The 57,671-nt window shown below is 52.9% G+C and carries 53 protein-coding genes and 1 pseudogene (2 of these 54 cut by a window edge); 13 read left to right on the top strand and 41 right to left on the bottom strand.

From position 1 onward, the window contains the following. A protein-coding gene (locus tag ABC502_RS12240) for an amidohydrolase family protein (RefSeq protein WP_345916068.1) crosses the window boundary here: on the bottom strand, window positions 1-364 show its 5' end (the start). The gene continues 1,070 nt to the left of window position 1, outside the view; the window shows 364 of its 1,434 coding nt (coding positions 1-364); the start codon lies at window positions 362-364; its stop codon lies beyond the left edge, outside the window. A 181-nt stretch (window positions 365-545) separates the two neighbouring features. On the opposite strand from ABC502_RS12240, the gene ABC502_RS12235 reads away from it, so the two are divergent. Beyond that, window positions 546-1,070 (top strand): RNA polymerase sigma factor, encoded by a 525-nt coding sequence (locus ABC502_RS12235; protein WP_345916067.1) that lies wholly within the window; start codon window positions 546-548, stop codon window positions 1,068-1,070. After that, a complete protein-coding gene (locus ABC502_RS12230) occupies window positions 1,060-1,659 on the top strand; it encodes a hypothetical protein (protein ID WP_345916066.1) in 600 nt (199 codons plus the stop codon). The genes ABC502_RS12235 and ABC502_RS12230 overlap by 11 nt, the downstream gene beginning before the upstream one ends. 19 nt (window positions 1,660-1,678) lie before the next feature. Here ABC502_RS12230 and ABC502_RS12225 read toward each other — a convergent pair whose 3' ends face one another. The 4 genes from ABC502_RS12225 to ABC502_RS12210 all read right to left on the bottom strand — a co-directional run bounded on the left by ABC502_RS12225 (window position 1,679) and on the right by ABC502_RS12210 (window position 5,955). Further along, on the bottom strand, window positions 1,679-2,998 hold the full coding sequence (locus tag ABC502_RS12225) for an ATP-binding protein (protein ID WP_345916065.1): 1,320 nt from the start codon (window positions 2,996-2,998) through the stop codon (window positions 1,679-1,681). Window positions 2,999-3,101: 103 nt separating this feature from the next. Further along, entirely contained in the window at window positions 3,102-3,572 is a 471-nt protein-coding gene (locus ABC502_RS12220) for a Dps family protein (RefSeq protein ID WP_330088718.1), read from the bottom strand. 289 nt (window positions 3,573-3,861) lie between these two features. After that, on the bottom strand, window positions 3,862-4,653 hold the full coding sequence (gene cysE, locus ABC502_RS12215) for a serine O-acetyltransferase (protein WP_345916064.1): 792 nt from the start codon (window positions 4,651-4,653) through the stop codon (window positions 3,862-3,864). 147 nt (window positions 4,654-4,800) lie between these two features. Continuing rightward, a complete protein-coding gene (locus tag ABC502_RS12210) occupies window positions 4,801-5,955 on the bottom strand; it encodes a glycerophosphodiester phosphodiesterase family protein (RefSeq protein ID WP_345916146.1) in 1,155 nt (384 codons plus the stop codon). Window positions 5,956-6,286: 331 nt separating this feature from the next. On the opposite strand from ABC502_RS12210, the gene ABC502_RS12205 reads away from it, so the two are divergent. Next, window positions 6,287-8,626 (top strand): TonB-dependent receptor, encoded by a 2,340-nt coding sequence (locus tag ABC502_RS12205; RefSeq protein ID WP_330088720.1) that lies wholly within the window; start codon window positions 6,287-6,289, stop codon window positions 8,624-8,626. Between the two features lie 143 nt (window positions 8,627-8,769). Here the strand turns inward: ABC502_RS12205 and ABC502_RS12200 are convergent, their stop codons facing one another. Both ABC502_RS12200 and ABC502_RS12195 read right to left on the bottom strand, forming a co-directional pair. Next, entirely contained in the window at window positions 8,770-9,903 is a 1,134-nt protein-coding gene (locus ABC502_RS12200; protein WP_345916063.1) for an alanine--glyoxylate aminotransferase family protein, read from the bottom strand. Window positions 9,904-10,116: 213 nt separating this feature from the next. Next, window positions 10,117-11,154: pseudogene (locus ABC502_RS12195) on the bottom strand (IS630 family transposase). A gap of 176 nt (window positions 11,155-11,330) precedes the next feature. Between ABC502_RS12195 and ABC502_RS12190 the strand changes: the two are divergent. Then, window positions 11,331-12,353 carry an IS110 family transposase gene (locus ABC502_RS12190; protein WP_345916062.1) on the top strand — a complete coding sequence of 341 codons (1,023 nt, stop codon included), beginning with the start codon at window positions 11,331-11,333 and terminating at the stop codon, window positions 12,351-12,353. A gap of 1,102 nt (window positions 12,354-13,455) precedes the next feature. Here the strand turns inward: ABC502_RS12190 and ABC502_RS12185 are convergent. From ABC502_RS12185 to gspC, 12 genes are read right to left on the bottom strand one after another with little or no spacing between them, the layout of a single operon-like run. Beyond that, the gene (locus tag ABC502_RS12185; RefSeq protein WP_330088722.1) at window positions 13,456-14,199 is read right to left on the bottom strand and encodes a type II secretion system protein N; all 744 of its coding nucleotides are present in this window, start codon (window positions 14,197-14,199) and stop codon (window positions 13,456-13,458) included. A gap of 4 nt (window positions 14,200-14,203) precedes the next feature. Beyond that, window positions 14,204-14,686 (bottom strand): type II secretion system protein M, encoded by a 483-nt coding sequence (locus ABC502_RS12180; RefSeq protein ID WP_330088723.1) that lies wholly within the window; start codon window positions 14,684-14,686, stop codon window positions 14,204-14,206. Continuing rightward, on the bottom strand, window positions 14,683-15,873 hold the full coding sequence (gene gspL, locus ABC502_RS12175) for a type II secretion system protein GspL (protein WP_330088724.1): 1,191 nt from the start codon (window positions 15,871-15,873) through the stop codon (window positions 14,683-14,685). The genes ABC502_RS12180 and gspL overlap by 4 nt, the downstream gene beginning before the upstream one ends. Beyond that, window positions 15,870-16,862: a type II secretion system minor pseudopilin GspK gene (gspK, locus tag ABC502_RS12170; RefSeq protein ID WP_330088725.1), complete on the bottom strand. Its 993-nt coding sequence runs from the start codon at window positions 16,860-16,862 to the stop codon at window positions 15,870-15,872. Before gspK ends, gspL begins: the two co-directional genes overlap by 4 nt. Beyond that, on the bottom strand, window positions 16,859-17,512 hold the full coding sequence (gspJ, locus tag ABC502_RS12165) for a type II secretion system minor pseudopilin GspJ (RefSeq protein ID WP_330088726.1): 654 nt from the start codon (window positions 17,510-17,512) through the stop codon (window positions 16,859-16,861). Before gspJ ends, gspK begins: the two co-directional genes overlap by 4 nt. Next, a complete protein-coding gene (gene gspI / locus ABC502_RS12160; protein ID WP_330088727.1) occupies window positions 17,502-17,873 on the bottom strand; it encodes a type II secretion system minor pseudopilin GspI in 372 nt (123 codons plus the stop codon). Before gspI ends, gspJ begins: the two co-directional genes overlap by 11 nt. Further along, window positions 17,870-18,460 (bottom strand): type II secretion system minor pseudopilin GspH, encoded by a 591-nt coding sequence (gspH, locus tag ABC502_RS12155; protein ID WP_330088728.1) that lies wholly within the window; start codon window positions 18,458-18,460, stop codon window positions 17,870-17,872. The genes gspI and gspH overlap by 4 nt, the downstream gene beginning before the upstream one ends. Window positions 18,461-18,475: 15 nt before the next feature. Further along, on the bottom strand, window positions 18,476-18,898 hold the full coding sequence (gspG, locus tag ABC502_RS12150) for a type II secretion system major pseudopilin GspG (protein ID WP_330088729.1): 423 nt from the start codon (window positions 18,896-18,898) through the stop codon (window positions 18,476-18,478). A 1-nt stretch (window position 18,899) separates the two neighbouring features. Then, window positions 18,900-20,120 carry a type II secretion system inner membrane protein GspF gene (gene gspF / locus ABC502_RS12145; RefSeq protein ID WP_330088730.1) on the bottom strand — a complete coding sequence of 407 codons (1,221 nt, stop codon included), beginning with the start codon at window positions 20,118-20,120 and terminating at the stop codon, window positions 18,900-18,902. After that, the gene (gspE, locus tag ABC502_RS12140; protein ID WP_330088765.1) at window positions 20,120-21,625 is read right to left on the bottom strand and encodes a type II secretion system ATPase GspE; all 1,506 of its coding nucleotides are present in this window, start codon (window positions 21,623-21,625) and stop codon (window positions 20,120-20,122) included. The genes gspF and gspE overlap by 1 nt, the downstream gene beginning before the upstream one ends. A gap of 35 nt (window positions 21,626-21,660) precedes the next feature. After that, on the bottom strand, window positions 21,661-23,733 hold the full coding sequence (gene gspD, locus ABC502_RS12135; RefSeq protein ID WP_330088731.1) for a type II secretion system secretin GspD: 2,073 nt from the start codon (window positions 23,731-23,733) through the stop codon (window positions 21,661-21,663). A gap of 29 nt (window positions 23,734-23,762) precedes the next feature. Further along, window positions 23,763-24,686 (bottom strand): type II secretion system protein GspC, encoded by a 924-nt coding sequence (gene gspC / locus ABC502_RS12130; RefSeq protein WP_345916061.1) that lies wholly within the window; start codon window positions 24,684-24,686, stop codon window positions 23,763-23,765. 152 nt (window positions 24,687-24,838) lie between these two features. On the opposite strand from gspC, the gene hslR reads away from it, so the two are divergent. After that, window positions 24,839-25,243 carry a ribosome-associated heat shock protein Hsp15 gene (gene hslR, locus ABC502_RS12125; protein WP_330088733.1) on the top strand — a complete coding sequence of 135 codons (405 nt, stop codon included), beginning with the start codon at window positions 24,839-24,841 and terminating at the stop codon, window positions 25,241-25,243. 7 nt (window positions 25,244-25,250) lie between these two features. Then, a complete protein-coding gene (gene hslO, locus ABC502_RS12120; protein ID WP_345916060.1) occupies window positions 25,251-26,102 on the top strand; it encodes an Hsp33 family molecular chaperone HslO in 852 nt (283 codons plus the stop codon). An 8-nt stretch (window positions 26,103-26,110) separates the two neighbouring features. Here the strand turns inward: hslO and envZ are convergent, their stop codons facing one another. The 3 genes from envZ to ABC502_RS12105 form a co-directional block, all read right to left on the bottom strand. Next, window positions 26,111-27,427 carry a two-component system sensor histidine kinase EnvZ gene (gene envZ / locus ABC502_RS12115; protein WP_330088735.1) on the bottom strand — a complete coding sequence of 439 codons (1,317 nt, stop codon included), beginning with the start codon at window positions 27,425-27,427 and terminating at the stop codon, window positions 26,111-26,113. Next, window positions 27,424-28,149: a two-component system response regulator OmpR gene (gene ompR, locus ABC502_RS12110; RefSeq protein WP_330088736.1), complete on the bottom strand. Its 726-nt coding sequence runs from the start codon at window positions 28,147-28,149 to the stop codon at window positions 27,424-27,426. The genes envZ and ompR overlap by 4 nt, the downstream gene beginning before the upstream one ends. A gap of 101 nt (window positions 28,150-28,250) precedes the next feature. Continuing rightward, window positions 28,251-28,466, bottom strand: coding sequence for a hypothetical protein (locus ABC502_RS12105; protein WP_330088737.1), 216 nt, complete (start codon window positions 28,464-28,466; stop codon window positions 28,251-28,253). Between the two features lie 181 nt (window positions 28,467-28,647). On the opposite strand from ABC502_RS12105, the gene greB reads away from it, so the two are divergent. Both greB and ABC502_RS12095 read left to right on the top strand, forming a co-directional pair. Beyond that, complete coding sequence (gene greB / locus ABC502_RS12100; protein WP_330088738.1) at window positions 28,648-29,130, top strand: transcription elongation factor GreB; 483 nt, start codon at window positions 28,648-28,650, stop codon at window positions 29,128-29,130. A 128-nt stretch (window positions 29,131-29,258) separates the two neighbouring features. After that, entirely contained in the window at window positions 29,259-31,574 is a 2,316-nt protein-coding gene (locus ABC502_RS12095; RefSeq protein WP_345916059.1) for a Tex family protein, read from the top strand. 36 nt (window positions 31,575-31,610) lie between these two features. On the opposite strand, the gene ABC502_RS12090 is transcribed toward ABC502_RS12095, so the two are convergent. The 9 genes from ABC502_RS12090 to bioH all read right to left on the bottom strand — a co-directional run bounded on the left by ABC502_RS12090 (window position 31,611) and on the right by bioH (window position 44,182). Further along, entirely contained in the window at window positions 31,611-33,773 is a 2,163-nt protein-coding gene (locus tag ABC502_RS12090) for a winged helix-turn-helix domain-containing protein (protein WP_345916058.1), read from the bottom strand. 91 nt (window positions 33,774-33,864) lie between these two features. Next, a complete protein-coding gene (locus ABC502_RS12085) occupies window positions 33,865-36,621 on the bottom strand; it encodes a TonB-dependent receptor (protein ID WP_345916057.1) in 2,757 nt (918 codons plus the stop codon). Between the two features lie 211 nt (window positions 36,622-36,832). Further along, the gene (locus ABC502_RS12080) at window positions 36,833-38,218 is read right to left on the bottom strand and encodes an alkaline phosphatase (protein WP_330088742.1); all 1,386 of its coding nucleotides are present in this window, start codon (window positions 38,216-38,218) and stop codon (window positions 36,833-36,835) included. Window positions 38,219-38,257: 39 nt separating this feature from the next. Beyond that, window positions 38,258-39,523, bottom strand: a complete 1,266-nt coding sequence (locus ABC502_RS12075) for a M43 family zinc metalloprotease (protein ID WP_330088743.1) — start codon at window positions 39,521-39,523, stop codon at window positions 38,258-38,260. 18 nt (window positions 39,524-39,541) lie between these two features. Next, window positions 39,542-40,906, bottom strand: a complete 1,365-nt coding sequence (locus ABC502_RS12070) for an L-serine ammonia-lyase (RefSeq protein WP_345916056.1) — start codon at window positions 40,904-40,906, stop codon at window positions 39,542-39,544. Continuing rightward, window positions 40,903-42,066 carry a metallophosphoesterase gene (locus ABC502_RS12065; RefSeq protein WP_330088745.1) on the bottom strand — a complete coding sequence of 388 codons (1,164 nt, stop codon included), beginning with the start codon at window positions 42,064-42,066 and terminating at the stop codon, window positions 40,903-40,905. The genes ABC502_RS12070 and ABC502_RS12065 overlap by 4 nt, the downstream gene beginning before the upstream one ends. Before the next feature lie 146 nt (window positions 42,067-42,212). Then, a complete protein-coding gene (locus tag ABC502_RS12060; protein WP_345916054.1) occupies window positions 42,213-43,052 on the bottom strand; it encodes a putative metalloprotease CJM1_0395 family protein in 840 nt (279 codons plus the stop codon). A 5-nt stretch (window positions 43,053-43,057) separates the two neighbouring features. Further along, the gene (locus tag ABC502_RS12055; protein ID WP_345916053.1) at window positions 43,058-43,339 is read right to left on the bottom strand and encodes an excinuclease ATPase subunit; all 282 of its coding nucleotides are present in this window, start codon (window positions 43,337-43,339) and stop codon (window positions 43,058-43,060) included. Between the two features lie 84 nt (window positions 43,340-43,423). Continuing rightward, window positions 43,424-44,182, bottom strand: coding sequence for a pimeloyl-ACP methyl ester esterase BioH (gene bioH / locus ABC502_RS12050; RefSeq protein ID WP_345916052.1), 759 nt, complete (start codon window positions 44,180-44,182; stop codon window positions 43,424-43,426). 36 nt (window positions 44,183-44,218) lie between these two features. Between bioH and ABC502_RS12045 the strand changes: the two genes are divergently transcribed. Then, window positions 44,219-44,935 carry a ComF family protein gene (locus ABC502_RS12045; protein WP_330088749.1) on the top strand — a complete coding sequence of 239 codons (717 nt, stop codon included), beginning with the start codon at window positions 44,219-44,221 and terminating at the stop codon, window positions 44,933-44,935. 43 nt (window positions 44,936-44,978) lie between these two features. On the opposite strand, the gene ABC502_RS12040 is transcribed toward ABC502_RS12045, so the two are convergent. Beyond that, a complete protein-coding gene (locus tag ABC502_RS12040) occupies window positions 44,979-47,525 on the bottom strand; it encodes a M14 family zinc carboxypeptidase (protein WP_330088750.1) in 2,547 nt (848 codons plus the stop codon). A gap of 127 nt (window positions 47,526-47,652) precedes the next feature. Between ABC502_RS12040 and nfuA the strand changes: the two genes are divergently transcribed. The 3 genes from nfuA to ABC502_RS12025 are packed head-to-tail and all read left to right on the top strand — an operon-like array spanning window position 47,653 to window position 50,394. Continuing rightward, entirely contained in the window at window positions 47,653-48,231 is a 579-nt protein-coding gene (nfuA, locus tag ABC502_RS12035) for a Fe-S biogenesis protein NfuA (protein ID WP_345916051.1), read from the top strand. Window positions 48,232-48,252: 21 nt separating this feature from the next. Further along, the gene (locus ABC502_RS12030) at window positions 48,253-49,293 is read left to right on the top strand and encodes a polysaccharide deacetylase family protein (protein ID WP_345916050.1); all 1,041 of its coding nucleotides are present in this window, start codon (window positions 48,253-48,255) and stop codon (window positions 49,291-49,293) included. A 33-nt stretch (window positions 49,294-49,326) separates the two neighbouring features. Further along, window positions 49,327-50,394 carry a hypothetical protein gene (locus tag ABC502_RS12025; RefSeq protein ID WP_345916049.1) on the top strand — a complete coding sequence of 356 codons (1,068 nt, stop codon included), beginning with the start codon at window positions 49,327-49,329 and terminating at the stop codon, window positions 50,392-50,394. On the opposite strand, the gene ABC502_RS12020 is transcribed toward ABC502_RS12025, so the two are convergent. Genes ABC502_RS12020 through ABC502_RS12000 form a run of 5 tightly spaced genes read right to left on the bottom strand, consistent with a single transcriptional unit; the run spans window position 50,391 to window position 54,188 of the window. Further along, window positions 50,391-51,032: an SCO family protein gene (locus tag ABC502_RS12020; RefSeq protein ID WP_330088754.1), complete on the bottom strand. Its 642-nt coding sequence runs from the start codon at window positions 51,030-51,032 to the stop codon at window positions 50,391-50,393. The genes ABC502_RS12025 and ABC502_RS12020 overlap by 4 nt on opposite strands. Next, a complete protein-coding gene (cyoE, locus tag ABC502_RS12015) occupies window positions 51,022-51,936 on the bottom strand; it encodes a heme o synthase (RefSeq protein WP_330088755.1) in 915 nt (304 codons plus the stop codon). The genes ABC502_RS12020 and cyoE overlap by 11 nt, the downstream gene beginning before the upstream one ends. 2 nt (window positions 51,937-51,938) lie before the next feature. Then, window positions 51,939-52,946 carry a COX15/CtaA family protein gene (locus tag ABC502_RS12010; protein WP_345916048.1) on the bottom strand — a complete coding sequence of 336 codons (1,008 nt, stop codon included), beginning with the start codon at window positions 52,944-52,946 and terminating at the stop codon, window positions 51,939-51,941. Further along, window positions 52,943-53,467, bottom strand: a complete 525-nt coding sequence (locus tag ABC502_RS12005; RefSeq protein WP_330088757.1) for a hypothetical protein — start codon at window positions 53,465-53,467, stop codon at window positions 52,943-52,945. Before ABC502_RS12005 ends, ABC502_RS12010 begins: the two co-directional genes overlap by 4 nt. Then, entirely contained in the window at window positions 53,460-54,188 is a 729-nt protein-coding gene (locus ABC502_RS12000) for an SURF1 family protein (protein WP_345916047.1), read from the bottom strand. Before ABC502_RS12000 ends, ABC502_RS12005 begins: the two co-directional genes overlap by 8 nt. Before the next feature lie 26 nt (window positions 54,189-54,214). Here ABC502_RS12000 and ABC502_RS11995 point away from each other — a divergent pair, with 26 nt between their 5' ends. Next, a complete protein-coding gene (locus ABC502_RS11995; RefSeq protein ID WP_330088759.1) occupies window positions 54,215-54,424 on the top strand; it encodes a DUF2909 domain-containing protein in 210 nt (69 codons plus the stop codon). A 33-nt stretch (window positions 54,425-54,457) separates the two neighbouring features. Here the strand turns inward: ABC502_RS11995 and ABC502_RS11990 are convergent, their stop codons facing one another. The 4 genes in view from ABC502_RS11990 to coxB are tightly spaced (at most 9 nt apart) and all read right to left on the bottom strand, a layout consistent with a single transcriptional unit that may run on beyond the window. Next, window positions 54,458-55,336 (bottom strand): cytochrome c oxidase subunit 3, encoded by an 879-nt coding sequence (locus tag ABC502_RS11990; RefSeq protein WP_345916046.1) that lies wholly within the window; start codon window positions 55,334-55,336, stop codon window positions 54,458-54,460. Between the two features lie 2 nt (window positions 55,337-55,338). Further along, window positions 55,339-55,902, bottom strand: coding sequence for a cytochrome c oxidase assembly protein (locus ABC502_RS11985; RefSeq protein ID WP_345916045.1), 564 nt, complete (start codon window positions 55,900-55,902; stop codon window positions 55,339-55,341). A 9-nt stretch (window positions 55,903-55,911) separates the two neighbouring features. Next, entirely contained in the window at window positions 55,912-57,498 is a 1,587-nt protein-coding gene (gene ctaD / locus ABC502_RS11980; RefSeq protein WP_330088762.1) for a cytochrome c oxidase subunit I, read from the bottom strand. A 3-nt stretch (window positions 57,499-57,501) separates the two neighbouring features. Next, on the bottom strand, window positions 57,502-57,671 hold the end of the coding sequence (gene coxB, locus ABC502_RS11975; protein WP_330088766.1) for a cytochrome c oxidase subunit II. The gene runs 934 nt beyond the window's last position; 170 of the gene's 1,104 nt are visible here — the last part of the coding sequence; its start codon lies beyond the right edge, outside the window — the gene reads right to left on this strand; the stop codon is at window positions 57,502-57,504.

Here is a 57,671-nt window from a genome sequence, read left to right as displayed (position 1 = left end):
TTGCCAGGGTGCTAAGCGCATGATAGCGGGTGATTTCGCTATGACCTGTCATGGTAATTACTGGCGTGCCATCCCGCATTTCAACCCGGTGTGGCCCGGCCGTTAAGTGCAGGTGAACATCAATCAAACCTGGCAGCACATAGTGTTGCTGCAAATCAATTTGCCTGTTGGCTGCAGGTAAGCCGTCTGCCTGCGCCTGCCCCATCTTGACGATTCGACCATCCTGCACCAACAACCAGCCGAGGCTTAATTGCTGCTCAGTAGCAGGATTGATTAACGTCGCATTGTGATACAACACTGTTTCCGCATTGAGCTGCGCCATCGACAAAGCAGCCAGCAAACAAACTAATACTGATTTTTTCATCCTGAGGTTCCTGTAGTTGAATCTAGTTGGGTGTATTTGCTTGTGAAGTCGTGCGGTAGCTGCGAAGCGTTACAACATTTTTTTTATTTTTTTATGTAACACTTCGTCGTATCAGGCAGACTGACTAGCTAACAACTGAGTCGTTACAAAGAACAACAAAAGCGTGGGAAACGGGGATTTTTTGAACAGAACCGATAACAACGAATGGACACCAGAGCAGTTTTTACTGCAACTGTGGCAAGACAATCAGGGTGCTATCAGCCGCACCTTGCTGGCTTCTGAAGCCAATGCTGCCGCCAGAGAGGATCTGAAACAGGATATTTTTCTGGCACTGCATCAGTCGATGACCCGACTGCAAGCTGCAGAAAAGCCGCGCGCTTACCTGTTCCGGATTGTGCACAATGTCACCGTCGATCACATTGCCCGGGCGCAGCGCAGCAAATGGCAGCCATTGGATGCAGACACAGAACAGCTGTTGCTGCAGGACTGCCCGTCCAACGAGGTGAGTGCCAGCCAGCAAAGCCTGCAACTGATGCAGGCAGTTCGCCGTTTATCACCGGCCAACCGGCAGGTGATCCTGCTGGCGATGGAGGATATGGATGCACCGGAGATTGCAGACATTCTGCAGCTGAATCCAGGCACAGTCCGGGTACGGCTGAACCGCGCTAAAACTGAATTGATGGAGTTGATGCAACATGACCGATGATAGTGATTTCATGGCCCTCAAAGCGAGCTGGCAACAACAGCCAGCCACAGCCGTTCCCCCACCGAACGCCGCCGACTTAGCCAAGGCCAGCCAGCGCCAGCACCAGCAACGGGTGCTGATGATCGGGGAGTGCCTGGCTGCGCTGGTGATGGCTGCCAGCGCTTGTTGGTTGCTGCTTAGCATGCCGAATTGGCTGGGCTATATAGCAGCCACTTTTCTTGGGCTGGGTGCCATCGGTGCGGTTTACATCAGTTGGCAGGTGCACCGGCCAATCCTGGCGTACGACAACTGGAGCAGCCACGGCTTGCTGCAGTTCCGGCTTCGCAGCTGTCAGCTTAGCTTGCGCTACTACCGTTACAACCAGTATTGCTGCGCTGCTATGCTGCTATTTACCGCGCTGCTCTGGCTATTGTCGGCCTGGCAACCGGCGTTAACCCCGATGGACTTACTGCTGTTTTACAGCCTGGTGGCATCCCCGCTGTGCCTGTATGGGATCTACCTTTTGCAGCAAAAAGTACAGCAGAAAACCCTGGAACTGCAGCAACTCACCGATTTAACGCGGCAGTTTGCGTCGGATGACTCAGTTTGAGATCAGCGGGTAGTGGAGCTTATGGCTGCAAATCGCAAAAACTGTAATCCAATGCAAAGCCCCGCTTAGTAGCCGGTAGCTGGACTTTGCCACCCAGTTGCCCAGTGACCAGATTGTACAAAATGGATAACCCCAGCCCGCTGGCGCCTTGCGCCCGGGCTGTGGTGTAAAAAGGCTCAAACAGATGGAGTCGGACTTCGTCACTGATGCCACAACCATTATCCCGGTACTGCACCCAATAGCCATCGTCCTGCTGCCGTACCTTAATGGTAATTTTATGCGGGCCAGGCTGACCGGCAAAACCATGTTGCAGGCTGTTGAACACCAGATTGGAGAGCACTTGCACATGGCTGCCAGGTACCGTGGTCACCTGCCAGGCAGGATCTGCCTCAAGCAGGATTTCAACACCAGCCTGGTCCGTAATACCTGTTAAGGTGGATAAAATCTGCCGGTAGTAATGCGCAATGCCGATTTGATGCTGCTCGGATGAATGTTGATCGGCCGAAGTCCGTTTAAAGTTTTGAATAAGATCCGCCGCCCGCTGCAAGTTACTGGTGAGCAATGGCAACGTTTGCTCCATCGCAAGGCAATACTGCTGCACCGCCTTTTTACTGAGCTGGTTGCTACGCACTGCCAATGCAAAGGACTGGAACTTTTGCTCCACAATGCCCTGAGCTGTCACGGCCACGCCAAGCGGGGTATTGACCTCATGCGCTATGCCCGATACCAACTGCCCCAGTGCCGCCAGTTTTTCCGACTCCACCAGTTGCTGCTGCATGGTTTGGATATCCGCCAGGGCCTGCTCCAAATCAGCTGTGCGCAGTTTGATTTTCTGCTCCAATTGCTGATTCAGCTGCTGCAACTGCCGCTCAAAGTCCAGTCGCTCCATTTCGGCTTCTATACGACCACTGAAAATGGTAAAGAGGGTAGTGACCTGCTCCGGCTCAGACACCGGCTGGCGGTACATGGCCACTACGATGCCCATCACCTTACCCTGCAAATCATGCAATGGCGTGCCAACATAAGCTTCAACGCCAAGATCAACCAACAACTGATCTTGCGGGAACAGCTGCTGAATACCACTGGAGTAGATGCAATAACTGTCATCCGCGGCATTGGCACAGGGGGTGTGTTCGAGTGAGTACTCCATATTATCGACCAACTGGCCATCCACCACCAGGGCCAGGGTCTGTGAGCTGTAGGCCGCATGATCCAAACGGGCAATAAAGACAAAATCGGCCTTGATCACCTGGCTTAACTGCAAAGTCATGGCCTGAAAGAAAGCCTCGCCCCTGGTGTTGGCGACTCCTTCAATAATTTGCCGTAGCTGGTTGTCCATACAATAAGGCCTCTAGTCAGCTGTTCATGCCATGCCTGCTGACCTGGCTAGTTGGAGTATAGCCAAAATCAGCGGCGGCAACGGCAGCTGCAGCGCTGCTGGCTTATTTATTCAGCACCCGCAACATCCAGGCGGTTTTTTCATGCACCCGCATCCGATCGGAAGCCAGCGCAGCGGTGGATTCATCATCCCCGGCCTGAGCATGTTTTAATACCTCACGGCAGGTACGTACTATGGTCTCATGGCCTTGAGTCAAAAGAGCAACCATCTCTTTGGCAGCCGGTACTCCATCCACTTCTTTGATGTTGCTTAAACGGACAAACTCTTTGTAAGTACCAGGCGCAGCGACATCCAGCGTACGAATACGCTCGGCGATATCATCCACCGCAACCGCCAGCTCGGTGTAGTGCTCTTCAAACATCAGGTGCAGTTCACGAAACTGTGGACCAGTGACATTCCAGTGAAAGTTGTGGGTTTGCAAATACAGGGTGTAGGTATCCGCCAGCAGGTGTTTCAGGCTCTCGGCAATGGTCTCACGATCCGCCTTGGTGATACCGATATCCATTTGTGTCATAAGGCATTCTCCTTCAGATTGGGGGAATTAGCCATGCCGGCCTGGCGCCGGCATGGCACTGGTTTGCTGATTAGCCTAGCATTTCGAAAGCATTTAGGCCATGACTCAGGTCATAACTCAGCTTGAAAGGCCGTTAGAAACGCCAGTAGGAACAACAGCTCAGCATGCCTGGCTAAACCAATCCTCATGTCCATGGTGCATACGGATGATAGAAATGCTGTGGTCGGGGAGTTGCTGGTAAATCACCAGATACTGGCCGATGGGGTGTATGCCACAGAACGCTGTGCTGCTATTTTGAAATGGCGGTACTGTGCAAAAAGTTCTGATCCATCGACTCGGCCGGGCACTCGCAACTGCTGCCAATGATTTTAGCAGGCACCCCGACTGCGGTGGTATGCGGCGGGACCGCATCCAACACCACCGAGCCGGCACCAATACGGGCGCCTTCGCCAATTTCAATATTGCCAAGGATCTTGGCACCCGCCCCTATCATCACGCCAGGACGGATTTTTGGGTGGCGATCGCCTTGCTGATTGCCGGTACCGCCTAAGGTGACGCCCTGCAGAATCGACACATTGTTGCCAATTTCGGCCGTCTCCCCGATCACAATGCCGGTGGCATGGTCGAACATCAGGCCGTGGCCAATGCGGCAGGCCGGGTGGATATCGACACCAAACACTTCCGAGCAGCGGCTTTGCAGAAAGCGCGCCAGCTCTTTGCGATTTTGCCGCCATAAGCAATGCGCCAGCCGGTGGGTTTGAATGGCGTGGAAGCCTTTTAAATGCAACAGCACATTGAGGTAGGTGTCGGCTGCCGGATCACGGTCCAACACCGCTTTGATATCATGAGCGACATGGGTCAGCATCTCGTCGCAATTGACAAAGGCCTGATCGAACAGCTCCCGGATGGTAAAAGCAGACACCACCGCATCGGACAACTTGTTGGCGACAATAAAACTAAGCGCCGAACCCAGGCAATCGTGATTCAGCACACTGGAATAGACATGACTGGCGAGCAAAGGCTCTTTGGTAACCAGCTCAAAAGCTTCCTGTTTTAACTGTTGCCAGATCTCATGCCGCATACGCTTGCCTCGTTGTGTTGCAACCGCTGCCAACCCAGACTGGCAGCGGCTTTTAGGGCTGATACGATACCGGATCCGCGACAAACTGGCAATGGTTCAGCTATAAAAAGACATCCAGACATCTATTTATCTCTGCCATCTACAACCCTACAGCATGCAATTGGCATACAAGGTGGTGGTAGCCGGCCAATCGGAGAACACGCCGATGACACCGACCTCCTGCGCCAACACATGCAACAGTTGCAAGGCGACGCTGTCATCGGTGGTGAGATCCGCAATGCTCTGATAGTACCAGCCGCCGCCTTCATCCAGCCGGCCGGAACGCTCCAGCGTCCAGCTGATGATCTCCAGCCCGGCAGCGCGCGCCGCTTTGGCATAAGCCGAGGGCCGGATCTGCCCGTTTTCACTGGTCACCAGCACCCACAGCGGGGGCGCGATAATGTTCAGCCCAGCGGCTTTAAGCTCTGCCATAGCGGGTTGCCAGCTGTCAGGCTGCATCGGATCAAAGGCCGGGTCTTCATAGCGGCCATCCAGCCAGACTGCTTGCCTGGCGTATTCAGGCTCTGCCTGCAGCCAATACAGAATGTCCTGCCAGTCGAACGATTGCAAAAACACCTGCTCCGGCGGTACGCCGGCGGCTTTGTACTCATTCACTAACTGTTGGGCATACTGCTGCTGGCTGTACTGCCCCTGAAACGGCATCGGCACTTCGGCGGCTTTGAGTTCCGGCGTCATTTTTCGGCCCAGTTGCTGAAACAATGCAATACTTTGCTGATGCGACAACACCGCCGGACAGGAACCGGCATACAGATCGGTGCGCCAGTCTGCAGTGCCTTGCAGATACTGCTGTGCCGTCGTTGCAGCGGGGTTAACCCCATCCATTTTGCCGCACAGCGTTAAATACTCCGCCAAATCGATATCACTGGTACAGCAGCGGGCACTGGCTTGCTGACCAGTTGCCGCATCGGCCGGACTAAAAGGCTCGCTGCAACGCGCTGCCAGCTCCGGGCGCACTAAAATATCGGTGGTCTGGTGCAAATCACACTGGGCATGGCGACACACCAGTTGCCGATCGCGGGTAAAGGTGACATCGCATTCTAAAATGCCAGCCCCCATTTGTGCAGCGGCCCGGTAGGACGCCTCGGTATGCTCCGGAAACATCAGCGGCGCACCACGATGGCCAATGGAAAAATCATGCGGTTGAAAAGGCCCCTGACAGTGCTGTAACTGTTGCTTCAATGCCCCGTCAGGCAACTGCGCTACCAGGTATGCCGGCCGGGGCCCCAGCTCAACCCACTCCATCCTCTGTTCTGGTTGAGCGACCAGTTGCTGGCAACCCAGCAACAGCCAAAGAATCAACCCCAAACCCCAGCCTGGATCCCATCGCTTGCTCATCATGCCTCTCTCCGCTTTAGCTTAAATCGCGCAGTCTGACCAACAAAAATGACAATCGGATGACACTGCAGACAAAAAGTTACACTATAACAATTCATGATAATCTAAAGTAAAAAGTATTCCGCACAATTCACAAAACCGTCATCTTCAGCCGCCATACTGCTCCGCCGTCGGGATCTGATCCGACCACAAAATAATGATAACCACAAACACAATTCATGTTCAGACGGAGAGCCTCGTGCAGTATTTTAAAACCAAACGCCTTAGCCTGGCGATTATCGCCGCTTTAACATCCGCCACCGCTTATGCCGGTGAAATGCAGCAAACAGCACAAGACGAAGCGATGGAAGTCATTTCCGTACTGGGAAAACGGGTCAGCTATGCCAACAACAGTACCGATGACAGCATGAAAAACCAACAGGCACCGATAGGCAATGTGATGGATTTGATTGACCATCTGCCGGGTATCAATGTCGGCCAGGGCGATGCCTTTGGTGGTGATGACTACACCACCACCATCAGTATGCGCGGTTTTGTGATTGACCGGGCCGATCAGCAGCTTGGCATCACCATTGATGGCATCCCGAATGGTGGCTCGGCCTATGCCGGTGGCAGCAAAGCCAACCGTTTTCTGGATATTGAAAATACCCGTTTTGTTGAAGTAGGCCAGGGCAGTGCCGATATTGCTTCTGCCTCACTGGATGCGCTGGGTGGCACCATCAATTTTGTCTCGGCCAACCCGGAGCTGGAGCGTGGTGCCCGCTTTGCTTACACCACCGGCAGCCACAATGCCCGCCGTTACTTTGCACGTTTCGATACCGGTGAGCTGTTTGGCCATACCAGTGCCTATTTCAGCGTGTCCGACAGCTTTAATAACCGCTGGATGTTATCTGGCAGCAATGGCCATGCCGATCGTTTGCATGTTGAATTTAAAAGTGTCACCGAACTTACTGATAGCCGCTTCACTGCTCGTTTGTCCTACAACGACGCCCATGAGGACAACTACCAACCGGTTTCACTGGCGCACTTTAACAAAACCCCACGCTGGGATGGCCTGACCAACGTCTGGACCGGCGATCCGGATATCGATCAAAACTTTGCCGAGGCCTGGTCGACGCTGCGGGAGAACACCCTGTTTTATCTCAAAGGCGAATTTTATCTGACCGATGCATTGGAGCTGGATATCACCCCTTACCTGCACCTGCAAAATGGCCGCGGTGACTGGCTGCCGCCTTATCAGGTGTTTGCCGCCGATGCCAATGGCAATCGCATTGCACGAGGCAGTGGTGCCAGCCAAACCACCTACACCCATGTCGACAGTGCCGGTAATCCGATCCTGGATGGCAATAACGACCAGCCCGGTGCGAAACGGGTGTCATCGTACCGTCATACCCACTACGACAAAAGCCGTTATGGCGCGACCGCCAACCTGAGCTGGGAGCTCGGCACCCACCGGCTGCGTACCGGTCTCTGGCTGGAATCGCAGCAGCGCAATCAAACCCGAGACTGGCATGAAGTCATTGACCCACAAGTCTACCACCACTTTGATGAACGCCCGTACTGGGTGCACTTTGATGATGATTACCGCCACAAAGTCGCCAAGTTTTACCTGCAGGATCACATGACCTTTGGTGATTTGCAGCTGACGCTTGGCCTGCAAAAGTACCTGGTGGATATCAGCCGTACCGATAACCTCAATGGCCGGGGTAAAGACAGCCTGGACAGCGACTCCTCCTGGTTACCCAGCGCTGGCCTGGTGTATGGTTTGACGGACCGGCTGGAAGTGTTCGCCGGTTATTCAAAAAACTTCAAAGCCATTGCCGACAGTATTTTGGAAAGCCAGAAAGCGGCAGATTTACAGGACTTGCGTCCGGAAACTGCCACCAATATGGATCTTGGGTTGCGTTACTTTGGTGATACCTTCAGCATCTCTACCGCACTCTACAATGTCCGTTTCAATGACCGGGTGGTGCTGCTGCGCTACGCGACAGCAGAAGATGGTACTCCGAATTATCTGGCAGCCGGGGATGGTAATTTTGACAACGTCGGAGGTGTCCGTGCCCGCGGTCTGGAAAGCAGCCTGAGCTGGCGCTTAAGCCAGAACCTCAGCCTGACCAGTTCCCTGACGCTGAATAAGGCCGAGTATTCGGAAGATGTACTGACCAGTAAAGTAAACCCGGCTGGTGAGCCAGTGTTGGTGCAAGACTACCGCAAAGGCGATAAGATTGCCGGTATTCCGGAGCAGATGCTGTCGGTGGCGCTGAACTACCACGACGGTAACTACCGGGCAGGTTTTAGCGGCAAGTACACCGGCAGTTACTACGGTGCTGCCAAACACAGCTTCAACGCTGCTGGCAGTGAGGTTTGGAACCGCGACAGCATTTCCGGCCACACCATTTACAATGCCTACCTTGGTTATGAAAAATCGCTTGGCAACGGCGGTTTATTCCAAGGCGTGGACCTGGCTTTTGTGCTGAACAACCTGACCGACAAAAGCTACATCACCGGTGGCAGTGAAGGCGCTTACCTGATTGGCGCTGGCCGCACTGCCAGCTTTACCGTTAGTTTAAGCTTCTAATCGTCCTGCTATAGCGAAACACAAGCGCACAAGTTACCCCTTGTGCGCTTGTTGCTGGCCCAGCTTGCTATGTTGATACAGCATTAGGCTAAGTATCTACTTGCGGGGTCACCTCTGCTGCTGCAATGTCTCAATCACACCGCTTATTCACTCAGCACATCCGACAGCGCTTTTAAGCAAAGTGCAATAGTTTCCCGCCTTGCGCCATAGCCCATCAGGCCGATGCGCCAGGCTTTGCCGGCTAAATCGCCCAAACCTGCGCCAATTTCCAGATTGTAATCCTGCAGCAAGCGGCTGCGCACTTCGGCGTCATTGACTCCGGCCGGGATCCACACCGAGTTCAGTTGGGGCAAGCGGTGAGCTTCATCGACCACAAAGTTCAGCCCCAGCGCCTCCAACCCGGTTTTCAGCTCCTGATGCATGGCGGCATGGCGCTGCCAGGCGTGCTCCAGCCCTTCGCTGGCAAGCAGGCGCAGGCTTTCGTGCAACGCATAAAGCGCATTGACCGGGGCGGTGTGGTGGTAACTGCGTTTAGCACTACCGCTCCAGTAGCCCATCACCAGGCTTTGATCCAAAAACCAGCTCTGCACCGGCTGCGTGCGGTTTTGCATCCGCGCTACCGCGCGTGGGGAAAAGGACACCGGTGATAAACCCGGTACGCAGGACAAGCACTTCTGGCTGCCGGAATAAATCGCATCAATGCCCCAGGCGTCTACTCTAAGTTCCACCCCGCCCAGCGAGGTCACCGCATCAACAATGGACAAACAATCAAAACGCTGCGCCAAAGCACAGAGCGCCTGCGCATCCGACAGCGCACCGGTTGAAGTTTCGGCGTGGACAAAAGCCAGAAAGTGCACCTGCGGGTGCTTTTTTAATGCCTGCTCCACCACGGCGGGATCCACCGGCTCGCCCCAGGGAAAATCCAGCACAATGGCGCTGGCACCGCAGCGTTCGACATTTTGCCGCATGCGCTCACCGAACACACCATTACGGCATACCAGCACCGTATCACCCGGCTCCAGCAAGTTTACAAAGCAGGTTTCCATACCGGCAGAGCCCGGTGCAGAAACGGCCAGCGTCATCGGGTTTTCGGTTTGAAAAGCATACTGCAGCAGGCTGCGCAGCTCATCCATCATGCCAATAAACAATGGATCCAAATGGCCAACGGTCGGCCTGGCCTGGGCAGCCAATACCTCGGGATACACATCGGACGGACCAGGCCCCATCAAGATGCGGCGCGGCGGGGTAAAAGACAAGAATTGGGGGGCTGGGATCATCAGAGTCTCCTGCAACAAAAGCGGAAAACCCCTAGCCTAGCAAAGCCCGCTTCATTTCGCTGCTGATTGCGCTTGATAGCGGGCATTCATTGCTGAAATGATCATGACGTTTTCAAAGGTAAGTGTGTCATAAAGTCATACCATTTGAACTGAATTACCCCAAAGCAAGTGAAGCGGTAGAAAAGAGCACAGATAAAATCTAAATAACTGAACCTAACTCTGATACACCCGCTGCAACCCATGACCTCCATCGGGGAATGGCGCAGCGTTGTCCATAAAATGCACTACCTGATCCAATAGTGAGTCCATCGTTTTGCAACAATCATTCCGCGTGATAGTCTCGTGTAAGTCATGCCAGAGCTTTTCGGTTTTGTTAACCTAGGGGCTGTAGACCGGCAGGAACAACAGTACAAACTTTGTATTCTTTCGCAGCCACGCCTCTGTTTTTTTACTCTTATGGATTATGTAGTGATCCACCACTGGTGTAATGGTTTTTGCTCGCCGGTATTGCCGCTTTAACTTTTCCATCAAGCTGATAAACAGCTCAGAGCTTTTACTCGTGGAACCGACATAGCTAATCTGGCCTGTCTTGCTATGCAGGGCACCCGCCAGATAGTGCTTTTTGTTTTGGCCTGGCGTTACTACTAAGCGCTGCTTTCCTTTATAGTCCCAGTCCGCCCCGATTTTTTGGGTTCAAATGGATATCCACTTCCACTTCATACAATACCGGATGATCGACGCTGTAGTTAGTCCATGCCTCATAAATAACTGCCATTTTCTCAGCTTTTGCAGGATCTTTAATCCGCAATATTGGAGCAGCTCCACGTCAGACAATGCCGGTCTTAGGCAGTAAGCGGCGTATCATTGAGCCGTGAACCATCAGGCCAAGAGCTCGTTTTATCACCAGACCTAACAGCTCTGTACTCCACTCCGAACGCTGGTAACCATGCCCTGGGTTTGCGTTCAATCAGCAACTTCAGTATATCAATAAACAGTCCCTTCGGCTATATTGACGGCGACCGGTGCGCTTGCTTATTAAGCCCTCAATACCTGCCTACTCATACCCCTAACCCAGCCAATAACCGATGATCGTCCTACTTGAAGTAGTCATGCGACATCAGATTTCGCTTTACCTTTTAGCACCACCAACACTGCTGTTGCTCTACGGCGAAGGTCTTTATCTCTTGTCTTATGAATAATTATCTTCAATTGACAAGTTTCAGCGCCGTTCAAAAATGCTATTTTGTTAATACTCAATGCGTTTGTGTGGCTTATTAGTTTGGCGACCGATCTGATCGTGCAAACCTCATTGAGTTCCTTTCGTTAAGTGATCTACTGTTTGGAACTAATGAAATGGACACCTCGTTCAAATGACTATATTCAGCCATGCTTAGGGTGTTACTCATCTGCAATTGAAGAGGTGTCCAATGAAACAAGTTATCGCAATTGATCTGGCAAAACGAGTTTTTCAAATACACATTCCAACAAGTGATAATTGTCCGGCCTTAAACAAAGTGCTTACCAGAAACAAACTTCTCGCATTCATTGCTAATCAGCCAGAAAGCATCATCGTTATGGAAGCCTGTGGAACAGCTAATTATTGGTGTAACCAATTTGCTCAATTCGGTCACGAGGTCAGACAAATCAGTCCGCAGTATGTGGCACGATTTCGTATTGGAAATAAAAACGATAAAAATGATGCGATTGCCATTAGTGAAGCTTTTAGCAGACCTGATATGCGGTTTGTGCCAATTAAAAAAATTGAACAGCAAGACCGACAATGTTTGCATCGCGTACGCCAGCGACTTGTCAAAAACCGCACTGCTATTATCAATCAAATACATGGTTTAGCTGCTGAGTACGGTTTGGCCTTATCTGAAGGAAAGCACAAAATGCTCAGTGAGATCCTCGACGAGCTTGAGGATGGCAGCAATGGGTTGTCGCCCATTTTTCGCGAGCTGCTGCAAGAGCTCTATCTTGAATTTAAAGATATCGATTTGAAGGTCAAAAAACTATCATCTCAGATCACACAGTTGAATAGCATCAGCGAAACAGCACAAAAGTTATTGACTATCCCAGGTGTGGGGCTACTGAGCGCGTCAGTGCTTGGGATCGAGCTTGGCGACGGTACTTGTTTTAAAAATGGTCGACATTTTTCAAGTTATCTTGGCCTTGTGCCAAAGGAGCGCAGCAGTGGGGGCAAAGTTCGGCTTTTAGGGATCACAAAACGCGGTGATTCATATTTACGGGGATTGCTTATCCATGGTGCCAGAGCTGTGGTCTATAGGGTTTCAAAGTTACCATTGGAACAATGTGATCGACTTCAAAGTTGGTTAAAAAAATTGATCACCCAAAATGGTGTAAACAAAGCAATTGTTGCGTTGGCAAACAAAAATGCTCGTATGGCATGGGCTATTGTCAAAACGGGCGAAGCCTACAAAACAGTGTAAAATTTATTGAGTTGTTAATGTAAGTTGATGTTCTGACAGGTAGAACCGACTTCCCGAAAACCTGGTAAATAACTTGGCTGAAAAAGCCTTGGAACTAATGAGGACGGGAAGTGCGGATTTTCATCAGGGCTCATTGAAGCCGGATATATGTTTGCAACTATTTTGTCAGTTATAACTTATTCGAAACAAAAAGGTTGACGCCACGAGGTGTCCATATAAGTTATTTAGCAAGCTGTATTCGTCTAGTATGATGAATGCTCTCGTAGCTAAAGGTATCAAGCATTACCTTAACGAATTTAAACCATTAGAAAGCACTATCAATTAATCTTAAAAACCTAGCATAATATGGATTCGTAGCAGCTCCCCAGAGTTTCCCTCTACAGCGTATCAACGACAATGACATCCGAACCTTACAAAGCAGATACCCTTTCCGGCTGAATTTAGAAAGGATACCTGCGATGTCATTATGTCATTGCACTACAATGACTACCAAAATTTCATCATCCCGCTAAACTCTGGTTTAAGATGGCCAAGAGGTCGGCTTTGTGATCGATATACCTTCAATCACAGGATATCCTTGAGAACAACTACTACCTAATTCAAACTGTACATGATTCCTATGGTTTGGAGCTTGGGATAATGTCGATTGCAATAACTCACGAATCTCACTATATCTCGCGTTAGTCCTAAGCAAAACATAAAAATCATTTCGTGTGCAACCAGCAGGATTAATTTTTGCAGCTGATGGATGGTGCCTTACCATTAATCCGTTCACGGAGCCACCTATCCTAACCTCATACAGATTCAATGAAGCTGTTGGAGCTGAATTAACTCCGAAGCTATACATCATAAGAAAACAAATTAATATTGAAAACCTCATAATTAACACCTCGCACATTAATGAATGCGCAATATTAACACAAGCAAAAAAAAATAAAATACTTTATGCTACCGTAAAAAATAAAGGCGACATCATAATCTCATTTTTAATTATATGTATTGTTTCCAACTCTATACTCAAACTTGGTAAGATCATATTGCAACAAAACTACTGCTCAATAGCCAGAATTAATCAACCATTAAAAGTCACTTAGGTAAGTCACTAAAACCGGATCCGAAACCGGCCTTCGGCATCGGGGGCACCAACAAACTGCATCGCCTGGTGCACTTCTTCCGGCATCGAGGCATCGGGTTTTAAGGTACCATCCACCGAGAAACGTCCTGCCGCTTGCAGCCTGGCAGTCACATCCAGTCCCAATGGATTTTGGCCATCGGTGATCAGCACCAAGTCACCATCATCGCAGGCCAGGCTGGCAAAAATATGCTGCAGATCAATCCAGCCGGTCGGCGGTTGCAACCGTGCTTCTTGCCAGCTGGCCTGGCCGCTCAGGGTTTTGCACCAGGGAGCACCCTGCTGGTACTGTTCGATATCCAGCATCAGGGTGCCGTCGGCCCCAACCGGCAGTGGCAAACGCAGCATAGGCGCAAGTTCACGCACCGGGTAGCGCAACAGCGTATCTTGCAACTGCAAACCACTGAAACCATAGCGCAACTGGCCTTTGATATAAGCCTGGTCCAGCTCTGCCAGCTCACCGGCTTGCAATTGCACTGCCAGCCGGCCGGTCAGTAAGCGCCAGGGGCTCAGTTGCCACTGCACTTGCCGTAGCTCCAGGCCCTGATACGATAGTACCTGAATCCGGCCTTGCCAGGCAGTACCCTGCACTGGCCCTAACTTTAGCCCGGCTGGCAGCGGTGCCAGCTTAAGCCACCAACTGGCAGGGGTTAACACCAGCAGGCACAACAAATAACTCACTACACCCACGACCAGCAGTTTCTTTATCGACATAACCTTATTCAACCAAAATTCGTCGCACCTGCACCATGCCCGGCTGGTTGGCCGCGCTGACATCCAGATTCACCAGTTGCAAACCGTGCTGATAGTGCAGTGCATGCAACCAGCTAACCAATTGTTCGAAGCTCACATCGTCCAGCACCAGCTGCATTTGCTGATTTTGCGGCTGCATCCGGCTGACGCGAATACCATGCTGACGGGCACTGGTTGTCAGCACCTGCGACAAGCTGCCGCTGCTGCGTTCCACCGAGCCACCGGCCTGTTGCAACTGTGGCATCACCGAGTGCAACCAGTCCAATTGCTGTTCGGCCTGCTGCAACGCCAGTAGATTGCGCGCTTTGCTTTGATGCACCGGCTGCCAGATCAGGTAATAAAATACAAACACCAGCACAGCAATGCCGCACGCCAGCATCAGCCGTTGCTCACGTTGCTGCAGCCCCCCCCACCATTGCTGAAATTGCTGCTGCAGTTGCTGCTTCATGCTGCTTTCCTCATACTAACCGTGCCCTGAACCTTGCTGCCATCGTTGCTCAAAGCCCCTTGATCGACCTGATAGCCGGCTTGTTCCAACTGGTTTTTTAGTCGCTCAAAACTTTGAAACCCTTCGGCTTTGGCCTGAAAACGCAGCTCGGTACGCCTGGCATCGAAGCGCAGATTATCCAATTGCATATCCGTTACGCTGGCCAGGTTGTTCTGCAAATCCAGCAACAAGGCTAAAAAGTGCTGCTCTTGCTGCGACAAGCCAGCTTGCTGCAGTTTGCGCTGCACCAAAGTGCGTAAATTTACCACCGACTCTCCGGGGAAAGCCGCCTGATAGGTTTGCACCGCCTGTTGTTGCAGGGCTCTTGCTTGCTGACCATAGCGCCAGCCTTCCACGGCCGTCAGGGTCAGATACAAGGTCAGGCTAATACCAGCCAGCACAGCAGCGGGCCGCCACAGTTGCCAGCTTCTGTTGATGGTTCGCTTGGGCGCGTATTCACCCTGCAGCAAATTAAGCACTGGCTGCTGTGCTTGCCGGGCGAGCAGTGCCAACGGCAACTCTGGCTCAGCCAGTTGATGTGGTTGGGCAATGTAGCCTGGCCATGGGCTGTAGCTGGTAAGTTCTGGCAAAGCCGCCAGTTCCAGATAATCCGGCCACCAATCCTGCTCAATGCTGGTCGCCTGCCAATCGCCCTGGCGCAGCAACCAGCTGCCGTTTAGCTCAATGGCGGCTGGCAACGACTCCGTCGGGAGCAACAACGCATCCGGCACCAACTGGCGTGGTTGAAAACCTGCCTCGGTCAGCCAGCTGAGCCATTGTTCAAGCTGAGCTTTTTTGCAAAGCGCCACTTGCTGCAGATACTGCGCGTCGTCTTTACGCACTGCACCGAGCGCCAACCACAGCTGTTCAATGTCTTCGGTGACATCATCTTCCAGCATATAAGGCAAGGCCTGCAGGATCTGCCGACTGGGCTTGGCCGGCAGAGCCACCTCTTTGAGCACCACATCGGCCGCAGGCACCAGGACCAGTACCGGACGGGGGCCCAGCCGCTCGGCCAGTTGTGCTAAGGCATAGGCCGACGGCAGGTCGCCGGAGGCAATGATCTCCTGCGCCGGGGCGGACCATACCAACCAGCTGACGGCTTGCTCAGCCCGGCTGCCAAGACGGATCAGCAATTGTTCACTCATCCTGCACCTCCTAAACGCCGGGCCAGCACAGTCACACCTTTACCATCCTGCACTTTGAGGATTGATTGCATCTGCATGCCAGTCTCCTGATAGCCAATTCGGGCTGTTAATCGATAATAGTCCGACTGGACCGTCACCAGCTCTTTAATACTTTCTTCCACTTCAATACCAGCCAGGGGGCCTGAGCCCCAAAACTCGTCAATACTGCTAAAACCATTGTCGGGACGACTGGCAATAAGCTCCAGCGCCGCTGAAGGATCCAATTCGGCAATAATGGCACTTAACAACACCGCCGTTTCCTCGGTTAGCGTATTCACATTGATGCGCAGCTGTTGCTCATCCGGGATCACACACACATAGGGTTCGAGCAATTTGTAATCATCCGGTGTCACATCCAAAATGGCCCGCAGCTCTGTGACCGACCCCATCAGGGTGTTGCCGGTATAGTACGGAAAAGGCAAAGCCGCATAATCGTCATCTTCGGCACTGCCAGCTGTGCGCAATAAGCTATCGTCATCCAGCCAGTCGGCAACCCGCGCCATAAGGTATTCAGCGGGCATCGACAAATCTGCTGCCACCAACTCCAGCAAACGCTGAAAGCTTTGTTGTTCAACCGTTGCTTCGGTCTGTACCTGCCCGGCCGCAGCCGGCGCCTGATAAAGCGCATTCAGATTAAAGCAACTACGCAGATCCGTGATCACTCCACTGATGGTACCATCCGGTACCGGCAATTGCGCCCCCTGCAGGGCCCAGTCCTGCCCCAAGTGGCTGGTTTCCTGCCCTTGTAAAGAGCGGCGCAGCACCTGACGGGCAAAAGCTTCTGCCCCCATAGCGTACCAAAACGCTTGCTGCTGCTGCTGCATATTCAGCTGCCGCTGCAAATTCAGCTGCAAGCGGCCGCTCATCGATGTCGCAATCACCACAGCAATGGCCACAATCAACAGCACGATGATCAGGGCTACGCCTTGCTGTCGTTGCAGATCGTTCATCGGATGGTCTCCGCCGGCTGCACATTGCCGTCCGGCAACAGAATCACCCGCTCTATTTCCCCCAGCTCGGCGTGCAGCAAGCGCACCCGAACTGCCGCAGGCCAGAGCGAGTCCGCCCAACGCTCTTCCCAGCGCTCGCCAACCAGGTAGCGAAACTCCAGCTCAGTAATGTCAGCCAACAACACCTGCACTCTCGGTTCGGTACCGGTAACGGCATCCGGGTACAGGGTGTACAGCCGTTGCAATTGCTCTTCTTGCAAGCGGTAACCGAGCGATTGCAACTCACTGCGCGGTAAAATCATGCCAGGGTTGCGCCAACCGTGCTGGCTAAACGCTATCGCATCGGCGTCACTTTCCAGCAGGAAACGTCCGCCCAGCAAGCGCTCTTTGCGCGGCGCTTCGCCCTGTATGCGAATATGGCGGCTGCTGATTTGCATCAGATCGCGCTCCAGCACCATCAAAGCAAATTGTACTTTTTGCAAACGCTCCGCGGCCTGTCGCGACAAGCGGTCGCCGGTTGTCACACTATTGAGTACTGCGAAAGATGCCATCCCGACCATAGCAAAAATCGCGATGGCCAGCAGCATTTCAATAAAGGTAAAGCCAGCGCTGTTTCCTTTCCGGCAAGCGACTGCGCAGCTAGTTGGCATGCGGCCGCCCGATAAAGGTAATCAACCGGTACAGTGTTTCATCCGGCTGCTCTGCCAGGCTCACGCTCAGCTCCACCTGGCGTAAATCATCATCTTCGACCTGACTAATACGCTGCTGCCATTGCCAGAGCCGGTTCGCCATTTCCACCTCACCCCGGCTCTGCTCTGCCGGCGGCCAATCGGTTTCCAATTGCAGCAATACCAACTGATTGGAAGCGACATAGCTGGCAAAAGTGGCGTCCTCCAGCATGGCTATTGAGCGGATATGTTCAGTCACAGTGCGCATCACCGCCAGGCCGGCCGTGGCAAAAATCGCCAGCGCAAACAGCACCTCAATCAGGGTAAAGCCGCGACGCATCATGGTAAGCTGCTCCCAACCTCAGAACGCTGGATCGGTATACTAAACTCCCCGCGGATTTGCACGTACCAGTAAGGCCGCTGGCTTTCATCCTGCAGTACCAGTTCAAAAGGGGTAATTTCACCGGACGATAAAATAAAAATATGCGGCAACACCGCGGCTTCCTCATCATCCGTTTGCATATGCTCCAGCCGATCAGAGTCCCAATTCAGGGAGCCCAGCAAACTATCTTCCTGCCAGGGCAAGCCTTCCAGCTCAAGTTTCAGTTGCTGATGCGGTGCCAGATCATGCCAGCCCAGTGATGCCGGCGTGTCGGCCGGCTGCCAGATATCCTCCTCTGGCAGGTACACCAAAAACTGATAGCCACTGGGGGTAATCTGTACCCCCCACTCCTGCTGGCGCATCAATGCCGTTTCAGCAGCATAATGAAACAGCTGCTGAAAACGGTACGCCTCTTTTTCCAGTTGATCATCCCGGCTATCCCAGGAAAAATTTACCACCACAGCACTGACCAGCAAGCCAGATAATAACAGCACCAAGATAACTTCCAACAGGGTAAGCCCCTGGCTGTAGCGTTGTGACGGCATCATCGGCTGGCTCTGAATTTATTGCTTGTCAATGTCCCAGTTGCCGACATCATCGTCGGTACCTGGAATGCCGTCCGGCCCCATGCTAAACACATCAATGCGGCCAAACTGGCCCGGACTTGCCAGTTGATAATCGCGGCCCCAGGGATCCCGCGGTAAGCGACGAATAAAGCCACCTTCCGGGAAGGAGCGTGGTACCGGCTCTGTGGTTGCAGGCTCAACCAAAGCCCGTAAGCCTTGCTCGCTGGTTGGATAGAAACCATTGCGCAACCGATACATATCCAGTGCATTTTCCAACTGCTGAATATCAACCACGGCTTTTTGCCGATCCGCTTCTTCTTTATTGCCCATCACATTGGGCACAACCAGGCTGGCGATGATGCCTAAAATGACGATCACCACCATCAGTTCCAATAAACTAAAACCCTGCTGTTTGTTCATATTACCCACCTACCATATGATTAAGTTCTAAAATCGGCAGCAAAATTGCCAGTACAATTAAAAAAACCAGGATCGCCAGGGTGATCACCACCACCGGCTTGAAAATTTCCAGTGTCACCGTCATGGTCATTTCGAACTCCCGATCCAGCGTATCCGCTGTGCGGATTAACATGGTATCGAGTTGACCGCTTTTCTCGCCACTGGCGATCATATGCAGCATCATCGGCGGAAACAGCTTGGTTTGCTCAAGCGCATTGCGCAACGAGCTACCTTCCCGCACCCGCAAAGTTGCATCCGCCACCGCCTGCTTCATATAACTGTTGCCCAGTACATCACCGCTTATGCGCATCGCTTCAAGCAAAGGCACCGCACTGGCATTCAAAATACTAAGGGTGCGGGCGAAGCGGGCGGTATTGATGCTGCGGATCACCTTGCCAAACAAGGCGCTGCGCAAAATCAACTGATCGTAGCGATAACGCATCTGTGGCCGACGCAATAACCGTTCGACCAGCACAGCCAGCAATAATATCCCGAGCAATAACCAAATACCGTAATCGCGTACCCAGTCGCTGGCCGCAATCATCACGCGGGTAAGCAGTGGCAGTTGTTGCCCCATATGCTCAAACTGTTCCGTAATTTGTGGCACCACCGCTACCAGCAAAATTGCAATCACCGAGATTGCCACCATCACCATCACCACCGGATAAATGGATGCCATCAGAATTTGATTGCGCATATGCTGACGTTGCTCGGTGTAATCGGCCAGCCGGTTGAGTACCTGATCCAGATGGCCGGACTTTTCACCCGCCGCCACCATGGAGCGGTACAAATGATCGAACACATGCGGGAACTCGGCCAGCCCTTCGGCCAGGCTATAGCCTTCTACCACCTTGGAGCGCACACCCATCAACATATTTTTCAGGCGTGGCTTTTCGCACTGCTCAGCCACCGCCAGCAAGGCATTTTCAATCGGCAAGGCGGCTGCCACCAAGGTCGCCAACTGACGGGTAATCAGTGCCAAATCGGCGGTTGGAATGGAGCGTTTAAAAAAACTTTTGCTGCTGGCGGTTGATTTCTCCTGCCTGGATGCCAGCTCCACCGCCAGCGGGGTTAGCTTGCGCTCGCGCAGCAGCTGGCGAGCCTGGCGGGCATTATCGGCTTCCAATACCCCTTTGCTTTTTTTGCCGCGGCTATCCAGCGCCTGGTAACTAAACGCTGCCACTACAGATCCTCACGGGTGACGCGCAGCACCTCTTCCAGCGTGGTTTGGCCGGCCAGCACCTTATCAAAACCATCACGGCGGATACTGGGACAATTTGGCCGCACATACTTTTCAATGCTTTGTTCACCTTCGCGGTTGTGGATCATTTCGCGGCTGTGATCATCAATCACCAGGAGTTCATGAATACCGGTCCGGCCACGGTAGCCGGTAAAATTGCACTGGTCACAGCCGGTGGCCCGGTAGATAATGGCCTCATCCTTTTTCTCGACCCCAAGCAGCTTACGCTCTTCTTTGTCCGGGCTATGGGCCTCTTTGCAGTGCGGACACAAGGTACGCACCAGCCGCTGCGCCAACACACCCAGCAAGCTGGATGACAACAGGAAAGGCTCGATCCCCATATCTTCCAGCCGGGTAATGGCTCCTGCAGCAGTATTGGTGTGCAAGGTCGACATCACCAGGTGGCCGGTTAAGCTGGCCTGTACCGCTATTTGCGCCGTTTCAAGATCGCGGATTTCACCTACCATCACCACATCGGGATCCTGTCGCAAAATAGCCCGCAGCCCGCGGGCAAAGGTCATATTCACTTTGGTATTGACCTGGGTTTGGCCGATGCCTTCCAGCTCGTATTCGATGGGATCTTCCACCGTCAGAATATTGCGATCTTTGGTATTGATTTCGGTAAGGCCGGCATACAGGGTGGTACTTTTACCAGAACCGGTGGGGCCAGTTACCAGTAAAATGCCATGAGGCTTTAAAATCAGTTTGGAAAATTGCTGTTGAATGGCTGGTGTCATACCCAGGTCGGCCAGATTCAGATGGGAGGTGTTTTTATCCAGCAAACGCAATACCACCCGCTCACCATGGCTGGATGGCATGGTCGAAACCCGTACATCCACCGCCCGGCCAGCAATTTTTAAACTGATACGGCCATCCTGCGGCACCCGTTTTTCCGCAATATCCAGCTTGGCCATAACTTTAATACGCGACACCAAAAGGCTGGATAACTTACGGTTTGGCCGTAGTACTTCGCGCAAGATACCATCGACCCGAAAGCGCACCACCAGGGCTTTTTCAAAGGTTTCAACATGGATATCGGAAGCCCCCAGCTTGATGGCCTCACCCAGCATGGCGTTGATCAGCTTGATAATGGGCGCATCGTCTTCGTTATCCAGCAAGTCTTCCGTTTCCGGGATATCTTCTGCCAGCGAGGCTAAATTTACCTCGTTGCCGATGTCCTGCATAATTTGCTGGGCTTCCGAGGAATCCCGCTGATAACTGGCTTCAAGCAGACTTTCAAACTCAGTGGCGCCCAGTTTCTGAATACGAAAAGGTTCGCTCAGCATCCGTCTTACTTCCAGCACCGCCTCGGGCTTAGTAGCCGGCTGCACCGAAAGCACAAACCCCTCCGGCAATTGCTGCAGCAATACTGCATGACGCTTGGCAAAGGCAAAAGGCAGGCGGATGCGGGTGCTGACCGGTTGCACCTCCACTATCTCATCATCCATCAGCTCATCAAGCTCCTGAGTCAACACATCACTCATCAGTCGCGCTTCCCTTCCTGCTGCAGGTACTCATTAAAGCTGGGCGGTAAAATCAGGCTGTCATCCCATTCTGGCAAAACGGTCTGAGGCGTACGTGGCATCAGCGGGATCCCTCGCTCATCCCGGATCATTTGTTCGGCGCGAATGTAATTGTACTTGCGCTGACTAATGCTGGACATGGTCGCGCCATCGCGCACGATGGAGGCGCGGATAAAGACCATCAGGTTGCGTTTGCGCTTGCTGACACTGGTGGACTTGAATAAGTGGCCCAGCACCGGAATATCCCCCAGGATTGGTACCTTGGACACACTTTCCTGCACATCTTCATCAATCAAACCACCCAGCACCACCACAGCACCATCATCCGCCATTACCGAGGTGCGAATTTCCCGCTTGTTGATGGTGATATCGACTGCCGTGGCACCCCCTATGCTGGAGACTTCCTGCTCTATCATCAGTTGCACCGCATCGCCTTCATTGATTTGCGGTGTCACTTTCAGCTTAATACCCACTTCCTGCCGGTTCACCTGCTGGAAGGGGTTGGTGTTGTTAGAGCCGGTGGTAGAGCCGGTAATCACCGGCACTTCCTGACCGACCAGGAAGAAGGCTTCCTGGTTGTCCATGGTGGTAATATGCGGCGTGGCCAGAATATTGGAATTGGTGCTGGTCCGCACTGCCTGCAGTAAAGCCCCCCAGTTGCCTTTGTACACACCCAGCATGGCGCCGTTTAGGCCTTGTAGCGCTTGTGCCAGTACCGAGTAATCCCGCGGAGAGTCTTGCGTCACAGTGTCAAAAAGTTCACCAGTAACAGGATCTCTCGTTCTGGTAATAGTGCCGCGAGTAATTTGCGATGCCACCGCAGCGCCAGCAGCAACATCGACAATAGGTACCACATTGCCGGTGCGGAAATTGGTGCCGCCACCTTCAGCATGAATCCACTGCACCCCTAAATCGGTGCCGGAACCATCAAAGACTTCGACAATAATGGCCTCGACCAGTACCTGGGCGCGGCGAATATCGAGCTGGCGAATGACTTCTTCCAGTGAGCGCAGCAAGTCCGGTTGGGCGGTGATAATCACCGCATTGCTGTCGGCATGGGACTCAATGCTGACGCCTCGCCCCTGGGTGCTGCGCCGTCCTTGTGGTTGTTGCTGCTGTGAGCCTGCCACTTCGCTGACAATGCTTTCCCCAACGCTTTTTAATACCGGTACCAATTCTTCCGCTTTAGCGTACTTCAGGTAAAACACCCGGGTATTGCCACTGGTTTCCAGCTCGGCATCCAGCCGGCGCACCAGCTCCACCACCCGCTGCCGGGCCTGGGGTTCCCCACTGACCACCACACTGTTGGTGCGCTCATCGGCCACAATGCGCGGGATCAGGAAATCCGGTTGCTCACCGCGGCCCTGCGAGCGGTAAATGCTTTCCAGCACCCGCACCATTTCGCTGGCTGAACCATAATTCAGCCGGATAATCTCGACTTCCTGATCGCCCGCTCTGTCGACCCGCTGAATAATATCCACCAGCCGATTGACCACCGCAGCCGGTCCGGTCATCATAATCACGTTGGAGGGATCGTAGTTCACCACATGGCCACTGCCGGCCTGGTTGCTGAATTGACGCAGCAAGGGGGCCAGTTCACGCACCGAGACATTTCGTACCTGCACCACCCGGGTGACCATTTCATCGCCCACTCCGGGATTCTCATCCCCAACCACCGGGATATTGGAGGTTTTGGCGTCTTTGGCCCGTACCACTTTCAAAATGCCGCTTTCCATTTCCACCACGGCAAAGCCATAGACTTCCAGCACATTCAGAAAAAACTGGTAGTACTGCTCGGCATTCAGCATCTCGTAACTGCGCACATTGACCCGGCCACGCACCTGAGGCTCGACAATGATGGTGCGCTCCAGATTCATGCCAACAATATTGATAAACTCATTGATATCGGTGCCCCGAAAATTCGGCGAATACATCACCTCATCGTTGCTGTACACGGAAAAGCTAAGCGCGGCAGCCAAACTGACTACGGCAAGTTTACGGCCAAGCCGTGTAATAAAAGACCCTGACTGCATGTTGACTATCACCATCTGCTGAATCGTTATTATTGGGACAGGTTAAACTGAATGTCGATCAGTTCACCATCCCGTTCTACCCGCACCGAAGCATCGGTTGCTTCGCGCAATTGTCCAAGCACCTGATTGGCCTGCTGTAAATCTGTCAAAGGTGTACCATTGATTTCTACCGCCAGATCATTTGGCCGGAAACCAAGTCGCTGGAAAAGCCCCGGATCCCGGCCTGGCATCAGGCGAAAACCGGCCAGCTGCCCGTCCCGGTGATGCGGGGTAGGACGAATAAAATCGAAAAAGCGGCTTGGCTCTGCCAGCAGCACTTCACGCTGCGCTGCCAGCTCGGCCTGATCCAAGGATGGGGCCTCCGGCTGCGGGCTTATCATCTGTGGCTCCTCGTCCTGATCTTGCCGTCCCAGGCCCAGGTTGGCTTCGGCAATACGGGTAAACTCTATGCCATCCAGCATCAGAGTTTCAAAACGCCCCGTCACCTGCAGCAAGACCCGATCATTAAATACCTGGTACAAGGTAGCATTGGTGCCTTCAATTTTCTCCCCTACCTTATACGCCAGTTCGGAGCCACGGCTTTCGATCACAGCACTGCCTTCGTTCGGATTCACCCCCGACACCAGACCGGTTAACTTGACATTCAACCGGGTCTTCGGGGCTTCGGTCACTACCGGCTCCGGCCGCACTTCGGGCTGTGCACTCACTTTACCGAATAAGGAAAAGCTGAGTAGGCGTTGCAAATCGGTGCTGCGGCCTGAGGGCGCTGTGCTTTGACCGGTTGCAACCTGCCAGGGTTCCGCCGCAGGCTGTGGGAGCAGTTGCCAGCTCAGGCGAGCCAGCAGCCAGCCCAGCAGCAACACCAGAACGACAGCCAACACACGGCTAAGCAGTGCTTGTGGCAAACGCTGAATATGTTGATTCAATTGTAAGGAAAGGGACTGCCAATTCATCGGTCATATTCTTATAATAGAAGACGGCTCATCTTACTGAGTTGTCGCTCAGACAACAAGGGGCACGACAAAGTTTCACAGCTTGTTAACTGCAAGCCCGGTGCAACTGACCTACTGTATAACAGATGAGAGCAAGCGACCAGAGGATTATGATGAACACAACACAAAGCCAGCAACCACAAAGTGTACGATTGGACAAATGGCTGTGGGCCTGCCGTTTCTACAAAACCAGAACCCTGGCAAAAAGCATGATCGATGGCGGCAAAGTGCATTATAATGGTCAGCGCTGCAAAGCCAGCAAATTGGTAGAAATTGGCGCCACCATTAAACTGGCGCAAGGCTACGATGAGAAAACCGTACGGGTTACGGGAATAGCCGAAAAGCGGCTGTCGGCTCCTCTGGCACAAGCCCTGTATGAAGAGAGCAGCGACAGCCTGGCCCTGCGGCAAGAGCGTGCTGAACTGCGCAAAACCAATAGTTTGTTTGCGCCGCACCCTGAAACCAAGCCCGACAAAAAGATGCGGCGGCAATTGCTGCTGCTCAAATCCCAGCAATGAGAGCCCTATGAGTTCAGATACCTTATTCCGATTTCTGTTTAAAGACCGCAATGTTCGCGGTGAAATTGTCGATTTAGCCGGTAGCCTGCAGCAGATGCTGCAAAACCACAATTACCCTTACCCGGTCAAACAACTGCTGGCCGAGATGGTAGCGGCTACCAGTTTGCTTACCGCCACCTTAAAGTTTGAAGGGGATATTTCAGTTCAATTGCAAGGCAACGGCCCCATTCGCTACGCCACCGTCAATGGCAGCGACCAACAAGTGTTTCGTGGCGTGGTCCGTCTGCAGTCCGAAGTGCAGGGCGAAGGCCTAAAAGCACTGGTAGGCGATGGTTATTTGCTGGTCACCATCACCCCCCATCAGGGCGAACGCTATCAGGGTATCATTCCGCTGACAGGTGACAGCTTAAAAGAAACCCTGGAAGCCTACTTTATTCAGTCCGAGCAATTGCCTACCCGTGTCTATTTGTATACCGATATGCAATCGGAGCAGGTGAAGGCCGCCGGTATGCTGTTGCAAGTGTTGCCGGTAGAGCAAGAGAAGTCGCGCCAGGACTTTGATGAGCTGGTGATTCTGGCCGATACCATTACCGCCGATGAGCTGCTGCAGTTACCCGCAGCTGAAGTGGTACACCGCTTGTTCCATCAAGAGCAGGTCGAAGCCTTCCCGTTGCAGCCAGTCCGGTTTGAATGTGGCTGCTCCCGCACAAAATGTGAGTCTGCCATTATCAATCTGGGCGCTGGGGTGATCCAGGAGCACATGGCCGAAGGCCAGTTGGAGATTCAGTGCGAATACTGCCTGACCAACTACCGGTTTGATGCAACCGATCTTAGCCAGTTGCTGCTGTCTATCCAGTAGTCTTTCGCTCAGCGGTCAGACTTTGCCTTGAGCGGCAGGTACACCCGCGCAACCAGGCCACCATGAGCATGGTTGTGCAGGGTGATTTCACCGTGGTGCATATCGATGATTTTTTTGATGATGGCAAGCCCAAGGCCCGAGCCACCGGAGCCCCTGGCGCTATCGCCCTGGGTGAAAGGTTCAAACATCGTCTGCATGTTGGCTTCGGGGATACCTGGACCGTGGTCCCGTACCTGCAGGAATACCATGCGCCGACCTCGCTCGAAGCCAGTGCTGATTTCAATATCGCCACTGCTGTAGCGCAGCGCATTTTCCAGCAAATTATTTAATACCCGCTTGATGGCAATACGCCGCAGTGGTGCCTTAGGCAGGCCGGCAGCCAACTCATGCAGCAGTTGCCGCTGCTGCAAATGCTCCGATTCCAACAGCTCTTCGATCAAGTCATTCAAAGAGACCCACTGCAGGCTTTCGTCTTTGTGGTGACGGATGTAATCCATAAATTGATCGATGATGGCATTCATATCTTCGATATCATTGATAATACCATCACGGATCCAGGCATCCTGCTCGGGCAACATCTCGCTGGCAAGCCGGATACGGGTTAGCGGAGTACGCAGATCGTGCGATACACCCGCCATTAACAAGGCTCTGTCCTGCTCCAGATGTTTGATGCCGGTGGCCATCTGGTTGAAGGCTCTGGTCACGGCACGGATCTCACTGGAACCTTTTTCAGCCAGAGGCTCCGGTATTTCACCCTGGCCAACGCGCAGCGCCGCCTGCTGCAGGCTTTTCAGAGGACGGTTAAGCGTTCTGGCGAACCACCAACCGCCCGCCACACTCAAAAAGCCAATCATTAACAGGTAAAACGTAAGCAAAGAAAAGTTGCTTTCGTCCAGGCCTGCCAGTGGAATACGGATCCAAAAATCCGGTGCCTGCGGTGCCCTCACCCAGAACGCAAGCTGCTCCCCCTGCTCAATTCTGACTTCGGCTGGCCCTCCCAACTCTTCTGACATATCAGCCGACATAAACTGGTAAAAGCGCGCGTTGAGCAAACCATGCGCTTCGGCCAGCGCTTCCGGATAAATGTCGATGTCGGTTGCTTGCTGAAAGCGCTCAGCCATGGCTTCAGTAAGCAAAGGCTCATCCTGATTAAAGTCAATAAATACCACTTTAATTTGCTTGGCAATCAAATGGTTGATTTGTTGTGCCGTCGGCTTAATCACATGAAAAGCGACGGTCACATACGACACCAACTGATTAATCAGCAGCAATAAACCTATCAATAGAACGGTTTGACCAAAGGCACTTTTTGGCAATAGCCTCACGAGCTGACGGCTCCATCCGGGACAAATACATAGCCAAGGCCCCAAACGGTCTGAATGTAGCGCGGATGGGCAGGATCGTCTTCAAGCATACGCCGCAGCCTGGATACCTGCACATCAATGCTACGCTCCATTGCGGAATAATCCCGGCCTCTGGCTTGGTTCATCAGTTTATCCCGCGACAAAGGCTCACGTGGGTGACTAACCAGTACTTTTAGCACAGCAAACTCACCACTGGTCAGCGGTAGTAGTTGTTCTCCCTTGCGCATTTCCCGGGTGGCCAGGTTAAAGCGGAAAGGACCAAACGCAACGATGCTTTCCTGCTGCGCCGGTGCGCCGGGCAACTCTTTGCTTTTGCGCCGTAACACCGCCCTGATCCGAGCCAGTAGTTCCCGGGGGTTGAATGGTTTTGGCAGGTAGTCGTCGGCTCCCATTTCCAGGCCGATGATGCGATCAACCTCATCGCCTTTAGCTGTCAGCATAATGATCGGAATTTGATTGTCTTGCTGACGGAGTTTGCGGCAAATACTCAGGCCATCTTCACCAGGTAACATCAAATCCAGTACCATCAGGTGAAAATGTTCCCGCTCCATTACCCGCACCATCTGCTCGTAATCGGCCACTGCCCGTACCTGAAAGCCTTGCTCAACCAGGTACCGCTCCAGCAATGCGCGTAAGCGTACATCATCGTCTACAACCAGAATTTTTGTGGTTTCCGTCGTCATACCCTAGTACCCAGCCGTTTTTTGCCACTATAAACCAAAACAAACCCGGGGTAAGCCCCGGGTTATGAAAACAGTGTTACAAGATTTTTCCAGGTTCTGTGTTACTGCTTGTGCTGTTGCTCCCACTCTGCACGTGGCACTTTTTTCATAGGTGGATTTATCCACATCAATTGATTGGGCACAGCACTATTACGGCTGGATGTTTCGATCTGCTGCATCCGCTCATAGTCTTTCACCCAGACATATTCGGTAACTGGCGTGCTGGCACAGCCAATCAGTAACAACAGGGGTAGTAAAACAACGCAAAGCTTTTTCATCTTGCACCTCCAGGATGGCGGCTCCACTTTCAGTATAGTTCATTTTTTGAGCATCCGACCATTGCCACCCACGATTGTGACAAATAGCCATTTGGCCAAGATAAACCGCTTTAAAATGTCGCTGCCTGCCCCCACCTAGTCTTAATGTGTCTGTCATCCACCTACCACAGTACGCTTTACTATGAGAACAAACTTAATCAGCCGGCAGGGTTACCAGCAGCTTCAGCAGGAGCTGGATCAACTCTGGCGGGTGCAGCGCCCCGAGGTCACCCAAAAAGTCAGTTGGGCTGCCAGCCTTGGTGATCGCAGTGAAAATGCAGATTACCAGTACAATAAGAAACAGTTGAGAGAAATTGACCGGCGCGTGCGCTTTTTGCGCAAGCGGTTGGAGGTACTGCGCCCGGTTGATTACGCACCAGAACAAGAAGGACGGGTTTTCTTTGGTGCCTGGGTAGAGGTCGAAAATGATGACGGAGAAAAACGCAGGTTCCGCATTGTGGGGCCAGATGAAATCTATGGCCGACGGGATTACATTTCCATCGACGCCCCCATGGCCAGAGCCTTGCTCAAAAAACAGGTAGATGACGAAGTTGTCGTTGCCACACCAACAGGCAATAAACGCTGGTATATCAATGCAATAGAGTATGAATCTGTACAGGTATAGTCAGGTTAAGCATTTGCCATTGGATTTTTCCTGTCAGAACAGGGACAATTTAGCCACTTTCATTATACAACTGCCTGCTTATCCCAGGCCGACACCAGCCCCCCTACGGCTGGCTACAGGAATCACGCATGACCTTAAAGCTTGAACAACAAATTGCTGCCGAAATTTCTGCCCGCCCCGAGCAGGTGCTGGCGACCATTCAATTGCTGGATGATGGCGCCACTGTGCCCTTTATCGCCCGTTACCGCAAAGAAGCGACCGGCGGCCTGGATGACACCCAGTTACGGACGCTGGAACAGCGTTTGTCTTATTTACGCGAACTGGAAGAACGACGTCAGCTGATTTTAAAAACCATCTCCGAGCAGGGCAAGCTAAGTGCCGAGCTGCAACAGGAGATCCTGGCCGCCGACAACAAAACCCGGCTGGAAGATTTGTACCTGCCTTACAAACCCAAACGTCGCACCAAAGGCCAGATGGCGATTGAAGCCGGCCTGGAGCCATTGGCTGATGCCATTTTGGCCGATCCTAACCAGGATCCGGAACAGCAGGCAACCAGTTACCTGAATGCAGCAGCCGGTTACAACGACAGCAAAGCGGTGCTGGAGGGAGTCAAATACATTTTGATGGAGCGCTTCGCCGAAGACGCCAATCTGCTGGCCAGGTTGCGCCAGCAGCTAAGCCAGCACGGCGTGCTAAAAAGCAGCCTTGTTGCCGGTAAAGAGAAAGAAGGAGCTAAGTTCCGCGATTACTTCGAGCATAGCGAGTTGTGGCGTCAACTGCCATCGCATCGTGCACTGGCCATGTTCCGCGGCCGTAATGAAGGCTTCTTGCAGCTGCAACTACTGCCCGACAGTGACGAAGCCCAGGCGCATGCCAATTGCATTGCGCTGGTAGTTAACCACTTTAATCTGAGCAACAAAGGCCGGCCAGCTGATGCCTTTTTACAGACCGTGGCGCAATGGACCTGGAAAGTGAAACTCTATCTGCATCTGGAAAATGATCTACTCAGTGAGCTGCGTGAGCGCGCCGAAGCAGAGGCCATCAAAGTGTTTGCCCGCAATATGAAAGACCTGCTGATGGCCGCGCCAGCTGGCCTGCGGCCAACCATGGCGTTGGACCCAGGCCTGCGTACCGGTGTCAAAGTAGTGATGCTGGATGAAACCGGCAAATTACTAAGCAGCCAGACCATTTTCCCGCATGCGCCGCAAAACCACTGGGACAAGTCGCTGCGCACCCTGCTGAACCTTTGTCAGCAATTTAAACCAGAGCTGGTTGCTATTGGCAACGGGACAGCATCGCGTGAAACCGACCAGTTGGTCGCTGAATTGATGCAAAAGCATCCGGAACTGAAACTGACCAAGATCATGGTATCGGAGGCTGGTGCTTCGGTTTATTCCGCTTCAGAGTTTGCCGCTCAGGAATTTCCGGATCTCGACGTTTCCTACCGTGGCGCTGTTTCCATTGGCCGCAGGCTGCAAGATCCATTGGCCGAGCTGGTAAAAATTGAACCGAAAGCCATAGGGGTGGGTCAGTACCAGCACGATGTGAACCAAAGCCTGCTCAGCAAATCACTCGAGGCTGTGGTAGAGGATTGTGTGAACGCCGTTGGTGTCGACCTGAATACTGCTTCCGTTCCCCTGCTGAGCCGGGTAGCTGGCCTGAATAAAACCCTGGCGCAAAATATCGTGTTGCACCGGGAACAACATGGTCGCTTTAATAACCGCAAAGAGTTGCTGAAAGTAGCCCGCCTTGGCCCTAAAGCTTTTGAACAAGCCGCCGGCTTTATGCGTATCAGCGCTGGCGACAATCCGCTGGACAGCTCCGGTGTGCACCCGGAAGCCTACCCGGTGGTAGAAAAAATACTGGCGCAACATCAAAAGTCGGTGCAGGACATTCTGGGTAACAGTACTTTTATCAGCAAACTGAAACCCGAGGACTTTGCCGATGCCCACTTTGGGATCCCTACCATTAGTGACATCTTAAAAGAGCTGGAGAAACCGGGCCGGGACCCACGCCCCGAATTTAAAATGGCCAGCTTCAAAGAAGGTATCAACACCATCGACGACTTGAAGCCAGCCATGCTGCTGGAGGGTGTAGTCACCAACGTTACCAACTTTGGCGCCTTTGTTGATATTGGCGTACATCAGGATGGTCTGGTACATATCTCATCCTTGTCCGACACTTTTGTCAGTGATCCACACAAAGTGGTCAAGGCCGGTGATATCGTTAAAGTCAAAGTGATGGATGTGGACAAAGAACGCAAACGCATCGCCCTGACCATGCGAATGGACGAGCAACCGGGTCAGGCCACAGCAGCAAAAACCCCGGCCAGCAAAGGAAAAAGCCAACAGCCACGTGCTGCCAAGCCAGCGAAAACAGCAGCTCCCGCCAACGCAGCTATGGGCAATGCCTTTGCCGATGCGCTGGCAAAACTGAAGAAGTAACAAGCCAGGGTGGTATCGACACAGATACCACCCGGGTTACTCCGCTGCAGTTAACAAGCTATGGCGCAACCGCATAATATCCACTCGGGGTTGCTGATCAATTTCCAGATAGAGCCGCTGCACATCGGCCGCATAACTAAAGGTGTTGTTCTCACTGATTTGCTCTGGCGACAGTTGGATCCTATCGGTCAGGATACCACTGTGCCAATCCAGATAACGCAGCACCAACTGCTCGGTGCTTTGCTGCAGAAAATACAGGCCGCTGCTGTCTGCGGTCCAGGCGTAGCTTGAGGTAAAGTCTTCGCCACTTAGCAGCTGCAACTCTTCCCCATCGGCGCTAAGTTGCCACAAGCCCAGGTTACGCCCTTTGGTGAAAAGCAGCCGCTCAGCATCCCACATCTGAGCCAACAAGCCGCCCTGAAAAGTGAGTTGTTGCACACTTTGGTCATGGCGATCAAAGCGGTATAGATTGCGATTGGAACTAAAGATCACAGCACTGTCGTCGTACCACCAGCTAGGCCGCACATGCCAACGCAGCCCGGTGTTTAAACTGGTTAACTTGCCGGTCGCCACCTCCAGCAAGGTGAGGGTATCGTGATCTTCCCCAGGGAAACGAGCTACAAAAGCGACCTGATCTCCTGAGTGCGACCAACGGGGGTATTTCACCCTGCTTTGTAAAAAAGTCAGTTGACGGCGATTCTGCATCGAAGCATCTGCCATCCATACTTCGGAGTAACCCGATTCATTGCTGATGTATACCAGAGCACCGCGCTTGCTGTTGTAATGCGGATTTTCAAAACGGTTATCCGATACCGTCAGTGGAAACAGTGCACTGACCAAACGCGGATTGATCGGTAGATATGCCAGTTGGGGCGCACTGCTCATGCTGTGAAAGAAAACCTCCCCACTGGCAGAGATCCGGCTTTGACCACCAAAGTCTTCCAACCCAAGGTTGGTAGTGGTACCACTTGCTAAGTCCAGCACAAAGCCCTGCCGCTGCCCATGATGCAAGGCTGCATACAGCACCTTATCCCCTGCGGGATGCCAGCTGATACCAATAATATCCTCTTCCCCAAAGGTTAACTGGCGTTCATCGCCGGTGGTCAGGTTGCGGACAAAAAGCTCTTCCGATAAGCGGTGCAACCGGCGGGTTAGCAACAGCTGCTGTCCATCCGGTGAGAATGCCAGATCCCGCACCCGGGCATCGCAGTGGTTCTGGCAGGCAATAGGCTCTACCCTGGCTTCTGGATTCAGCAGATCCAGCTGGTAAAGGCTGTTGCCTTCATCGGTATAAGGCCCGCTAAATACCAGATAACGCCCATCGGGTGATACATCCAGATAGACCCTGCTATGCCGGCTGCAACTGGCTAACGGTTCCTGATTCAGCGTCACCACATCCAGGCGTTTAATGGCGCAGACCCCGTCTACCGGTCTGCGGCTGGAGTAATAGAGGTAACGATTATCCGGTGACCACACCATGGCACCATCGCGGTTTTCACCAAACGTCAGTTGCTTAAAATCATTCGCACGGCTCAGTTCCACCAGGTACAGATTGGCTGCCTGATCAATTTTTTGCCAACTGAATGCCAGCAAACGACCATCCCGGCTTAACGCCGGATACATGGCCCGGCCATCACCCCGGGTAATGGCATCGAGCTGCCAGGCAGGTGCCGGCTTGCCGGCTTCAGAGTTTCCGGAAAATGGCCACTGCCACCAGAGCAAGCTTGCCAACAACACCCCAGCTCCCAAGGGCCACCAGCGCCACCAGGATGCCTCAGGTCCACTTTGTACTTGGACCGCTGGCCGGCTCTGGGGCTGCCCATTCATGTTGGATGCTGCAGCGGTAAAGTGCGGGGCTATATCCAGCCGATAGCCTTTTTTCCGCACCGTTACGATGCAATCGGGCAGGCCCATTTGCTGCAATTGATGCCGCAATTGCCAGATGGCATTGGTCAGGGCTTTCTCACCCACATAGTTGTTTCCCGCCCATACTGAGTCAATCAGCTCTTGCCGACTGACCAGCCGCGGGTACTGTTGTGCCAAAAATGCGAGGACCTCTATCGGTTTGAGCTGCATACAAACGGGCTCAGCCTTGCCATCAGATAAGGTCAGGCTGGCTTGATCCACCAAAATAGCACCAAGATAAAAGCAACTGCTCATCGGCTGTATGGGTACCAGAGGTTGTAGGTCGGTTAACATGGCAGACTGTAACAATTTTTCCTGCCCCTCTCAACAACAGCAATCACTGAGGTTGCCAAGACTCCCGGAGTGGGAGCCTTGGCACTGGTGATCAGAACTGATACCGTACGGCCCCATAAAAGGTCCGTCCAACCACATTGTAGCCGCTGTTGGTGCGGAAGTACGGTTGGCTGTTCCGGCTGGGGTGTCCTTCGACATACTGCGGTGGCATGGTATTGGTTAAATTATTAATACCCAGTGTCAAACGCAAATTGCGATTAAATTGATAACTGCCATTAAGATTCACCCTGGTGTAAGGTGCTAACTTGCTCCATACCCGCTCGGTGTATGCATTGTTATCCTCGTCACGCAAAGTCCAGGTATGCCAGCCTTCGGCGCTGCCAAGATAGTGCCAGCTCAGGTTCAGATTTAAATCATTCAGGCTGTAACGCACCGAGGCGCCCGCTTTCCAGGCTGGCAGATAGTCATCTTTGGTTTCATCAATGCGCTCGGCTTCGGCAAAGGACTGGTATTCTTTCTTCAGAGTATGGGAAAGATCTGCTTTCCAGCGCAGTCGACCATAGTCGCCTAAATCCATCCGGTACTCGACTTCAAAATCTATACCTTGCGATGCTTCATACGAACTATTGATTTCACCACGGCGCACACACAAGATATCCAGATAGTCATTGCCTTGTTGCTGCTGCATGATGTAACCAAGGCTTTCCAACTCACGGCAATTACTGGCCTGGCCCGTCATGTCATAAGCCGGGTTCTCCAGCACCCGCTGTACCGACTCCCGATAAACAGCCCCTGTTAACGAGATGCGCCAGTAATCCAGGCTCATGCTAAGATCGTCGGTCAATTGAGCCACTACGCCAAGATTAAAAAATTTGCCTTTTTCCTCTTCCAAATCAACATTACCGGCGGTAATGGACTCAAACTGATCGGTCACATCCGCTGGATGGTTTGGGTCGATGTGTTGATTGGTACTGGTAAATGAACGGCTGGGGCCAGCATACAACCGATGCAAATCCGGCGCCCGAAAACTTTTACCGCCATTAAGACGGAACAAGGTATTCTCGGTCGGCCGGTACACCAGGCCAGCTTGTGGGGTTAAAGCCCCGCCAACATCGGATTGATCATCATAACGGTCATAGCGCAGTGCCAGGCTGGCTTCCAGCTGCCCCCAACCGCCAGGCTGATCCAGCAATGGCAATGCCAGCTCACCGGCGGTTGCATACCGCTTGCGATCACCGCGGCCTTGCGTGCCCCCCTGTCCCAACAGATTATCGTTCAGGGTATGCTCGTCTTTGTGATCAAAGTACCATTCCCGCGCCCATTCGGCCGACCAGGCAAATTGCACAGTGCCTGCGGGCAATTCAAATAAATCACCGGTTAACACTGCAGAAAGCTGGTTCATGCCAGAGCCTGCATCGGTCAGGGTTTCAGCGTATAAATGTTCTACCTGAGCTGGTGTCATTTTATCCAGCGGGTACCATTTATCCGGGTTGGCCGAGTCGGCCGGATCAAAACTAATCACCTCAAGCAGACGATCAGCCCGCATCTGGTTGCGGCCAATACGCTCGAAAGTGCTTTTGCCATAGGCCCAGCTTAGCTCCAGATCATAGTCGCCAATGCGCCCCTGCAGGCCAATGGAGCTGTTCAGGCTTTTTTGCAAACCGGTGTAATCACGGCGCTGGCCGTAGTCATCCAACCGGCGGTATACCCGGAATTCACGGCTGCGCTCAAAGTCGCTGGCATCGTAGCTGTAAACACCAGGGTTGTCTCTATCCATATAAATGGTTGGGCTGATGCTCTTCTGACCATTCCCCCGGGTGGTTTCGCGATCACTGCCCTGCAGCATGATGTTGTAACTCCAGTCGGAGTTCAGCTCTCCCTGATGATTCATCACTAGGTTCCATTCTCTCTTGCCGGTATGCAAACTGGCATCTCGGTCCGAATCATAGCGACACTTATAACGACTTTCGTCATCGTTCCAGATGCCATAACTGCCAAACAGCTCCTGACACTGCTGCTCATTGGCCATAATGTATGTGGTCGCAGAACCCGACTGCCCCTGGTTGTGGAACACCCGGCTGTAATCGCGCAAGTAAGCCGAGGTAGAGCTGAAAGTGTCGGTGCCATCCGGCCCACCCACCTGGGTAAAATCGCGCTGGCCACGGCGCAGCATCTCATCATCCCGGTATTCCAGTACAAACATGGTCTGACCAAGACGGCTGTTCATGCCGTGCGTGAGTGTGGCCCGGCTTTTATCACGCCCACCTAATTGCGGATTTTCATGACGAAGATCCAATTGAGTACGCTCAAAGGTGCTTTTCAGAATAATATTGACCACACCGCCAATGGCATCGGAACCGTATATCGCCGAAGCACCACCACTTAAAATTTCGATGCGCTCAATGGCACTGGTTGGAAAGGTTGAAGTATCGACAAAGTTGCTGGAGCCACCGGTTGCCGTTGGGTATTGCGGTACCCGTTTGCCATTAACCAGGACCAGAGTACGGTTGGCTCCCATACCACGCATATTGATGGTGTTGGCTCCCTGGGTCCAGCTGCTTTCATTGCCCTCAATGGTACGGCCAGAGTTAAACACTGAGGCTTGCAGCAGCTCTTCGACGCTGGTAAAGCCACTGGCTTCAATCTCTGCAGCGCTGATCACCGTCACTGGGGCCACTCCTTCCAGATCCGTGCGCTTAATTCTGGAGCCGGTGACTTCTATCCGCTCTACCGTCTGTTCGATAGTGTCGCTGTCTGCGGCGTATATCGGGCTGGCTGTACCCAGCCCTAGCAAGCCACCGGCCATCGCCACCTGAATGGCCCACGTCAGTTGTTTCTTTCTGGTCATGATTTCAGTTCCTGTTCAATACACATTGTTGCTTTGTTATTTTGTAAGCGGGCGACTGCAGCCTGCCCACCGCCTGATGGCTTGGTCAGTCACTCCAGGGAGATGAAGAAAAACTGACCATTCCATCATTACCCGACAGGGTTGCAACACAATGCTTGCAGGCTCTTTTCTACACCGCTTCTATCTCTTTTGAATATCTATTGTTTATTTATCAATCAGTTGAAATGATATTGTCATCATTTTTCCCGGCATAGCGCAGCACATACTGCATCAGTTGCCGGGCAATATCGGTGTTGTCCTGAAAACCGGCGAAGTCTTGTTGCCACTTCCCATAAGCCAACACCGGTACATCCGCTGCAGTATGGCCAGTCGTGGTCCAGCCGGTATGGCTGGCCCGGTTGATCTGTTCAGTCAGCGCAAAGCGGAAAGCCCGCCGATCCAAGGTCCGAGCGGCAAAAAGCGAGGCCTGCACGTCTTCAGGCAACTCAATCGCGGTTAGCTCCATCCAGCGTTGATAAAACGCTGCAGCACTGTTCAGCGCCTGAAGTTCTTCTGCCAACGCTGCTGCTGTCATTTGTACTTGCATGATCACCTGTGGTAACCAGGCATAAATACCATCGGCACCAATCGACAGGCCGCCGGTTTCGTGATCCGCCGTAATCACCAGCAAGGTATCCGGATGCTGATCAACAAAGTGCTTCGCCACCGCAACCGCTTCGGCAAAGTCGGCCATTTCAGCCATGGCGCAAGCAATGTCATTGGCATGGCCACACCAATCAATCTGGCTGCCTTCTACCATTAATAAAAAACCCTGTTCATTGGGTGCCAGCAGTTTCAACGCTTTTTCCGTTAAGCGGGCCAGCGGCCTTGGCTCCGGGTTGTTCAGTGCCGATGGCAAGCCTTTTTCCGCCAACAAGGCCAATGCGGGCTTTTGTGTTAGCTGGGCCAGGTCCTGCCAGTTATCAGCATACTGATAGCCATTGGCTTTAAACTCAGCCACCAAATTGCGATCTTCACGGATAAAATACTCAGTACCACCGCCCAGAATCACATCTGCAACGATCTGACCATCGACCCGGTAATCCAGGTACATATCCGCAATGGCATCGTAATTACGCCGGCTTGGGTTATGTGCCAGAAATCCTGCAGGGGTAGCATGGTTCACCTGGGAGCTGGCAACAATGCCATTGGCTTTCCCCAGCCGCTTGGCCAATTGCATCATGGTGCCGATTGGCAGATGTTGCTGGTCGACCGCGATAGCACCATTGAAGGTTTTCACTCCCGTTGCCAGTGCTGTTGCCGAAGCAGCGGAGTCGGTGACAAAGGTGTTATCCGCCGGATAAGTGCTCGAGATACCAAGCCACAACTCGTCAAAAATAGTGGCTGCAACCTCAGCCGAAGGTTCTGTAGCCAGGTAGTAACGGTAAGCCGTCAGGTAATTGGCCCCCATACCATCCCCTATCATAAAGATAATGTTTTTAGGCGCGGTTGCTTCCCCGACCTGTCGCTCTGACGTTGGTATCTCAGTGCTGGTTAAGCTGCAACCAAGCAGCAGCGAGCTGGCCAGCAAGCCAGTCAAACAAGATGACATCTTCATAGGTTCTCCTTAAGTGTGCTGCGCGGACAGCAGCGTGCGTTACTGCAGTACCCGGATGGATTGCAAACGCAGTTGATCCAACGCCATATGGCTGTGACGGCCCGAACCGACCTGGCCACGAAAACGCAATTGAAACGCCGCTGTGGCCTCAAGTTGAATGCAGCTCTGACTCCAGGGGCTGTCTGCCTGATGCTGCTCACCAGCCATCTGCCAGAGGGTGTGCCAATCGGTTCCCGGTTGCCGTTGCTGCAACTGCAATTGCCCCATGGTGGCGCCATGCATATGGTAGGAAAAACAAAACTCCACCTTATTTTCCGAGTCCAGCCGGAACCAGGGGCTTAGCAGATGTGCAACGGCACCAGCACCGACACTGCCATTGAGATAAATAAAGTGTCGTCCATCAGCCGCGCCATGCTGGGGCCCACTGCGTCTGGTGCCGGTTGAAGGGGCTACTGTCCAGTTGGCATCATCGGTTACTACATCATTAAGCCAGCTGAATTGCTGCCAGGGTGCGGGTTCAAAACTTTCGTACAAGGGCAAAGCCGTCAGGGTCGGCATCTTTTGCTGATAAACTCCCCCTACCTGATGGCCAAGATAAAAACGGTCATTAATTAACGTGTGCTGCATGCGGCTTATCTGCTCGGGCGAGAAGTGCGTTCGGCACTCCGAGCGGCCGCGTGACATAAAGTTTCGGCCATCAGGTACGGGATCCAATGGCTCCTTTCCTATGTACTCGCAGCTTTGCGGATCGAAATCCCGGCGGCTTTCCACAGGATCGTAGGGGGTGTCGCACAGCAAATCGCCACTGTTCCAGCAGAAGGCTCCGAAGCGTGAACTGCTAAAGGTATGAAGTAAACCAAAGTAGTGCCCAACTTCATGGATCAAAGTGGTGTAAGGCAGGCGTGAAGCCCGCACAAAAACATAATCACGCTGACGGAACGGGAAGTTAGCCCGGCCATTGCCACTTAAAGAGTTCAGGTGAAATACATTGAGTGCGTTGGACACTGTCAACTCATCCAAGCTCTGCCAATAACTGTCACTATCCCAGCCCTGATACCAGTCATCCCTGTCGATGTAACGAATTTCCATGCTGAAAAAAAACAATCCGCTGCCTGCAAAAGCCTGATTTAATCGCTGCATGGCCTCGGCAATCGTTTGCTCCGATACAACCGCTTCTTGCCCCTGACTATCCCGGCTAACATGGTGCACCACCGGAATAGATGCTGCTGCCAGGGCAGATACCGGCAGCTGCAACAAAATAAAGGATGCCAACCACATCAGAATGACACAACAATACAACCGCATACACTGCTACTCCAACAATCAACAATAGCTCACGGCTACTGCCAGGCCACCAAGAGAAGTTTCTTTATAATGATGATGCATATCCCGGCCGGTGGCCTTCATCGCTGCCATCACTTTATCCAGCGATACCAGGGCTGGGTGCTGATTACGCAATGCCATACGGCTGGCATTGATCGCTTTCATCGCTCCCATCGCATTGCGCTCAATGCAAGGCACCTGTACCAGGCCAGCGACCGGATCGCAGGTAAGTCCCAGATGGTGCTCCATACCAATTTCCGCGGCCATCTCAACCTGCGCAACTGTACCGCCCAGCACAGCAGTCAATCCCGCAGCAGCCATGGAGCATGCAACCCCGACCTCGCCCTGACAGCCCACTTCAGCCCCGGAAATTGACGCGTTTTGTTTAAACAAGCCGCCAATGGCGGCAGCTGTCAGTAAAAACTGCGCCAAGGTCTCTTGCTGAAACGGCTGCACAAATTGATGGTAATAAGCCATCACTGCCGGCAATACCCCGGCAGCTCCATTGGTGGGAGCTGTCACCACCCGACCGCCGGCAGCATTTTCTTCATTAACCGCCATAGCGAAAGCATTCACCCAATCCATACAACGCATCGGATCGATGGAGGCCTCTGCCAGCAAACGCTGTTGCAAGGCAGCTGCCCGGCGTTTTAGCTGTAAACCACCCGGCAAGTCCCCATGCTGGGACAGCCCTCGCTGCATACAGCTTTGCATCGCCTGCCAAATCGCCTGCAGCTGTTCAGTCAGGGCCTGCCGGGATCTGAGTGCTTGTTCATTGGCCCACATTAACTGGGCAATGCTCTGGTTGTGCTGCCGGCAAAGCCTAAGTAAATCAGCGGCACTGCTAAAAGGGTAAGGTACGGTAGGACCCGTATGCTGAGATGGCTGTTGCAACTGTTGCTCTGTCACAACAAAACCGCCACCTATAGAGAAGTAAGTCTGGCGCAATACTTCGTTGTCTCCAACCAGGGCATGCAACGACATACCATTGGGGTGCAGTGATAAGTTTTTATCCCGGTGCAGCAGGATGGCCCCGGCTGGAAAGGCGATGGGCTGACAGCCGGCCAACATCAACTGTCCACTGCGCTCTACTTGCTGTAATAAAGCGGGCACCTGATCCGGCACCACTGCCTCTGGTGTCTCACCCAGCAAGCCCAGAATCACCGCCCGATCAGAGCCATGCCCGATGCCTGTCAAGCCGAGGGAGCCATACAGCTCTGCCCGTATCGCCGAGACCTGAGTGAACAGCTTTTGCTGGCGCAATAAGTCAATAAAGTGCAAAGCCGCCCGCATCGGGCCCACGGTATGGGAACTGGATGGGCCTATACCGATGCGAAACAACTCAAAACAACTGACAAAACTCATTCTTCCACCTCGGCTACGGCTGAAAACACCGGCACCGGCAAACGTTCGCCAGTCATAGTTCCACGATAAAACTGGCCCTCTTGCCACAGCAGCAGCTCGCCGCTTTCGCCGCGTTTGATATTGCTATCGACCGAGTACACCCGGCCATCAAAGTGTTGATAGACGCCATCCATGGAGGTATGACCCACCACCAGGTGGTGCACTCCTAAACGTTGCACCAGATCTTCGACCTGAGCAGCAGTAACTGCATCCCGCTCACGGAAGTAGCCACGAAACCAGAGCGGTCCCAGGCGGCCATAAAGAAAGGCCAGCAGTGGTTGTTCCATCAGCTCTGCCCGGGGAATCCCCAACGATTGACGATAGGCTTCATTGACCTCTTGCCGGCTCATACCCAGCGCCAGATAATCCGGGTGGACGCCAGCATGCATAATCAGCATATCATTCAGCTGTACCAGCACGGGTTTGCTGCGAAGCCAGCGCCCTAGTACGGTGTCGTCATTGAAGAGTTCGCTGTAGCTTACCCCCAGCAGTTGTTCAACCTGGCGGTATTTGGGATGGATGTAGCGTAAGTCGTTGTACAGTACCATGGTCTCATGGTTACCAAGCAGCAGATGCAAACGACCACCAGCAGCCTGAGCTTGCTGATCCAGCCGGTAAAACAGCCACAATAACTCGGTGACTTTGTCGCCGCGGTCCATCAAATCTCCGGCCAGTACCAGGTGGCCATCACCAAAGCTCCAGTTCAGTTCACTGTCCAGGATCTGATGCGCTTGCAGCAGTTGTACAGTTACCTGGTACTGGCCATGCAAGTCGCTAAAAATAGCAACCCTGGGTGCTGAGAACTTTATGTCGAGGCTGTCAGCGCTATTTTTATCATGCAACATCACAGCTTCACTTTGAGCACAACGTGCCGGGATCTGATTGGTCTGGGCGAGATTTAATTGCTGTTGCTGTACACTGCCCCGACAAATCCAACTGACTTGCAACGCATCTTCGGTGAGGTAACGGGCATAGGGGCCATCCTGCAATTGCAGCAAACGTAGATCCTCCACCGGTGCGGCTTCAGCCTCCAGCATGGTGAATAGCTGCAACAACAACAGGTAAGTTACTGTTGCTAACGCAATCAGCAACAATGGCACAATGGCACGACGCATAGCCATGGAACAGCCCTCCAGATACAAAACGAATGCTCAGCTGGCAGGGTGGAATAAAGCAGGATGAATCACCAGTGCTGAAGCTCCATTCTGCAACTGGTGATTGTCTTTTCTTTATCTATTGTTTATTTTTCAGTACGTTATGAAGTGATTTATACTTGTTGAAGCAGGCTACTGAGTGAAGGCCGGGTGGCTTGCTGGTAGAAGCCGGCAATCACCTGACTGCGACGTTGCAGTGTTTCGGTATCAGAATTGGCTGCAGTACCAGCAGTTGATACACGGATTTGCTCCTCGGCCGCTCTATTGGCCTTAACACGGCGCGGTGTTGCAGGTTCATCGCTGCGGGCAATAGCCTCTCTGGCCATCTCCGCTCTGGCGGCCAGCATCCGCCGGCTGGCCTCGGCGGCTATACGCCGATCGGCCGCTGAAGGCTCTGCGGGTGCTAATGCTGCTGCACGGACTTGCTGCATTTTTTGTGCTGTGGCCTGAGGATTGTCTGGGATTTCAGACAAATCAATTTGTACTTCACCGCCTACAGCGTACTGATTACCATCCGGGCCACGTTGATAGGTGTAGCTGGGGGCACTGGCGTATTGACCACCAACAGCCGCGTGCGCCTGTTCATGAGCGCGCACTTCCCGATCTCTGGCACGCAGTTCACGCAGTGCTTGTTGCTCTTTTTGCTCTGCTGCTTGCTGACGTTGTTGCTCATCGTCGGAGCGGCCTTGCTGATCCTGCGCCGCATCCTGTTCCCGACCACGCACAGCGGTATTGGTTTCGGTGTCGGCTGGCTCATTGCGCTGCGGGGTTTGACCGGGCTGTAACTGCTGCTGCCTCTTATCATCGCTAACCACTGGCTTTTCAGCCGAAGTTTTAGCCGCTTCCTGTACCGGCTCAAACAGATCCCGTCGCTGATTATCCCGTCGCGCCATCTCCGTTGCCGGATTGGCGGTATTCAGGCTGACATTAGGATAATTCGACGTGATTAGCATAGCAGCTAAGCCTTGGTGTCAATCAAGCTACCAAGCACACTGCTGGCCGTTTCAATGGAACGAACATTGGCTTGCGCCAACCGTTGCTGCACCACCAAATCAACCAGACTGGCTTCCAGACTGGGCAAGGTTGCCGCGCCCGGCGGTTCAGTATTGGCGAGGCTCTCTGCCACAGCCCCGGTCTGGGGCCGGGTTTGCCGGTTGATAGCAAGGGTACTTTGCGTGATACCATCACTGGCTGACTGCAGCCCCTGCATGCCAGAGGCAAAAGCCGATTGTATGTTCATACCTACCCCGCGTCACCTGACCACAATGGTTAATTATTAACCATTTTGAGTCAAAAATAAAGCTTGCTCGCCATGGCGCAGAGGTTAAGCCGGTAATTGCTGCCGGATCGACCTGAGCCAGGCCGTACTTTCTGTTGGATGCGAGATAAAAGGTGCATGCGAGGCATGGGCAAAGCAATGCGTTTTAGCCGTCGGCATGAGCAGCTGCAGGGCTTGTTCTGCTCCAATCGGTACCAGGGTATCCAAACGACCAAAGGCAGCGTATACCGGTAGTGGCAACCGGGCCAATTCAGTTCGCAAATCAGAGTCTTGCAGCAGTAGCAAACCACCGCTAACGGCTGCTGGCGATGGAGCAGGCAATTGCAAAATAGCATGGCGTAGCTGCTTGATATCCTCTTTGGCACTTGGACTGCCCATTGCCTGTATCGCCAGAAAACGCTGAATCGTCAATGCCATGTCTTTACTTAACTGCTGCTGGAATTGCGTAAAGACCTGCGCCGACATGCCTGGCCAATCCGGTTGCGCCATAAAACAGGGGGAAGCAGCCAGCAACGCCAGTGCCCGCACTTGCTGCGGATAGCGCCGGGCCAGCTCAATGCCAACCAAGCCTCCGAGTGACCAGCCACATACCACGGCTCTGTCTGGCAGTTGTGGCTGCAACAGCGTACAAATCGCAGCTAAACTATAAGGCTCAGGGCAGCCTGGGCTCAGACCAAAGCCCGGTAAATCCAGGGTATGTACTTGCCAGTCAGGCTGCAGCAATGGCAACCACTGCTGCCAGACCGCCTGATTCATACCCCAGCCATGCAGTAAAACCAGATCCGGCTTGCGCAACTTGCTCACGTAAAGCATACTCCATAAAAACACAAATAAACAATTATGCTACAAAAAGTCCTGCATCAACTAATGCCCAATCGCTGCTTGTGGTGCGATCTGCCAGTTCATAGTCCGGGCCAGCAAGTCTGCAATTGTTGTGAAGCAGCTTTGCCTGGTTTTGATATCGAGTTTTATCAAGGTAATTTGCTGTGGTTACCTGCCGTACAACAAGGCTTACCGAAGCTGTACGCCGAACGCTTGCTTAGCCTGAGCTGGTACCAACCACCTTTCGATTATGCCATCAGTCAGTGGAAGCTCCAACACCAGCTGGCTGCAGGACATTTTCTGCTGCAACAATTCCGACAGTTAGCACAGCGGTATCAGGCGGCCGGTTTTCCGCTACCCGACTGTCTTTGCTACATACCGATGCCGGCCTGGCGCTATCTGCGGCGGGGCTTTAACCAGGCCGAATTGCTGGCTCAGACACTGGCACAAACCTGGCAAGTACCAGTGCTGCCACTGCTGCAACGCCAACGTAGCGGCCAGCACCAACGGCTGCTAAAACGTGCGCAGCGTCAGCACAACAGTAAGCGGTTATTTCAGCTTAATCCGGCTTTTCGCAAGCAACTGCCGGAGCTTGGCCGGATCGCACTGGTGGATGATGTTATTACCACTGGTAGCACAGTGCAGCATGCCTGTCGCTGCCTGCAGCAAGGCGGTGCAACTCCGCTACAACTCTGGACTCTGGCGATTACAGCCAAAGACCGCAGAGCGCGCTGACTGGCATACTGCGCCGTTCGCTCTTACCAGTTTCCAACCCCGCTTACTCTTCGTCTTCAGCCTGACCTCTGGCATTGAAGGCATGCCCCAGATACATGGCATTGACCAGCAAGCGGCTGCTGCCCTTAAAGTAGCCACGAAATACCGGGTTATCCGTCATGGCAATCACCCGGCCCCGACCATGATTATGAGCCAGCAGAACAGCCGACTGAGCAATCCGGGGGACAAACTCAGGTGCCGTATAACCCGCCAAATGTGGCTGCTCACTGTACAAGGCAACGTTCACAAAAGGCGCAGACGATGGCTGCAACAGCAGGGTACTGTTTTTAAACACCGGTAGGCGCTCTCGCGGCAAACCAAAGGTCAGCGGATGGGTAGGATCCAATTCAGCTTCAAAAATAGCACCGGCGATACGCTGCCTGGCCGCTAGCGCTTCCTGATCACCATAACGCAACCCCTGATGCGAAATCATCCGGTTCATTTCTGCGGGCTGCCACAGTTGGGCTTGCAGTACATCGTGTTGCACCAGCCAGCTAAGAGCGCGCTTTTGTCCCCATAAAATACCGCCATTATTCAACCAGCGCTTTAAGTGTTCCTGCTCGGCACTGTTCCAGGCCTGATAATTACCATCTGGCAACACAATATGGCTGTAACGGCTTAGATCAATGCGACTAAAGCGCTCAGGCTCGACCATGCTTGGCGAAATACCGGCCAGCCGCTCTAAGTTGTACCACAACTCACCTGCTTCGGTTGAGTTCATGCCCGGCCCGGCGATAAGCAGCACTTCCGGCAATTGCACCGGCACAAAACGAAAGCTACCTAAGTCACTGCCCTGCGGTGTTAAGCCGGTTTGAATCGCGGCTACGGGTAAGGCAAAGCGCTGTTGTGCCGCTTGCAAACGGGCAAACCAGTCAGGTTGTTGCTGCAAGCCTGCAGGAATGAGTACCGAACCGGCAATAAAGGACTGAGGTCCGTCACTGGTAATGGCGGTAAAATCAGCCTGGGCCATCTTCACTTTGATGCCAGCTGCCAGTATGGTCTGCAACAACAAAGGCGCACGCTGATCCTGCCAGGAAAACGCATAGGCATAAGCGCCAGCTTCCGGCGCAACCACAGCCTGGATCACTTCAACCCAGGGTTCACTGGCCAGAGTACGGCCCGGATCACGCTGCACCCGACGAAACTCAATGTTGTAGGCATACGGCAAGGTCCAACTGGAAACATCGTAAAAGGTATTGTCCGGAAAGTTTCTCCGGGTGCTAAAAGCACCTTTAAGCAAGCGGTACTGAGGTTGTTGCAAAGGGACATAATAACTTTCCCCCGCTTTGTAGCTGTACTGGCCATCCTGCCAGTCTCGAGCCAGCGGATACACCTCGATTTGATGCTGCCGCAACAACCGCAGCAAGGCATGCAGCCGGCTTTTATCCTCAGACTCGGTTAACATGTAACCACGAAAGCTCTCCTGCCTGGCCTCAGTTTGCCCTAGCCGGAAAAAGTCCTGCTGATACCGTAGCAACTCAGTACGGTACTCCACCGCACCGCGAATGGTTGATAAAGACGTCAGCAACTGATTACGGATGGTGTGCTCAAAGGTCAGAACACCATGGATGGACTCCTGAGCGTGGCCCCGGCTACTGGCTTGTTCATACAAGATCCCGATAGCACCCGTCACATCCGGATAAGTTGAGCCTTTCCCAATGTAAAAATCGTCAAAGCTTTCTTCGGTGTAATACAACTCTTTCGCTTGATCCAGGCTGGCTGCATGGAACTCGGCCAGGGTGCGGGTTAGCTCAAAGTTGCGCTCGGGAGTCAGCGGATAATTACGGCTTGGGATCCCTGGCTGAAAGAAATAGGTGCTGTTGGTACCCATCTCATGAAAATCGGCCAGCACTTGCGGTAACCAGCGGTGATACTCGGCAATGCGGGCCTGGCTTTCGGGGTGTTGCAACAACAGCCAGTCACGATTTAAGTCAAACCAGTAGTGGTTTGGCCGACCATTGGGCCAGGGTTCCACATGCTCCCGGTGCTGCGGATCAGCTACCGGAGTACGGCCACGATGCATATTCACCCAGTGTGAGAAACGGTCGTGCCCATCCGGGTTTAGGCTGGGCTGTATTAAAATCACCGCCTCATCCAGCCATTGCTGCACTTCTTGCTCTTTGGCCGCAGCCAGATAATACGCCAAAGCCACAGCGGCATGAGCAGCACTGGGTTCATTGCCATGTACGCCATAACCTAGCCAAATCACTACCGGAGCATCAGCAGCCAGCGCCTGCCCCTGACTTTGTGCCAAATTTTGCTGACGAATACTGTCAAGCCGAGCCAGGTTGTGCTCGGAGGAGATCACCAGTTGCAGCAAAGGGCGCCGCTCATGGCTGTAGCCAATTTCTTGCAGAATCACCCGCGGGGATTGCGCCGCCAACCGTTCAAAATACAGTTGTATTTGATCGTGACGCCAATGCCATTCGCCCATAGCAAAACCTGCCGTTTGCGCTGGCGTTGGGATCTGTGGATCCAGCATACTTTCCGGCCAGACAGCAGATAGACGAAAACTGCAGGCAAGCAGCAGAAGAAGCAGGATTTTTTTCATAACAGACTCTCCAAAGACACTGTACTTAGTGTCCAATAAAGTAGGGACAAACTCAAGCTGGGCTGGAAACCGGTTGCAAGGAAGAGTATCATAGCTTATAACCTAGTAAATTAGTCAGGTACTACCGATGATTTCTATTTCCGAAAGCGCCCAAGGCCATTTTGTCAAACTGCTGGAAAAGCAACCGGCAGGTACCCATATTCGCGTTTTTGTTGTTAACCCCGGTACCGCCAGTGCGGAATGCGGCGTTTCCTATTGCCCACCGGATTCGGTCGAAGACAGCGATATTCAACTGCCTTTTAATGGCTTTTCAGCCGTGGTTGACGCCGAAAGCCAATCTTTTCTGGTCGATGCTGAAATCGATTTTGTTACCGATCAAATGGGTTCGCAGCTCACATTAAAAGCGCCGAATGCCAAAGTTCGCAAGGTGAGTGACAATGCGCCATTGCGTGAACGGGTACAATACATGATTGATGCCGAGATTAATCCACAGCTAGCCAATCATGGCGGTAATGTTAGCGTGGTGGAGCTGAGTGAAGCAGGTGTGGTCGTGCTGCAATTTGGCGGTGGCTGCAATGGTTGTGCCCAGGTTGATTTGACTTTAAAAGAAGGCATTGAAAAAGAGCTGCTAAATCGCTTTGCCGGTGAACTGACTGGTGTGAAAGACATTACTGAACACCAGCGTGGTGAACATTCCTACTACTAAGACGATTTTTGAGGTGCGGCCATGAAACTCACCCTTCCTACGCTTTTACTGCTTGGGTTGACAGCACTGCTGCCAGCCCATGCGGCCGTGATTTTGATCTATCATCATATCGCTGATACAACGCCCAGAGTCAGCAGCACTACGGAAGACGAACTGCGCCAGCATTTGACGCATCTGCAGGAACATGGCTTTGAAGTCATAGGACTGGATATACTGCTTAACAAACTGCAAGCCGGCGAGTCGGTACCGCACAATGCTGTCGCCATCACCTTCGATGATGGTTACGCCAACAATTACACCGCTGCGCATCCTATCCTGATGGAGTTTGGCGTGCCCTATACCATCTTTATCAGCCCCGGCGATATCGATAGTCGTACCGGTCCGGTGTTAAGCTGGGAGCAGATCCGCCGCATGAGTGACGATGGCGTGCTGGTCGCCAACCATGCCATGCAGCATGAAAAAATGGCTCAGCCTGAGCCGGGGGAGTCCGAAGCGGACTGGCTTAAGCGGATGCAGCAAAGCATACTGGATGCTGAGCGCCGTATCAAAGAAGAAACCGGCCAAAGCCATCGTTACCTGGCTTACCCTTATGGTGAATTCAGCCCGAAACTGGAGGCCTTGGTCAAAGAGCTTGGCTTTATTGGTATTGGCCAGCAATCAGGTGCGGTCGGCCCCAGCACCAAGCTCACCCGGGTGCCGCGCTTTCCTGCCGCCGGGCGTTTTGCTGAGATGTCGGATTTGGCACAGAAACTGCGCACTCTACCTTTTACCATCCTAGAGCATGTGCAAGCCGATCCTATAGTGCAAAGTGGGCAAAATCCCCCTACCCTGTCGCTGCGTTTGCAAGTCGAGGATTTCCGCCCCTCGCAGCTGCGCTGTTATGCCGGTATGGAAGTGATCGAACCGGATTGGCTGGAGGATGGCCAAACCTTTGTTGCCAGCGCCAGCAAACCGATGAACCGAGGTCGCAGTCGTTACAACTGCACAGCCCCATCCATCAGTAAAGCCGGCTACTTTTACTGGTACTCGCAGCCCTGGCTTTATGGCCGCTCCAGTGATTAATCGCTGGATGCAGCACCAAGCAAGGACGTCGTTATGACCGCGTGGCTGCTTCTGCTTGTACTTAGTTCTCCGGCTCCTGATGCCGCATCACCCTATTGCCAACGTGCGGATAGAGCCGCCTTTTCCGAACAGGCCACAGCTGCTGTCAAGGATATTCGGTACCATCCACGCTATTGCCTGATGGCAAAGCGCGAGCCGGCTGAAGGGGCTCTGATTACCCACAGCGAGCATGCTGGCCGTATGATCCGGCAACTGAGCAGAGCGATGCGACAGCTCACACCAGAGGATCAAGTAGCCTTGGCCGATGCGGTGATGTATCGTGCCAGCCGACGTTTTTGGCTTTCGGTGCCACCCCATAGCCAAGGCAGTGTTGTTGCTGCCGCCCTTCGAGAAAACGACCGCGTGATGTACTTTGGGCTGCGGTTCTTTCAGCCAGAGCAGCAGGTGTTACTGGATGACTGGTGGGCTTATCTGCAACAAGGTGATTTTCAGCGAAGCTATCAGCCGCATATTACCCGGCTGGCGGAGTCTATCTTGTATAATGAGCTCGCCAGAGCCCGCGCAGCAGCTGCAGAGCGTCAGCAGTTTCACTGCAGCCTCGGGACAACCCTATCGGACCTTCCGGGCCACCGGGCGGTTTTTCCGGCTTTGTTTTCTCCGCGCTATTGCCTGATGCTGGAGCCAAGCAATGCAGAGGCTCAGTACCTGGCTCCCCTTACCGTAGAAGGCTTAGGCACGCGCTTTATGGATGCCCTGACCAAACTGGAGACGGTAGAGCAGCAAGCCAATTTTATTGATCTCTTCCTGCGCACGCTTAGCCGGCTCAACTGGACCAGCATGGAGCTACCCGCACAGCATGCAGCAGAACAAGGGACTATCCGGGTGCATTTTGCCAGCAACAGGCCTGAACGACTGCAGCAGCCTTACCTTGAAATTCAGCTATTTGGCGAGGAAGCTAATGCAGAGCTGGCACACACTCTGCTGCAGTTGCAACTGACAGATCAATTTCGCTATCCCTGGCCAATACCCAGGCTGGTTGATTTAGTGCTTTTTGCCAGCGAGGCAGAGCAGCCCAGAGCGCCACCCCCAGCAGCCCATTAACCCCGTCTGAGCTGGCGAATAACCCAGGGGAAATCGGCCAGCAGATCCTCGCTGCGCACTGTTGGTACCCGCCCTTCTGCCAGCTCTGGCTTGAACATCGCCACCAACTGACCTTTGGGATTGATCAAGACAATGGAAGCACTGTGATCCACCAGATAATACTCATCGGTGGTGCTGGACATGGCATACATCAGCCCTAACTGACGCACAAAGGGAAACAGTTGATCATGACCGGCCGTTACCCCGGTAATGGCTGCCTGCTGGAAATACTGCACATAGCTGGCCATTTGCTGTGGCGTGTCGCGATTCGGATCCACCGACACAAACCAGATATTCAGCGGTTCCGACACATGCTGTTGCAGCTCATCATGCAAACCGGCCAGTTGTGCCAGCGTCAGCGGACAAATATCTGGACAGTAAGTATAGCCGACAAAAGCCAGGGTCCACTGACCATACAGCTGCTCGCGGGTGACCGCAGAACCGGTATGGCTGGTTAAGCGGAAGTCAGCCAGAACCCTGGGTTGAGGATACAGCAAGGTATGCTCGGGCGTATGGCTGGGCTGTAGGAAATGGTAACCGACAAAGCCGGCAACCAGCGCCAGCAAGGCAATCAGCGGATAAAATATCTTATTGGCCATAGATAGGTGCTATTTTCAGATAGTGGTCCAGCAAGAGTACCAGAAAAAGCACCATCAAATGAACAATCGAAAAGCGGAACATGGCCATCGCCTGGCCTGCGGTATCGGCAAACTTTAAACGCCAGGCGTGCTGCATAAAGCGCAGGTTCAGCAAACAAGCCCCGACCAGATAAATCAACCCCGTCATCCCCACCACATAAGGCAATAGGCACACAATAAACAGCATGATGGTGTAGAGCAAAATAGCGCTTTTGGTAAATTCGATGCCATGGGTCACCGGCAACATCGGCATATTGACCTTGGCGTAATCATCGCGGCGGTGAATAGCCAGCGCCCAGAAATGCGGTGGCGTCCAGGTAAAGATAATCATTACCAGCAAAAGTGCATAACCGTGCAACTCACCAGTAACCGCAGTCCAGCCCAGCAGCGGCGGCATAGCGCCGGCCAGGCCTCCAATCACGATATTCTGTGGTGTAGCGCGCTTTAAAAACATGGTGTACACCACCGCATAACCAAACAGGCTGAGTAACGTCAGCCAGGCGGTTAACGCATTCACGCCCAGATACAGCATGGCAAAGCCACTGCTTGCCAGCACCAGAGCAAAAGCGATGGCCTGGCTGGAACTGATGCGCCCTTTCGCTACCGGCCGGCTATGGGTGCGCGCCATTTTGGCATCAATTTTCTGATCGACCACATGATTTAAAGTGGCTGCGGCAGCGGACAATAAACCGATCCCGAGTGTTGCCAGCAGCATCATGGCTAAATCGGGTAAACCTGGCGCTGCCAGCATCATACCCACCCAGGCTGTCAGCACCAGCAAAGCCACCACCTTGGGTTTGGTCAGTTCGAGATAGTCGCGCCAACTGGTAATAGCATGGCGATTCAGTGGTTTAGCAATGGCCATGATCAATTCTCCTGTGCCCTGGTACGGTGACGGAACTGATACAGGATCAGCACCATGCATAGCAATAAATTTGCCCCGACAAAATTATGGGCCACTGCATTGAGCAGTGGTAAGTGCAGCACAACATTAAGCACCCCCAATACAAACTGTAGTAGTAAAATTGCCGCCAGCGCCAATGCCAACTTTTTCATCAATGTCATTTTGGCCCGTCGCCAGAGCAAAACGCTGAACAAACCCGTGATCAACAAAGTGATACCAGCACCAATACGGTGAAAGGCATGAATGGTCTGACGAGCATCTTGTGACATCACGCCAAACTCATAATCGTCATAGCCCAGATGCAAGCTAAAAGCCTCACCCAGCGCCAATCGGCTGGCCCAGCCTGGTTCACAAACGGGTAACTCGAGGCATGCCAGGGCCGCGTAGTTGGCTGCAGTCCAGCCGCCAAGAGCAATTTGCAGTGCCACCACCACAGTGGTCAGTACTGCCAGAGGTTTTAATTTTTGTAACTGTGGCTCCATGCCTTGCAGTAGCTGTGGCCGCAGTTGCAACCAATACAGGCCGAGTAAGCAAAGCAAAGTGAAACCACCCATCAAATGCGCCATCACCACGATAGGTAACAAGCTCAGTGTTACCGTCCACATGCCAAGCGCAGCCTGGAAAATTACCAGCGCAGCCAACATAGTTGGCAACAGGCGAGGCACCTTAGTTTTGCCAAACCAACTGATAAAGAAGATAGCAGCAATCATCAGCCCCAAAGTACCGGCAAAATAACGGTGGATCATCTCATTCCAGGCCTTAAAGGGCTCCAGTGGCCGCTCCGGAAAAGCCATTTCAGCCTGAGCGATGCGACTTTCTGTCATCGGTACCTTAATAAATCCGTAGCAGCCGGGCCAGTCCGGACAGCCCAGCCCCGCATCGGTGAGCCGGGTATATGCGCCGAGAATAATCACCAGCATGGTCAGCAAAATAGTCCAGCTGGAAAGTTTTTGCAGCAATGTCTTGTTCATACCCGGATCCGATCGTAGTTCATCAGTTTTAATAGATCAGTGCGAATATCACGGGCAATGTCTGCCGGTGCATGATCCGCATCTGGCAACGGATAACGCAGTAATACCAGTCCTTGCACATCGACGATGACGATGTAATTCTGAATAGCAACAGCGTCGGCAGGTGCAGGAGTTTGGCGCTGAAATACCGGAAACTGTTGCAAAACTGCTTCCGCCGAGCCATCTGCCAGCAATACCGGCTGCACCTGAACTTGCTTGCGTCCCAGCCCGATAAACAGCTGTTGCACCGTATGCAGTGCCTGTTCACACTGTTGCTTGCACTGCTCAGCAGGCACCACCGCCAGACGCCAGACTTTTTCGTGTGCCTCAAGGGCAGGCAGTACAAAGATTTCCTCCGACAGCCACTCCCCTTTACTGACAGTACCACCTTCAAACCAGCCAAAGTGCAACGCCAACTTTGCCAGCAGCAATGGCAGTAAACACAGAGGCAGGAAAATACTCAGGAATTTCGTTTTATTCATTGGTTTCCTCTTTACGCAAACTGGCAGCCAGTGCCACACCCAGTACCGCAACCGCCAGCAAAAACCATTGCAGCGCATAGCCACGGTGTTTTTCCGGTAGCATTACCACAGGTTGATAATGCGACAGAAAGGGGCTCCCTTCCATTTGGTAAATTACCGCAGGCAATGCTGGCTCAGGTAAGTAGGGGTTTAGACTCTCCAGTTCAATCTGTTGGATACGCATTGGCCAATCCGTGCCAGGTTCCAAGTTTTGTCCCAACCTGAAGCTACCAAATGAGGTTCTGAGCACTCCTCGCACAGACAATTGTGCCGGAATCGTGATCTCAGGTAACTCAGTGCGGTTCTGTGCCGCCTCTACCCAGCCCAGATTCACCAGTACAGGCGGATCAAAGCGATTAAATTGCACCGGAATAATCACATCATAACCAATCCGGCCCTGCACAATTTTGTTGTCCTGTAACCATACCATCGGAGAAAGCCAGCGTCCTTCGTCGGCAAATTGCACCAGGTCCATATCCTGCAAAGGGTGCTGGCGTAGTTGCAGCCAGTCCAATGGGCCTTCCGCTTGCCAACTGGCCAGTTGTTGCAGCTGAGTGGCTTTTTCGCTGGCACGGCTTAGCTGCCAGCAGCCAAGCTTGATTAAAACGGCAAATACCGTCAAAGTGATTAACAACCAGACGGGATGCACCCGCACAGCGGCCCCTGCAACATTAAAATGCATCACACCAATCCAGGAGATCAAACATTATGTGGTTAAAGCTTGTCATCATCGCACTACTGCTCTTTATTGTATTTAATTTATTCCGTGCGCTCTTTACGATGTTGCGTAGTGACCCCGGCACTGTCCGTATGAGTCAGTTTTTAGGCAAACGGGTGCTGTTCTCTGCCCTGGTTTTGGTACTCATTCTGCTAGCCATGGCCACCGGCATCATTACCCCCAACCCTCGCCCCTATTGAGTTGACAATGGCTGGGGTCTGCACCCCAGCGGCTCACAACACATACACCAGACAGAACACAATTAACCAAACCACATCGACAAAGTGCCAGTACCAGGCACCCGCCTGGAAGGCAAAATGTTTTTCCGGTGTGAAATGTCCTTTTATCACCCGCATCAACACAAAGAACAGGATCAAAGCACCTAGCAATACATGCATGCCGTGAAAACCCGTCAGTAAGAAGAAGGTGTTGCCGTAAACGCCGGAATCAAAGCGCAACCCCAGATCGCGATAGGCATGCACGTATTCATAGCCTTGCAGACAAAGAAAGATCATCCCCAGGATCAGGGTAATAGCCAACATACCAGTCAGTTGACTACGCTTATTCTGCTCTAACCCGGTATGAGCAAAGTGCAGGGTAATGGATGAAACCACCAGAATCACCGTATTGATAGCAGGCAAGCCCCAGCCCATGGCCTGAGTTTCCGTACCACCCGGCGTGGTCAGAAGAGGCCAGACAGCCTCAAAACCTGGCCACAAAATAGCACCGGTCATTTCGTTGTTGCTGGCGCCACCCAACCAGGGCACGGCAATAAAACGGGCGTAAAACAAAGCACCGATTAAAGCCGCAAAAAACATAATTTCGGACACGATGAACCAGCTCATGCCCTGCTTAAAAGAACGATCCATCTGCGGACTGTAAAGCCCTGCCATCGACTCATCCACCACATTTTTAAACCAGCCATACAGCATCACAAATAAAATTGCGATGCCAAACAAAAGCATATAACCGCCCCAGCCACTCTGGTCTTTGCTCATATCAATGACAAAAAAGCCCGCGCCAAGCGCAATAAAGAACAAAGCAATGGCGCCAACCAGCGGCCAGGGACTTTGATCGGGCACATAATATTTTTGGTAGCCTTCGTTATTCATTGTTATTCCCCAAATTCTGTTGCAGTGTCCTGGCCGCTGTCCTGCCACTGGCTGGTAACATCGTACAGGGTATAAGACAGCGTAATGGTACTAAACTGTGCTGGCAGCGCCGGATCGACATAAAACTGAAGTGGCATCAACATGTCGTTGCCACCGGCCAGGTACTGCTGGGTAAAGCAGAAACACTCTATTTTATGAAAGAACAGTGCTGCCTGACCCGGCGATACTGACGGTACGGCCTGGCCAACTATGGCCCGACCGGTTGGGTTCTCGGCCAGATAGTTCATAATATGGATCTCGCCCGGGTGCACCCGCATCCGGCGTACTTCCGGTTTGAAAATCCACGGCATTTGCTGATTGGGCCGGGCGATAAACTCAATGGTGATCTCCCGGCTGGTGTCAATAATGGCCGCTTCTGCCGATACCGGCTCGGACGCCGTTTTGCCATTGATGCCGGTGATGTCACAAAATACATCGTACAACGGCACCAGGGCATAACCGAACGCAAACATGGCGACCACCAACAAGCTAAGCTTGCCAATCAGGGTGCTGTGCTTCGCATTCATCACCGCCTCCTACTTGATCTCTGGTGGGGTATCAAAGGTATGGTAAGGTGCCGGTGACGGTACTTCCCACTCCAGCCCTTCGGCTCCTTCCCAGGGCTTAGCCGGTGCTTTTTCACCACCGCGCGCGCACTTGATCACCACCCACAGGAAGATCAACTGCGACAGACCAAACAAGAAACCACCAACGCTGACAAAGGCATTGAAGTCAGCAAATTGCAGCGCATAGTCCGGAATACGACGCGGCATACCTGCCAGGCCAACAAAATGCATCGGGAAGAACAACAGATTGACCGAAATCAACGAGCACCAGAAATGCAGCTGGCCCAGCTTCTCATCGTACATATGGCCAGTCCATTTCGGCAGCCAGTAATAGACGGCTGCTACGATGGAGAACACCGCACCGGACACCAGCACGTAATGGAAGTGCGCCACCACAAAGTAGGTATCATGGTACTGGAAATCAGCCGGGGTAATTGCCAGCATCACGCCAGATAAGCCGCCGATGGTAAAGAGCACAATAAAGGCCAGCGCAAACATCATCGGCACTTCAAAAGTCATAGCACCGCGCCACATGGTAGCCACCCAGTTAAACACCTTCACCCCGGTGGGTACGGCAATCAACATGGTGGTGTACATAAAGAACAGCGTCGCGAACACCGGCATACCGGTAGTAAACATATGGTGCGCCCAAACCAGAAACGACAAGATGGCAATACTGGCAGTGGCATAGACCATAGAAGCATAACCAAACAGTTTCTTACGGGCAAAGGTAGGTACAATGGCTGAAACAATACCAAAGGCCGGCAAAATCATGATGTACACTTCCGGGTGACCAAAGAACCAGAAAATATGTTGGAACAACACCGGATCACCACCACCGGCCGCATCAAAGAAACTGGTGGCAAAGTATTTATCAGTCAGCACCATGGTGACCACACCGGCCAGTACCGGCATTACCATAATCAGCAGAAAGGCGGTGATGAGCCAGGTCCAGACAAACAATGGCAGCTTCATCCAGGTCATGCCCGGTGCCCGCATATTGACGATAGTGACAATGACGTTGATGGCCCCCATAATGGATGAGATTCCCATAATGTGTACCGAAAACACAAACAACGCAGTACTATCATTGCTGTAAGTGGTGGATAAAGGTGCGTAGAAGGTCCAGCCAAAGTCCGGGCCACCGCCAGGCAGAAACATCGAGATAATCAGGATCAAAAAGGCAAACGGCAGGATCCAAAAGCTCCAGTTATTCATTCGTGGCAGCGCCATATCCGGTGCCCCAATCATCATCGGGATCATCCAGTTCGCCAGGCCGGTAAAGGCTGGCATCACAGCACCGAACACCATGATCAAACCATGCATGGTGGTCATTTGATTAAAGAATTGCGGGTCGACAAATTGCAAGCCTGGCTGGAACAGCTCCAGCCGGATCACCATGGCCATAGCGCCGCCCAGGAAAAACATCGCCAGGGCAAACATCAGGTAGAGACTGCCGATATCTTTATGGTTGGTGGTAAACAGCCAGCGTTTTATGCCCGTTGGCTTGTGATCGTGATGCGCATCATGCTGATCTGCAGTAGTTACTGTGCTCATGCTTTACTCCCCTTTGCCCTGCATGTACTCATAGACTTCAACCGCCTGCACCACATCGCCGGTATCATTGCCCCAGGCGTTTCGGGTGTAGGTGATGACGGAGGTCAGCTCACGCAAACTCAGCTGACGGGCAAAAGATGCCATCGAGGTACCAGGCCGGCCATCCACCATCA

The organism is Alkalimonas sp. NCh-2, assembly GCF_039631345.1.
Classification (GTDB): Bacteria; Pseudomonadota; Gammaproteobacteria; order Enterobacterales; family Alteromonadaceae; genus Alkalimonas; species Alkalimonas mucilaginosa.
This window is presented reverse-complemented; position numbering and strand designations above follow the sequence as displayed.

Excerpts from the sequence above, each read along its gene's own strand:
- ABC502_RS12200 (WP_345916063.1), bottom strand. The coding sequence starts at position 9,903 with ATGATCCCAGCCCCCCAATTCTTGTCTTTTACCCCGCCGCGCCGCATC.
- ABC502_RS12005 (WP_330088757.1), bottom strand. The coding sequence starts at position 53,467 with ATGAATAAAACGAAATTCCTGAGTATTTTCCTGCCTCTGTGTTTACTG.
- ABC502_RS12185 (WP_330088722.1), bottom strand. The coding sequence starts at position 14,199 with ATGTCGATAAAGAAACTGCTGGTCGTGGGTGTAGTGAGTTATTTGTTG.
- ABC502_RS12055 (WP_345916053.1), bottom strand. The coding sequence starts at position 43,339 with ATGAACATACAATCGGCTTTTGCCTCTGGCATGCAGGGGCTGCAGTCA.
- ABC502_RS12085 (WP_345916057.1), bottom strand. The coding sequence starts at position 36,621 with ATGACCAGAAAGAAACAACTGACGTGGGCCATTCAGGTGGCGATGGCC.
- cysE (WP_345916064.1), bottom strand. The coding sequence starts at position 4,653 with ATGCGGCATGAGATCTGGCAACAGTTAAAACAGGAAGCTTTTGAGCTG.
- ABC502_RS12080 (WP_330088742.1), bottom strand. The coding sequence starts at position 38,218 with ATGAAGATGTCATCTTGTTTGACTGGCTTGCTGGCCAGCTCGCTGCTG.
- ABC502_RS12220 (WP_330088718.1), bottom strand. The coding sequence starts at position 3,572 with ATGACACAAATGGATATCGGTATCACCAAGGCGGATCGTGAGACCATT.
- ABC502_RS12020 (WP_330088754.1), bottom strand. The coding sequence starts at position 51,032 with ATGGCCAATAAGATATTTTATCCGCTGATTGCCTTGCTGGCGCTGGTT.
- ABC502_RS11995 (WP_330088759.1), top strand. The coding sequence starts at position 54,215 with ATGTGGTTAAAGCTTGTCATCATCGCACTACTGCTCTTTATTGTATTT.
- ABC502_RS12065 (WP_330088745.1), bottom strand. The coding sequence starts at position 42,066 with ATGGCTATGCGTCGTGCCATTGTGCCATTGTTGCTGATTGCGTTAGCA.
- gspG (WP_330088729.1), bottom strand. The coding sequence starts at position 18,898 with ATGAACAAACAGCAGGGTTTTAGTTTATTGGAACTGATGGTGGTGATC.
- ABC502_RS12060 (WP_345916054.1), bottom strand. The coding sequence starts at position 43,052 with ATGCTAATCACGTCGAATTATCCTAATGTCAGCCTGAATACCGCCAAT.
- gspH (WP_330088728.1), bottom strand. The coding sequence starts at position 18,460 with ATGATGCCGTCACAACGCTACAGCCAGGGGCTTACCCTGTTGGAAGTT.
- ABC502_RS12210 (WP_345916146.1), bottom strand. The coding sequence starts at position 5,955 with ATGGAGTGGGTTGAGCTGGGGCCCCGGCCGGCATACCTGGTAGCGCAG.
- ctaD (WP_330088762.1), bottom strand. The coding sequence starts at position 57,498 with ATGAGCACAGTAACTACTGCAGATCAGCATGATGCGCATCACGATCAC.
- gspI (WP_330088727.1), bottom strand. The coding sequence starts at position 17,873 with ATGATGCGTCGCGGCTTTACCCTGATTGAGGTGCTGTTTGCGCTGGCG.
- gspE (WP_330088765.1), bottom strand. The coding sequence starts at position 21,625 with ATGGATGATGAGATAGTGGAGGTGCAACCGGTCAGCACCCGCATCCGC.
- ABC502_RS12030 (WP_345916050.1), top strand. The coding sequence starts at position 48,253 with ATGAAACTCACCCTTCCTACGCTTTTACTGCTTGGGTTGACAGCACTG.
- cyoE (WP_330088755.1), bottom strand. The coding sequence starts at position 51,936 with ATGGCCATTGCTAAACCACTGAATCGCCATGCTATTACCAGTTGGCGC.
- ABC502_RS12105 (WP_330088737.1), bottom strand. The coding sequence starts at position 28,466 with ATGAAAAAGCTTTGCGTTGTTTTACTACCCCTGTTGTTACTGATTGGC.
- gspL (WP_330088724.1), bottom strand. The coding sequence starts at position 15,873 with ATGAGTGAACAATTGCTGATCCGTCTTGGCAGCCGGGCTGAGCAAGCC.
- ABC502_RS11990 (WP_345916046.1), bottom strand. The coding sequence starts at position 55,336 with ATGAATAACGAAGGCTACCAAAAATATTATGTGCCCGATCAAAGTCCC.
- ABC502_RS12010 (WP_345916048.1), bottom strand. The coding sequence starts at position 52,946 with ATGAACAAGACATTGCTGCAAAAACTTTCCAGCTGGACTATTTTGCTG.
- ABC502_RS12230 (WP_345916066.1), top strand. The coding sequence starts at position 1,060 with ATGACCGATGATAGTGATTTCATGGCCCTCAAAGCGAGCTGGCAACAA.
- gspJ (WP_330088726.1), bottom strand. The coding sequence starts at position 17,512 with ATGCCAACTAGCTGCGCAGTCGCTTGCCGGAAAGGAAACAGCGCTGGC.
- ABC502_RS12180 (WP_330088723.1), bottom strand. The coding sequence starts at position 14,686 with ATGAAGCAGCAACTGCAGCAGCAATTTCAGCAATGGTGGGGGGGGCTG.
- ABC502_RS12095 (WP_345916059.1), top strand. The coding sequence starts at position 29,259 with ATGACCTTAAAGCTTGAACAACAAATTGCTGCCGAAATTTCTGCCCGC.
- hslR (WP_330088733.1), top strand. The coding sequence starts at position 24,839 with ATGAACACAACACAAAGCCAGCAACCACAAAGTGTACGATTGGACAAA.
- gspK (WP_330088725.1), bottom strand. The coding sequence starts at position 16,862 with ATGAACGATCTGCAACGACAGCAAGGCGTAGCCCTGATCATCGTGCTG.
- ABC502_RS12000 (WP_345916047.1), bottom strand. The coding sequence starts at position 54,188 with ATGCATTTTAATGTTGCAGGGGCCGCTGTGCGGGTGCATCCCGTCTGG.
- gspC (WP_345916061.1), bottom strand. The coding sequence starts at position 24,686 with ATGAATTGGCAGTCCCTTTCCTTACAATTGAATCAACATATTCAGCGT.
- ompR (WP_330088736.1), bottom strand. The coding sequence starts at position 28,149 with ATGACGACGGAAACCACAAAAATTCTGGTTGTAGACGATGATGTACGC.
- ABC502_RS11985 (WP_345916045.1), bottom strand. The coding sequence starts at position 55,902 with ATGAATGCGAAGCACAGCACCCTGATTGGCAAGCTTAGCTTGTTGGTG.
- ABC502_RS12040 (WP_330088750.1), bottom strand. The coding sequence starts at position 47,525 with ATGAAAAAAATCCTGCTTCTTCTGCTGCTTGCCTGCAGTTTTCGTCTA.
- gspD (WP_330088731.1), bottom strand. The coding sequence starts at position 23,733 with ATGCAGTCAGGGTCTTTTATTACACGGCTTGGCCGTAAACTTGCCGTA.
- greB (WP_330088738.1), top strand. The coding sequence starts at position 28,648 with ATGAGAACAAACTTAATCAGCCGGCAGGGTTACCAGCAGCTTCAGCAG.
- nfuA (WP_345916051.1), top strand. The coding sequence starts at position 47,653 with ATGATTTCTATTTCCGAAAGCGCCCAAGGCCATTTTGTCAAACTGCTG.
- ABC502_RS12070 (WP_345916056.1), bottom strand. The coding sequence starts at position 40,906 with ATGAGTTTTGTCAGTTGTTTTGAGTTGTTTCGCATCGGTATAGGCCCA.
- ABC502_RS12190 (WP_345916062.1), top strand. The coding sequence starts at position 11,331 with ATGAAACAAGTTATCGCAATTGATCTGGCAAAACGAGTTTTTCAAATA.
- hslO (WP_345916060.1), top strand. The coding sequence starts at position 25,251 with ATGAGTTCAGATACCTTATTCCGATTTCTGTTTAAAGACCGCAATGTT.
- ABC502_RS12025 (WP_345916049.1), top strand. The coding sequence starts at position 49,327 with ATGACCGCGTGGCTGCTTCTGCTTGTACTTAGTTCTCCGGCTCCTGAT.
- ABC502_RS12090 (WP_345916058.1), bottom strand. The coding sequence starts at position 33,773 with ATGTTAACCGACCTACAACCTCTGGTACCCATACAGCCGATGAGCAGT.
- ABC502_RS12225 (WP_345916065.1), bottom strand. The coding sequence starts at position 2,998 with ATGGACAACCAGCTACGGCAAATTATTGAAGGAGTCGCCAACACCAGG.
- ABC502_RS12075 (WP_330088743.1), bottom strand. The coding sequence starts at position 39,523 with ATGCGGTTGTATTGTTGTGTCATTCTGATGTGGTTGGCATCCTTTATT.
- ABC502_RS12045 (WP_330088749.1), top strand. The coding sequence starts at position 44,219 with ATGCTACAAAAAGTCCTGCATCAACTAATGCCCAATCGCTGCTTGTGG.